This window comes from Methanoregula sp. (genome assembly GCA_041645435.1).
Lineage (GTDB): Archaea > Halobacteriota > Methanomicrobia > Methanomicrobiales > Methanospirillaceae > Methanoregula.
In genome coordinates this window covers 1-57094 of record JBAZQB010000005.1, presented here as the reverse complement: position 1 = coordinate 57094, position 57094 = coordinate 1, and the positions used below count along the sequence as shown (strand labels likewise).

Genomic DNA, 57094 nt, shown 5'->3' with positions numbered 1-57094 from the left:
GGATCTGCTCGTCATGGCAATTGGCGACATAACGGCAGCGGCCATGCGCACGGGCGCCGTGCCTGCAGTCGTGGGGGACGGGTCCCTTGAAGGAACTCTTGCAGCACTGAATACCTATCTCGACAATAACGGGAGCAAATAAAATGGAATCACCGAACGCAGAGAATGAGCAAACTGCACAGAAGAAAAAAGCACCCTTATGGAAAGGTGCGGGCATTATCGTAGTGGACAAGACTCAGGGGCCGTCAAGCCATGAGATCGCCGCGTGGGTAGGACAGATGCTCGGGTGCGAGGTGGGGCACTCCGGCACGCTCGATCCGCAGGTGTCCGGGTTACTCCTCATCATGCTCGGCAATGCGGTGCGTCTCGCGCCGCTGCTCCTTGCGCATGACAAGGAATATGTCTGCCTGATGCGGCTGCACGGCGATGTCGACACGGCCTGTATTGAGAAGATGGGAGAGGAGTTTACAGGCAGACTCTACCAGCGCCCGCCCCGGAAGAGCGCGGTGAAACGCAACCTCCGAATCCGCACCATCCATAAACTCGAGATCCTCAGCATTGAAGGACGACTTGTCCTTTTCCGGGTGAACTGCGAGGCAGGCACCTACATCCGCTCGCTCTGCCACCACATGGGATTCGCACTGGGTGTCGGGGGGCATATGCAGGAACTGCGCCGCACCCGCTCCGGAACGTTTGATGAATTGACCATGCATACGCTTCATGAACTGAAGGACGCATGCGTGGCGACTGAAGCCGGTGACAGGGCTGCTCTTGAGTCAATGGTGATGTCGGTCGATGCCGCGGTGCCGGATCTTCCGGTTGTTACTGTGCGCGATACTGCAATCGATGCGATCTGCCGGGGCGCGGTCCTTGCGGGAGTAGGAGTGATCAGCTGCGATGAGTTTGGAAAGAACCAGACTGTTGCCGTTCTCTCCCAGAAACGCGAATTTGTCTGCCTGGGCAAAGCGCTTGTCCCCTCATCCTCGTTCAAACCCGGTGAGACCGGGCTGGTAATTGCACCAACAGCGGTATTCCTGCAGCCGGGCACCTATCCCCGGGGCTGGACAAAATCCGATAAGCCGGTGCAGCACAATAAGAAACCGGCTAAAAAACCGGTCTCAAAACCTGCCAGAAGAACACCAGCCCAGTTCCAGAGAAAGAGATACCATTAAAAAAATACCCCGCATACAGATAGGATACACTTTTTGCTGAGGTAGTCTAGCGGTAGGGCGCAGGCCTGGAAAGCCTGTGGTGCGAAAGTGCCTCGGGGGTTCAATTCCCCCCCTCAGCGCTTCTTCTGGTTTTTTGGATTTTTTGTTCTTTTTGAAACCTAAGCGAATCAAGAGTCGCTCTTTGGGGTCTTCACATATCAAGCTTCCACTCTGCGGATCCCTGCTGAAGGGGTAGGGGATCCCCTCTTAGCCTAAGAGGGGAGGGTCAGGTCAAAATTTTTTAACGTGAAGGGGTGGTAGGCACCCACCCCTCTTTTTTTAGAGGGGAAGGTCCCCTCCGGGCACATAAGGGGACCCTCCCTCCACATGATGATCAACCTGAAAAATGCTCTCCGTCGTGATTCCACACAAAACCGCGCTCACGTTTATGCAAAAAGGGGGGGGTAGGGTCCCCTCTTAGCCTAAGAGGGGAGGGTCAGGTCAAAATTTTTTAACGTGAAGGGGTGGTAGGCACCCACTCCTCTTTTTTTGGAGCGGGAGGGTCCCCTCCGGGCACATGCGGGGATCCTACCCCCCATGTGAGTTTAAAAAGGAACCGGAAAAGGATCTGTCAACACTTCCCGCCAAAAGCCCGTCCCGACTCAAACGCCTTTAGATTAATCTCCACGGTCTTTTTCGGGACAAGGCGCCGGACTGCCTCAAGCAACGACTCAGGTTTGAGGGGGATGGATTCGGATGCGGCGCCCAGCATCACCACATTCTGGGAGAGCGGGCTTCCCGCATCGGCCGCCATCTTGTCTGCATCCAGCAGGCATAACGGGTGGTTTTTCAGCGCGGCAATGATCTCATCTTCCGTTGGCACGATGAGATTCTGCGTGTATACCGATGTGGGAAGCACAAGGTGGTTATTCGCGATAATCCTGCCCCATTTTTTCAGGTAATGGGAGTAGCGGAGGGCTTCCAGAAGATCAAATGAGATCATGAGATCCACCTGCCCGGGGGGGATCAGGGGGCCGAACAACCCGTCAATTCGTATATGGCTCTCCACCGAACCGCCGCGTTGTGCCATGCCGTGCGTCTCGGCTCCTTTCACCGGCCTCCCTTCGATCAGACAGGCTTCGCCAAGGATATTGGAAGCAAGGATCGTTCCCTGTCCCCCGATTCCCACCATCAGGATATCGAAACTTCCGCTCATCTCTTTCCCTCCCGGCCAATTGCCCCCACAGGACAAATCTGGACGCAGACGGCACACCCGCTGCACAGGTCATTTATCCGCGCCTTGTCATCGGAAAACTCAATTGCGGGGCACCCGAATCGCACGCAGCTGCCGCAACCAGTGCAGGTTTCGGGGTCAACCTGATACCTCCCGCGCTTGATACCAGCACGACGCGCTGTAATCACGCACATCTGTTTGGCAATAATTACCTTGACACCAGTCCGTTTCTTTGCAGCCTCAAGGACATTGATCATACCGGTGAGATCGTACGGATCGATGGTCTCGACAAAACTGGCGCCGCAGGAGCGGCAGATTGCATCGAGCGAGATCGGCGGGCTCTCCACACCGCAGGCAGTTGCACCGGTATTCGGGTTCGGCTGGTGCCCGGTCATTGCCGTGATCCGGTTGTCGAGGATCACGACCGTCATATTCGCACCATTGTAGACCGCATTCATCAGGCCCTGGATACCCGTATGGAGGAATGTGGAATCCCCAATCGTACAGATCACATCGCGCGGTTCACCGGAATGGGCAATACCGCTGCCTACGGTGATGGACGCACCCATGCAGATCGTCGTGTCCACAACACCAAGCTGGAGCCCCAGCGTGTAGCACCCGATATCGCTGGGATAGATCGCGTCCTTGAAGACTTTTTTAATCGCATAGAACGCCACGCGGTGATGACACCCTGCACAGAGGATCGGCGGGCGGGGGGGCAGGTTCTGTACAGGTTCTACGGTTGGGAACGGGTTGGTTGGCAGGACACCGGCCTTTGCCATGATCGCTGCAACCGCAGGGGGGGATAGTTCTCCTTCGTAGGATGCATACCCATTCTTCTTCCCGAATACCGGCACACAACCGGCAACCTGCCGCACTTGCTCCTCCACTTCAGGGGCAAGTTCTTCGATCACCAGAACTTTTTCATGTTTGTTGACAAAGGCACCCAGCCAGTCCTCGTCGATCGGGTATGCACCGATCTTCATGAACGAAACGCCGGATGGCAGCAGTTCCTGAACATAAGATGCGGCAATACCGCTGGCAATAACGGCCGTCTTTCCCCGGATTTCAGACCGGTTAAATCCCAGTTCCACCAGCCTTTTTTTGATCGCAGGCTGTTTTTCGTTGAGTTTCTTATGGAGGATGCGGGTATGGGCCGGGATCACCACGTACTGGCGCGGATCCTTATGGAACTCCCCTTTCCGTGTGCTAGGGGTGACATCTCCCAACATCACGTCTCCTTTCGAGTGACAGATACGGGTTGTCGGGCGGAATATCACCGGTAATCCAAACTCTTCGGAAAAGGCGAATGCCGCGGGGATCATATCATGCGCTTCCTGCACGCTGGCAGGATCAAAGCAGGGCACCCGTGCAAAATGGGCATAGCACCGGGTATCCTGCTCGTTTTGGGAACTGTGCGCGAACGGATCATCCGCACTCAGGATCACAAGACCCCCGGAAACACCGGTATAGGCACTTGTCATCAGCGGGTCTGCAGCAACATTGAGCCCCACATGCTTCATGGTGCAGAGTGCGCGGATGCCGCACCAGGCAGCGGCAAGGGCATTCTCCAGCGCCACTTTCTCGTTCACCGACCATTCAAGGTAATATGACCGGTCCGGTTGTATCCGTAGTACATCGATGACTTCTGATGAAGGTGTACCGGGGTAACCGCTCACAAAATCCACACCGGATTCAACACAGGCATGGGCGATCGCTTCATTCCCAAGGAGGTATTTTCGTTCCATGATCCCTTATCCGTACTATTACCGTGATTTTTCTGCACATATCCCTATCTGAATATTCTTCCCATGTGCCCGGGTGATTCACAACCTATAATAACTCTGATGGAGTAGTTATTAGGGTAAAATAAGGCAATCTTTTGGGCCCGTAGCATAGCCCGGTGGTGCGCCCGGCTGATAACCGGGAGGTCATGTGTTCGAATCACATCGGGCCCATCTAACGCATTTTGATTTTATGTTCTTTTATATCCCTCACAGAGAGGATTCGGTCTCTCGGTTCGGGACTACGATCCAGGTTATGGAGTTTATAATTCCGGAGTTCGTGCGGAAAAACCTTCAAAAAATCCATGAAAAATCATTATGCCGCACCCGTGTTTGAATAATTTATTGCCCCCCACAAAACCAATCACAGAGGGGGAAAAGAAAAACGGTTTGTATCCACCGTTATGGATACGCAAAGGATACGGAACAAAACAAAAAAGCAAAAAGAAAAATGAGTATTTCACTCTGTTCTGGCAAAAACATACCCGATAACGGTATCGAGCGCTTCAATCAGTGCCTTTTCACCATCGAGGTAATCGTGAAGCGCACGGTAGAGCATAAACAGGACATCATAGCCATAATGCTCGATTGCGGTCTTTGCATCAATCGGGTTCAGGTATGAATCGGTAAGAAAACCGTCAAAGCTGTACATTAATTCGAATATTTTGCCTTCATCGGATAACACGCAGAACTGATCGGTGATCTGTTTCTGGGGGTTGTCGGGGCGGAATGCGGCAGGATCGGATTTTCCGAGAATAATCATCTTCCGGGGATAATACATGGGATCGTAAATTTCCCCTTTGGTGTCCTGCTTGCCCATTTTGAGCATATCGAGACCAACTGTTTTTACGACAGGTATGGCAGATTTTGCCATACGGGCGAGAAGTTTTGCATCGTTCTCTTTGATCTTAGCGGAAAGTTCAACCGTCTTACCCCGGTTCGCTTCGATCTTCTCTATCAGTTTTTCAAACCCGGTTTCAATTTCATCCATTGCATTCACCAGAACCAAGGCGCACAAGTGCGAAGGTTAAGATCTGTTTATATTGCGGCTATAAAACCACTTGTTTCTTGTACCGGCTACCGGCCCCTGGCAATCCCTAGCTCACCAGTTTTCCGATAAAAAAATACCTGCGATCTTCTGTGATGACCGCTTTTCCTTCGTGTCCTAAATGAAGGTCTTCGTTCAGGACAATACCGGTATAATTCGACGTCCGGGCCATCACGGATCCCTTTCGGAGAGTTTCTGTAACAATAAACGGCATTACGGTAGCGATATGAGGTCGGTTAAGATCGGCATATATCTGTTCAGCACGGGCATTCAGAAAACGTGAACGGTCTTTTTTTACCGAATCGGGAAAGTCCTTTTCTGAAGAAATGGGTGTAAAGGGGCGGGAGGAATAGCGGGTGATATTCACCTTGTTCGGGCGCACTCTTCCAATCATGTCACACGACCGGGAAAAGTCTTCTGCAGTTTCTTTCGGAAAACCAACAATCATGTCGGTGGCAATGGTGATATCCGGGAATCGTTTTCGGAATGCTGAAACAATTCCTTCACATTCGGCCACGGTACATCCCCTGCCCATTCGCGTGAGTACAGCATCTGAACCAGACTGAAACGGAATATGAACGAATTTAAAGATATGATCGCCGGCAAATACACCGGTAAGCTCATCAAGACAATAATTCACGGTCGAGGGGTTCATCATCCCTACCCTTACCATAAACCGACCCGGGATATCATTGATGGCAGTCAGCAGTTCGGGAAGTGTGCGCCCGCAATCACGACCCCATGCGCTCACGTCCTGCGCGGTCAACTGGATCTCCGGCACCCCTGAACGGACAAACGCCTGGATCTGCGAAACGATCTCTTCCTGAGAAAAACTCTGCAGAGGACCGCGTGCAAGGCGCGTGAGACAATAGGTGCACTGGCCAAGGCAGCCCTGGGCAATTTGAACGATACCGGGGCCACCGCCAGTGACGGTCATGATCTTCCGGTATTCTTCACGAATGTTTTCAGGACTGATGAACTTCGGCGTGCATACCGAAAAAATTGCTTCCCGCTGGACTTCCGGCATGCACCCGGTCACATACAGATCACGATCCCGGTACTGGCTTATCTGCCGGAGCATACGCCGTTCCGTGGGACCTACAACCGTACATGTGTTGATAACCACGGCATCGGCAATATCAGCAGATCCAACAATCGTACTTCCCTTCTGGTTCAGAACCTCGACAAGTTTTGCAGTGTCACCAAAATTATAGCGGCACCCGTAGGTCTCGATAAAGATGTGCCTTTTACTCAGCGCTTTCAGCCAATCGGAATCTGAAAGCCTGCCGCAATCGCTTCCGGATCGTTTAACCGGCATAGAACTATCAGATCCATTTGATGCATTCAGATATAAGGCCAGTTTTTTCTATTTTCTTCTATCCATCACGGTTCTTTTCTTAACAGTGACTTTATTGTGCAAGCACAACGCTTAACCAATGGCACCCATAATCTGTTTACCATGATAAGAATCGGGCTGCTCGGCTGTGGTAATATCGGGCATATCATCGCACAGCATGCGGGCAGTTTCGAGATAACCGCTGTATTCGACCAAGTTCTGGAAAGAGCGGAAGAGATCGCTGCCCTTTCTGGATCCCGGGCATATGAGAATTTTGAGGCATTCGTCTCTGCTGACATAGATATTGTTGTCGAAGCCGCATCGGTAAACGCTGTAAAATTCTATGCAGGCAAAGTCCTGTCCCAGAACAAAGATATGGTGATCATGAGTGTCGGCGCACTTGCGGATCCAGCGTTCTACGAAGAGATCCGGAGAATCGCGCTTGAGTCAGGACAAAAAGTCTACATCCCCAGCGGGGCGATATTCGGGCTCGATAACCTGAAGATCGGCAGGATCTCAAAGTTCAAAAAACTCCTGCTCAGGACAACGAAAAGTCCGAAATCTCTGGGAATTGCTGCTGATTCACGCAGGATGATATTCTCTGGAAAAGCTAACGAATGCATTAAGGCTTTTCCAAAAAATGTCAATGTCTCGGTTGCCATGAGCCTTGCCGCAGGACAGGATACGGATGTGGAACTCTGGATAGATCCTGCAGTTGACCGGAACGTGCACGAGTTATTTGTTGAAGGTGATTTTGGCGAAACCTATGTCAAAGTGACCAATTTCCCGAGCCCGGACAACCCGGCAACAAGCTACCTTGCAGCCCTTTCAATCCTCTCACTTCTGGAAGACCTCAACAGCCCGATTGTGGTAGGAACATGATCCAGACCTCTTGGTGAAAACATCTATGGTATCACTCGATTACCTGCTACGCTTTATCGATGAGGATGCGCCATTTGGGGATGTGACATCAGAAACCATCATTTCCGATATACGTTGTCATGCAGAAATTTCTTCAGAGCGGACGGGCATCATTGCTGGACTCTGCGAAGCAGACATGCTCTTTTCTCATTATGGTGCGACGGTAAAGCAGGTCGCGCAGGATGGCCAAAGGGTAAAATCGGGGGATACTCTCCTTGTAATCCAAGGAGATGCAAAAAAGATCCTGCTGGTCGAACGGACTGCACTCAACATTATCGGAAGAATGAGCGGTATTGCAACCCAGACGCGGGAGATGGTCGATATCGTATCGGCAGTAAACGGACAATGCCGGATCGCCGCCACGCGGAAGACCTGTCCCGGGTTCAGGGCACTTGACAAAAAGGCAGTGCAGATCGGGGGAGGGGATCCCCACCGTGAAACTCTGAGCGATGGTATCCTCATCAAGGACAATCATCTGGCACTGGTCCCGCTGACCAATGCCATTGCTGCTGCTAAAAAGGCCACACTCTATAAAAAGATCGAAGTGGAAGTCGAGACACCGGCGGATGCCATGCTGGCTGCTGCCGCAGGTGCCGATATTATCCTGCTCGATAACATGAATCCCGGGCAGGTTAAAACCACGCTCGATGCACTCATGGACAAAGGATTACGGGATCGCGTGACTATCGAACTGTCCGGGGGCATCGATCGAACTTCGCTCCGTGATTTTGCAGCATTGAATGTTGATGTCATCAGCATGGGTGCACTTACTCATACGGTCCAAAATTTTTCCGTAAAACTGGAGATTAAACCGGAAATTTGACCGGAATAATATTCCCTACATTCGTTTCCTGACAGATGCAGGACTCATTGTTATTATCCTGAAGAATTGAGAGAGATTCCTGTTTTCAGTCTGATGTTTTGCCCTGAAGACAAAAGGAAAACCTTAATAGTGCGATACCACGTATCGGTGGCTATTGAGGTTGGGCAATGGGCGATGCTGAATTGCCGGTTCCAGAAAATGAAATTCCTATAGAGGACCCTGTTGTTATCGAAGAACGGCGTAAGGGGCGGGTTAAAGAATATATCAATCTCTTAAAAAGTGATAAACTCCATTACCGCTGGAAAGCTGCAGAAGCATTGGGTGAGGAGGGGGATCCATCAGCGGTAGAACCACTCTTAATAGCCCTTAACGATCCCTATGTCGACGTCCAATGGCTTGCTGCAAAATCATTAGGAAAGATCGGGGATCTTCGTGCTCTTGAGCCCCTGATTGCAGCGCTGAAAGCCGAAGATAAATGGCTCCGCCAGGGTGCAGCATGGGGGTTGGGCAGGCTTCGTGATCCACGGGCAGTTGAGCCCCTTCTCGCACTTCTTGGCGATAAGAAAAAAGGGGTCCGAAAAAATACCGCATGGGCTCTTGGCAATATCGGCGACGAACGAGCCATTGAAGGACTCACCGGATTACTGAAAGACCCGGACGAAGATGTTCGTGAAGCAGCACAGAAAGCACTGGCTGCCATCAGCAGAGGGAAACTCAAAAACGCAGGCTGACTTTTCGGCCACAGAACTAACACGCAACAAGTTAAAGAAACGATATTTGCAATTATTTTCTATTTAAAAAACGAATATCGTCTGCCGAACTCACCATAATCTCTTTTTTCCCGCGATAGGTCTCAACAATCCCATACACTGAAATATTCTCTCCTTTCTTCACGGTGAGATCGCGGGCTGCCTGAGCCGGGATAAAAATGGTGAGATTGTTGATCTGCAGGGTCATATGTCCCCCGGTCTTTGTCAGGGTGACCTGATCGATGATTCCTTCAACGTGCACCAGCTCACCATCCGCTGAATTATCTGTAAATGGTTTGGAAAACGGCTGCTTTCCCATTGAGCCCAGAATCAGGTGCGCTGCTATCACGGCAACTGCAACACCGATCAACAGCAGGACCGCCACCCGTTCCTGACGCTCGAACATAGGGGAATATTGAAAATGAGAACTTAAATTACCGATAGATTAATTTGTTAACAGCGTTAACATATTGAACATGTATTCCACAACACTACCCCCGTCATCAAAGACGGTGCTGGAGATACTGGATCATGGGGGTGCAATGACCCACAAAGACATTGTATCACAAACAAAACTTGCGCCGCGAACCGTTCGTTATGCTTTAAAGAAACTCAAAGAACGCCACCTCATCATCGAGAAGTTCAACTTCCGTGATGCACGCCAGATCATCTACCAGAACCGCACTGAACAGGCAACTAAGCCCCAACCCGTATGTGTATGACAAAGCATACCTGTACCCTGATGCACTGTGACTCAATGGTCAGGAATCTCCTTCCCCCAATGAGAGCGGAAATGGTGTCCCGGCTCGTCCAGAAACAAGGGCTCAGCCAGAGCGATGCTGCAAAACGGCTTGGTTTAACACGGGCAGCAGTCTCCCAGTATTTGAGCAGAAAACGGGGTGCGGGTGAAGTAGTATTATCGACAGAACTTGATTCGATTATTGATCGCTGGGCGCTTGCGGTAGTCACCGGAGAGAGCGACATTAACCTGTGTGATGTGTGCCAGTGCGCACTCAAGAAATTCTGAATGCATGTGTTCGGTGTGAACACCCGTTTTTCGGTGCAGCGTTTTTTGCAGATATCAGGGGTACCTGTCAGTCCGTTTTTACTCAGCGGGGATTCAAACCCTACCGGATGTGCCTGCGATAGTAAATGATGAGCAGTAACAGAATGACAACTGCCACTATGACTATTTTGAGATAATCTGTCTTGGATTCCGGGGATGTCACGGTACCATTCCAGTCATCTTCGAACACCGTAAGAAAATACCGGGCAACCCCCGGATGATCTATTATGACTCCCGTCTCCCGGTTGAAATTTGGGGAGTTGCTGTTCCAGTTGATGCTGCTTACCAGCACGCGCTGCCCATCAACGATTACCCCCTTGTTGTGAATCTTCTCGAGGTTACCTGCCGCGAGATCCGCACACCGCCCTTCGAGCGGAATCTGTTCGGTTGTCCCGATACGGGAGATTAATGAGGCCATCTCATCGTTGTCCTTCTCGTCTTCGATATTATACCAGTAAGAGTCCAGTAATACCCTTACGTGAACACCACGCCGGGATGCATTTATCGCGGTTGCAAGATACGGGTTTAAGGTCAGGGGTGTCTCGTTCGTGATATATGCCTGCTCGATCTCGATACTGGTTTGGGCGGACTGGATCAGATCGATGATCTGACCGCTGGTATCGGGTGCGATAACAGGTCTGACCGTTGCACCGGAAAAATGTCCCGGTGAGAACTCGGCGGTATGTTTTCCTGAAGGAGCCGTTTCGGGATTTCCCGCTGACCCGTTGATAGGGATTACAGAAGGTCCGATGGAATCTGTATAGTATACAGTTGAGAAATACCCGGCAAGAGCAGGATCTTCAAGGAACACTCCCCACCCACGGTTACTGTTGAAACCTGAAGGGGGAAATCCGCTGTACTTGAAATTCTCGCTGGTGAGCAGGACAGCCCGGCGATCGATCACCAGATATTTTGCATGGTCGTAACGATAGGGAGGATGAACACCATTGTCTCCGGTCATCTGACGAACAGGTATCCCACCCGCGTTGAGTCGCCAGATTGCGGATTTCTCTTCCGGGCTTATACCCCCAACGGGCCCTCCCTCGACAAGAACCGAAACATCCACCCCCCGGCCCCGTGCAGCAATCAGGGAATCAGTCATCGCAGGACTGGAAAATTCATAGACATTGAGAAGGATCTCATCTGATGCATGATCCACAGCATAGGTAAACATTTCACTCGAACAGTCCGGTGAAACAAACGTAGTGACAGTCACATTATGGAATGTTGCCGGTTCGAACCGTGACTGTCCAATCATGAGGGGACGGGGATCCCATACCCCATTTTCAAAATAATGGATCTGCCCCTCGCGCGGTTTCACATCCTGCGGCCACGCGATACGCTGGATGAGGTCAGAGCCCTCATACAGAAGCAGTTCATCCCGGATATTCGCAAGACGGAGCTGATCGCCAGTGATGACATTGGGTACAACAGGAGAGTAATCCCGCCATTCGAAATCCGGAAGTATTCCATGGCTCTGGGCGAAAGCCGGACCACTGCGGGCAACAGTGAGGGTTCCACTGATATGGGTTCCGGGGGGAAAGCGGAATCCACCCCGTCCATCTGATACGGTGATACCATCAAGCGATCCATTGCCGGAAAGCACCAGGAACTCATCCATATCATCGTGAAGATACGGGTCGGGACAAAATTCAGTGATCCTGACCGTAGTGCCCGCCTGAACCATACCTGCAATGAGCAGGAGGGCAATGATAATCAGGCAGAACCGTCGCATTAAGACAGTAGTTTCACCATGCGCCTTTTATAATCTGGCGATATAAATTTCCGGAGATATGGTGGAGTCAGATCATACAATGAAGAACCGTTCCGCCCCTCTCGTAGTTAAACTGGGGGGGAGTCTGCATGACCGGGTTCGGGAAATTGTTCCGGTATTGTGCAGATCTGAGCGTCCGTTACTGGTTGTTCCCGGCGGGGGTTCTTTTGCCGATAATGTGCGGCAGGTTCGGGTAGATGAAGGTGCCGCACACTGGATGGCTATCGCAGCGATGGACCAGTATGGCTGGTTTATCGCATCCCACGGTATGAGGACAACAGATCTCCTATCTGTGCCAGAAAAAACCGTGATGTTTCTGCCCTATACCAGCATGAGGAAGTACGATCCACTCCCGCATTCATGGGATATTACTTCGGACACCATCTCTGCATGGATAGCAGCTCAACTGGGACTTGAACTTCTGCTTCTCAAATCAGTTGATGGGATTACTCGTGATGGGAAACATCAGGAACAGGTAACAACACCCCTACAAAGTGATGTTATAGATCCTTTTTTTATCCCATTCGTCCTGAAAAATAAGATACAAACTACCATTATCAACGGAAAATCAGGGGATTTGGTGGAAAAATTCCTGAACGGAGATCCAGTAGCTGGGACCCGGATCGGTACAACCTTTTAAAGGTTCTAAAAGAGATACTATAGGAATCCTTGGAGGAGCTATAATGTCAGATAAAAAGTGTACATCCTGCAGTGCTCCGCTTGCAGTTGAGGGCGCAACGGAATTCGGGTGCCCCGCATGCGGTTTTGAGATCAACCGGTGTTACCGGTGCAGAGAACAGAGCATCCCCTATACATGCCCGAAATGTGGATTTGGGGGACCGTGAGGCATGGGTAGTGTTGCCGTCATTATGCGGGTGATGCCGGAGTCACCCGAAGTCGATCTTGAACAACTCAAGAAGGCGCTCAAAGCAAAACTCCCCGGCATTCAGGACATGCAGATAGAACCAATCGGTTTTGGTTTAAAAGCGATCAAGCTTGCCGCAGTTGTTAATGACTGTGGAGGCGAGACGGATGCAATCGAAAAGTCCCTCAATGAGATCGCGGGTGTTGAGCGGGCAGAGATCATTGAAGTGACACTGAACTAAACCGTCAGTTCATCTCTTTTTTCACTTATTCTTCAAGAGACGCCATTACATCCCTTGTAATTGCCCGTATTTTTTCAACGGATTCACGGAATGCCATTACTTCTGATTCATCGATCCTGATCGAAATGGGGAAAACACCGTGACTATTCACGCGGGCCGGTACACCGATGCATACGTCACCCTCGCTGACACCATGCACTTCCTCTTTGATATAAGCAGACACGGTCAGGATGCGGTTTTCATCACTGAGCACAGTCCTTACCAGCGAGGCGATCGCTTCTCCGGGCCCATATACCGTTGAGCCCTTGTTTTTTATGATCTCTTCACCGCTGCACTTCACGGATCGGATTATATCCTGCACAGGCAGGTGAGAAAAGGTCGGCAGGTTCGAGATCTTGATACCCCCGATAGTTGTCGCGGACCAGAGCGGGACAAGGCTGTCACCATGCTCACCGATAATGCGCGTATGGACTTCACTGACATGCACCTTGAAGTATGCAGCGATTAAGGATTTTAACCGCATTGAATCCAGGTGCGTTCCCAATCCGAATACCTGACTCTGTGGCAGCCCCGAGCATTTCAGGGCAACACAGGTCATCACATCGACCGGGTTTGTTACTATCAGAATCTTTGTGTCCGGAGCAATGACACCAATTGATCGGGCAAGCGGTGCGATAACTTTTGCATTTCCCACGGCAAGATCCATACGATTTTGGCCGGGTAAGCGCGGAGCACCTGCGGTAATAACAACAACTGCAGAACCGGCGGCGTCTTTTAAATCGGTTGTCCAATTTATCTTTACATCGGTTCCCCTTGCGGCAAATGAATCGACAAGGTCCTGAGTTATTCCCCTTAAAAGAGACTCGCGCCCTTCCCGCCCATAGAGCAGGATTTCGCTTACATGAGGGATTGACGAAATCGCATGTGCAGCAAACATCCCCACATTGCCTGTTGCCCCGATGATGGTCACTTTTGCCATGATAGCCGGAAATGGGGACACGTTATCGGTCGACTGTACGTTACTGCGTTTACCAAAGCATTCATCCTCCGCCCCGTTACCCCATGGGCGCCGGATGTCTACGGTAAGTCTGCTCCCTTCCGGGCCTGAACCGGTCCCCGCAGCAACAGGTCGCCATTCCCTCCGGAATATTGATACCTGGCCATCGACCTCATGGGACGAGGTTTCACAGTCAGAACGCACAGGCTCCCGCAGGCCGTTGCAGCCTTCGTCAAACTTCGCCCCCCGCGTAACGACGGTTTCAGGTTACAGGTGACGCCGAACCACCCGGGCTAGTCCCCATATACCTTTGTACCTAACTCAATAAAGGCTTTTTACCGATCATCGAATCGCTTCTGCGATCATGCAACGGTCTGGGGGAGTTATGGAACGAATATGTCTCCGCCCACATTTTCGTTCCATTCTTTTTTTATTTTTTGAATTCCCAGCGTATCCTTTTTATCAAAAATATCAATAGCGGTGACCGGTGAACTCCGGGGAGGGATCACCAGATGGAGTTGCCTGAAATCACCCTGGTAAACTTCGATTATTTGTTCTCCCTCAGTTTCAGCAATTTTAATGGGATTTTTTGTAACCGGGTGTTTTACCATATCTTCCATCTGCTCGAATATTCGGACCCGGTTGACTTTAAAATACTCACGGTTCACCTCGAGATTGAAGGCGGACCAGAATGCCGAGGCATACCATGCATCGTTCATAATGACGTGCGGCACACCGAGACATGCAGCGGCCAGTCCGAGTGTCCCGACACCGGAACAGGCATCAATAAAAAGCTTTTTCGGAGGATTTCCCACATGCTGTTCCAATGTCTGGATCTTAGGCGCGAATCCCCGTGAAAATTCGATATGGACCAGTGACTGCTGCTTATACATGACAAGCGGCCCGCTTCGGAGCGGGAATACATCAGCCCGGACATCGCATCCAGCCAGAAGGTCATATACCCGGGGCACTGATTTTAAATCGGCACTCGCAATTCCCGGTATAAAATTACCGGTTTTTACCACCCCCCGTAGTTCAGGCACTTCACCCATAAGCCGTTCTGCAGTTTTTTTTGTTGCTTTTTGGGTTAACAGCACAAGCGATTTATCAGAAAGAAATGGAGGGCGTTCCATGGGAAATCCCGGGTGCACAAGTGGTGAACCCACCGCGATCAACGGTTCAGTGGGTTTCATATCCCCTTCCTCTACCATGATCACGTAAATATGGGCAAACACCTCATCGATAAACCGTTTCCCGCAGGAGCAGGGCAGGTTGAATTCAAGGGTTGGAAGCGGAGCCCGTTTGTCCAGTACGCGGGCACTGCAGTCTGCGCAGGGGCGAAACAGTGACGGGAGTGTGACGAGAATCTCCTTGGCAGATCTGACACAGTCCATCTGGCAGACAGGGCACTTCATTATGCTCCCTTTGTGCTTTTGGCAATAGAAACTTTTTCAATCGGTTCGCGGGAAAATAGTCATTCCTGAACAACAGGTCAAAAGCATCAAAAACAGTGGGCCCGAAGGGATTCGAACCCATGACCGCCCGGTTATGAGCCGGGCGCTCTAACCGGACTGAGCTACGGGCCCAAAAACGCCCCCCACAGGGCTCGAACCTGTGACATTCGGATTAACAGTCCGACACTCTACCAACTGAGTTAGGGAGGCACGCTAATGCGCCTTATTAGATTCTTTTCGGGGACTTTTAAAGGTAACTATGAGGTCGATCGATATTGAAAGTGGAGAAATCGGAGATCCTGCCGGATCACGGGCGTTTCATCGCCGCAAGTAATTGGATAAGGTCATCCAGATCCCCATTGAGGTGCTGGAATAATTCAGCCGTTCTTGGCGTGGCAACCGCTCCTTCCGAGGATGCGCGGATATACCCGAGTTGTTCCAGCACATGCAGGGAGTACCGTATCCGGTGCGAGGGAAGTTCGAGCAGTTCGGATAGCTTCATGATACCAATCGGCTCGTGATCGGCCACAGCTTTTGCCACCTCAATATGGCGGCTCAGTAGTTCGATCTCATCCTTCATCTTTTTGAGCATAATTCTCAGAATAACTCCATAACGCCAGACTATTCAGTCTTATCATTCTGTTTATTATCACTCTGTTTGGGGTCTTTTCCGTCTTTAGTCTTCTCCGGCTGCGCGTAGAGCCAGGATTTCGTTTCCCTGTATCTCTTTGCAAAATCCAGGGATAGAACCAGTGCGATGACAAGCATGACGAGGATCGCAGGCAGGGTGTAAGGCGAATGGATAATGAAAAAGACAATAATCGACAGGGCTACGAGCATAACAATGATATTGAGCTCAACGGTAAGCCCATAAAATTTCCATCTGAACTGGGCTTTGGCATCCTCTTCCATCACTGGAATGTCAACTCCGGAATAAAAGTACTTGACGTTTCACTGCATATATCAACCTAGATGGACCCCCTTTCCCGCGCAGTCAGAAAAAGTGGTGCTGATGCATTCGTAATGTACGCATCCTCACGCGACGCAGATATGCGTTACCTGACACAATTTGTTACCAGTGACCCGTTTGTCTATTTTAAAAAAGCAAACGAGAATGGCATGATTATTATTTCCCAGATGGAAACCGGACGCGCATCCCGCGAATCCACTGCATCCGTCATGACCCGCACACAGGCAGGACTTCCGGATATCCTGAAAACCGAAAAAGACCCCTGGAAAGCGACAGCAAAGATGATCGCCGGGCAGGTAGGAAAAAAAGTGCTGGTTTCCCCCAATTTTCCGGTCGCACTGGCTAATGCTCTCGGTGAATTCTGCACGGTATCAGTTGACAGCGGTACGGTTCCTGCACTACGGGAGAAGAAGAGCAGAAATGAAATACAGGCGATGAAGCATGTCCAGAAGATAACAGAGACAGCAATGGGTGGGGCAGTCTCGCTGATCCGGCGCGCCACGGTAAAAAAAGATATTCTGTATTATGATGGAAAACCGCTGACATCAGAGATGATAAAATTCTCCATGCATTCCCTTCTTCTCGAACACGGGTGCACTGCTGTAGACACCATTGTTTCATGTGGGGAAGAGACCGCGGTGCCGCATATGACCGGTACGGGTCCTTTACACGCTGACGAGCCGATTGTAATTGACCTGTTTCCCTGCGAAGAGAAAACGGGATATTACGCGGATATGACACGAACGGTGGTAAAAGGTGAACCATCACCGGAAATAAGGGATATGTACAATGCATTGTGTGATGCAAAACAACTGGGGATCTCGCAGGTTAAGGCCGGGGTATTGGGATCCGACATTTACCAGTCCGTTGTTGACTTTTTTAAAGAGCGTGGATATGAAAGCGACACCCGGGGATTTGTCCATAACCTCGGTCACGGGGTAGGCCTTCAGGTTCACGAGCTGCCCACAGTCGGACCTGCAGGAAAAGAACTCAAGGCTGGCAGCGTGATAACGATTGAGCCGGGACTCTACTATCCGGGTATCGGGGGCGTGCGTCTCGAGGATATCGGAGAGGTCACGACAAAAGGATTTGACAATTTCACGAAATTTCCGGAGGATCTCATTGTATGAATGACGAGATCTTTGAAAAGTACCTTCAGGCCGGTTCCATCGCTTCAAGGATTCTTCGTGAGGGGGCACAGGGCATCAGGATAGGGGAATCATATTTTGATCTCGTAGAGAGCATCGAATCGCGGGTCAGAGAGGAAGGAGCTATGCTCGCGTTTCCCCTTAACCTCTCCTTAAACGAGGATGCTGCACATGACACTGCTTCTCCCTCTGATACACGGATATTCCAGAGAGGGGACGTTGCAAAACTCGATCTCGGGGTTCACATTGACGGGTATATTGCAGATACAGCAACCACCATTGATCTGGGCAGCAACACCCTGCTCCTGGAAGCATCAGAACAGGCACTCGAAGCGGCAATAAAAATGGTCAGGCCGGGTTCGACCGCGGGTGAGCTGGGCGCGGCAGTCCAGCTCGAGATCGAGAGCCGGGGATACCGCCCGATCGCTAACCTGACCGGACATGGCCTGGACCGGTATGTTCTTCACCGCGCACCCACCATCCCCAATGTTGGTATCAACGGGGGGATCGTGCTCGAAGAAGGCATGGTCTTTGCAATAGAGCCTTTTGCAACTACCGGTAGCGGCCATGTGGGGGAAAAATCCCGGATGGAAATCTATTCCCAGATCTCCCAGAAACCCGTGAGGATCCCGGCTGCGCGTGCCATTCTTGAGACGGTTAAGGATCGTCACGGGCTCCCATTTTCCCGCCGCTGGCTCAAGGAACGGAAACAGGACATCGCACTCCCTTCACTGGTCAGATCCCACGCGCTCCATGTATATCCCGTCCTTTCCGATATCCCGGGTTCACTCGTATCCCAGCATGAACATACGGTCATCGTGACTGCTGATGGCTGCGTCGTCACAACACGATGAGATAGACTTATTCACTCCGAAAAAGAATAATTAAGGTTACAGCCATGTCTGGAGATTCTGAAGCCCTGCGCATAATGGATGTCGTTCTGACCGCTGAAATTTTCAACCAGAACCCCCAGCTCGATATCAATGATCTGACGCCAGTCTGCCGCGATATTTTTAGCATTGCGAGCGCGTCTGATGTGAAACGACCCGTTTACGTGAGTGACGGGGTAATCAAACGAACACTTTCCATAGCAGATGCTCACCTGAAGATGTCTGCAAACCCCTTTGTGGCGTACGAGGATTTCGGCCAGCGCCTCCGCATTACTGCGCTTGAATCTGCCGCGCAATGGTTCCTCAAACAGGGTGGAAAGTCGCTTGTTGAGAAAAATCCAACTCTCGCGTATTATTTCGAAAAAATGGATTCCGGGGGTGTAGTCTATAAAAAAGTCCGGGCTGCAAACCCGCCCTATGAAGACACCAAGGCACATCTCGATACACGCTTATCGAAACTGATAGGAGAAGATGAGAAGCTCCGCGGTGCTTTGGACCTGGTAATGATCAGCGCTCCGGAGGAAGTGGAGCAGAGGATGGATGACCTTGTCTGTACCCCCTCGCAGCTTGCTGTCATCTCGAAGATCCAGCAAGCCCTTGTTCACCGCGAGTATCTGCAACGTCACCGTATACATGAAGTGGGTAAACTCCTCTTTGTCGGCCCGCCGGGTACCGGAAAAACCTCGATTGCCCTTGCCATGTCCAACACCATGCATATGCCGGTGCTCGAAGTCCGCCTCTCGATGATCACCTCACAATATCTCGGTGAGACCTCGAAAAATATCGACCGTATATTCGATCTGGCAAAAAAACTCTCTCCATCCATCCTTTTCATCGATGAATTCGATTTTGTGGCAAAGAGCAGGGTTGCCGATGACCACGGGGCTATGAAACGCGCAGTTAATTCCCTGTTAAAAAATATTGACCGGATTAATCTGGTTAAAAACGGCGTTATCCTGATCGGTGCCACCAACCACCCACAGCTTCTCGATGAGGCAGCATGGCGGCGATTCGACGAAGTGGTAGAATTCTCATTACCGGATGAAGACATGCGGAAAAATATCCTGCAAAAGGTGACTGCATCCCTTGGATGTACTATAGACTACCAGCTACTTGCATCCAAAACAGAGGGTTTTTCCGGCTCCGACCTCCGCATGATGATCAAAGAAGCAGTCCTATCTGCCCTCATGGACAACCGCCAGTCCCTTTCCCGGGAAGATATCCGGAAGGGCATCCATATGGTAAAGAACCGGGATGCTATAAGGCACCTGAACTGGTTGTAATATGAAGATCACGCTGCTGGGAACCGGCGATGCGATCGGTACACCAAAGGTTGGGTGTGCCTGTCCCCAGTGCACCCATGCCAAAGCAACCGGCAGGATGCGCCTGCGCACCTCACTGCTCGTTGAAAATGAGGACCATCACCTCCTTATCGATTCCTCTCCAGATCTCCGTCAGCAGCTTCTCTTAAACGGCTCACCGCATATCGATGCGGTAATCTGGACACATGGCCATTACGATCACTTCATCGGGTTTGGCGAGTTCTATCGCGTCCAGAACATCCCTCCGGTCTTTGCCGCACCACCAGTCTTGAACTATTGCGCAGAAGTCTTCCGGTTTCTTACGTTCGACAAAGTCGCAATCCAGCCGTACGAACCGTTCGAGATCTTTGGGATTACTGCCACACTGTTCCTGGTCAAACATCCCACTGCATATACCTGCGGCATACTCTTTGAAACCGATCAGTCACGCGTGGCATTCACATCAGACACTAACATCGACATTCCAAAGCAGAGTCTTGATCTCTTACAGGATCTCGATCTCCTGCTTTTAGATACCCTTGTGCCTTCGAACATCTCGATCGGTAAGCACATGAATTATCTCGAAGCCTGCACACTTGCCGAGCGCCTTGCTCCACGCGATTTCCGCTGTGTTCACATGAGCCACATGATCCCGTGGGAGCTTCCCCACACCGGAAGAGACGGGGAGATTTTCGATTTTCCCTGATTTTTTTTATCAGTTCCCCACAATAATGCTGCGCGAGTGCAACCAACCCCCTGCAGTAATGCGGGCGTGTTGATCACCCATACCTTAATGATTTTCAGGTGCCCAGTCATAGGTGCATGATTGTAAAAATGCTCGAGCTCGAGAAGGACAAGGTGCGGCTCGTCATCCAGGGGCAGGGTCACACGTTCATGAACGCCCTTGTCGAGGAATTATTGACCGATTCCGATATTGATGTCGCCCGCTACGTGATCGAATTCCAGTTCTCTGACCCGGAACTCTTCGTCACTACCAAAGGCAAGAAAAATCCCCTCCCTATCATCAAGAAAGCGTGCAAACGGATCTCCGGCAACTGCAACGAGCTCATCAAGGGCTTAAAGAAGTAGTAATTAAAAAAATATTTTTTTGCATGAACCTGCGCAAAGCGCACTTCGTATGACAATCCCCCAGGGGATGTTCATACAACATCCTGAATGCATCAGCTTCCATTGTTTTCATGAAGCTCGTCCGAATATCACCTGACGTTCTGGACGTATGGTAAAAAAGGATTATTGGATTAAGAGCGAAAAATTATTCTTCGGCTCGCTCAGTAAATACGATCGAACCTGAGATACGGGAGATCTTTATCTTTATTTTCATGCCTGGCTTGGAATTTGCCACATACATAATGTAACGGCCCATCTTTACAACCCCGTCTCCCCGCTTGGAGATCGACTGGATTTCAACATCCATGATCTGGCCTTCTTCGAGATTCTCTGATACAGGTTCAGTGCGGGCTTTTCTCTTTCTTACCGGACGGTGACTCCCACAGGCATCGCAGCGAAGTAACATGACCCGGTCATCCTTGACAAGACGGGTATCTGGTTTTCCGCACTCGGAGCAGATCACATAATCTTCAACATAACTCTTGATAATCATCTTGATGAGCGAGATCTCGAATTTACCGTTAAAGATAGCGCGGTTGCCATCGATCTTCCCCGACGTCCCCAGTTCTCCAAGGAGAAATTTCATCAGGTGATCCTGATCGCGGCGGACTTTGCTGACAATATCGGTAAAATTTTCAAGAACCGTTGTCTTGCCCTCAACGTACGCTTTGGCCTCAGGAACTACAAAACGTTCCGAAGATTCGGATTTTTCGGTGATATTGGAATAGGCCTGTTTGAGGAGATTTTCATATGAGTCCGTCATAGTTGTATAATATAAAGGCGCCCTGCATCCAAAAGACTTTCTCAGGAAAATATGTTCTCGACAACTACCTTGTTTTTGTCCAGAAATTGAAATGGACAGATTCTTCGTAACATTCAGGAAAAAATCCTGTAAAAAGGCAAACTACATACTATCCAAGAAATCTGCAAACGTGTGTGATTCAGCGCTGGAAGAACAACATCCGAATCTGCGGTATCAGATGAACACTGCATTCGTGTCGATAGCAATGTGGATGTACTAAAAACAGGAAATTGTCTGTGTAATTTTTTTTAATTATACTTTCATTGCCGAAGATACCAGCGCAACAAGATCTTTGTTCTTTTTTACATTTTCAATGTCTTTCTGGTTGATGTTGGTTACTGCAGCTAACACCATCCCCCGTGCTTCGATCCATTTTTTAAATGTCTCATCTGTTTGGCCGGGTTTGCCCCCATGCGTGGAATATGCAACCGCTGGCTTTCCCATGCATCCTTTCAGATTGACGATTGCTGTATGGATTGCGGGGGTTGGCTTAAACGCCCAGACGGGGGAACCGAATACGATCAGATCAAAATCCGATACATCAACGGATTCGGGATCAGTCTTTGTCAGCTCTTCACCGCGTGCCATCTTACACCAGACAAGGAATCGCGTGAGTCGCGAATGGGGTGCGACATCATTAATTTCCACGAGTTTTGAATCAAATGCTGAGGATAAGTGCTGGGCAACATGACGGGTGTTGCCAGTCTCGCTGTGATAAATGATGCAGATCTTCATCCACACTTAGGTAAGCAGCCGGATGCAAAAAAGATATCAGAAAAAAGGGGATTATTTCTTGCGGGCTGGTGCTTTCACCACTTTTTTCACGGCAGGTTTTACGGGTTTCTTTACCTCGTCTTTCCTGAACTGGGGCATCATCGCGCGGACTTCCCTGCCTACTTCCTCGATAAGATGGTCCTCATCAGATGCAGTGAGCGCGTTGAAGACCGGACGGTTTACCATATTCTCAAGCATCCATTCGCGGGCAAACTTGCCACTCTGGATCTCTTCAAGAATCTCCTCCATCGCGATATAACTTTCCTCTCCGATAACACGAGGTCCCCTTGTGAGATCGCCATACTGCGCAGTGTTGCTGATGTACTTGCGCATGTTTGTCAGCCCGCCTTCATAGATCAGGTCAACAATGAGTTTTGTCTCGTGAAGTACTTCGAGATATGCCATTTCAGGGGAATAACCGGCATTAACAAGCGTCTCAAATCCCGCTTTGATTAACGATGTCATACCGCCACAAAGAACTGCCTGTTCACCGAACAGATCAGTCTCGGTCTCCTCACGGAACGAGGTCTCGAGAACGACCGCCCGGGTTGCTCCGATACCTTTTGCGTACGCAAGCGCGATCTTGTGCGCATTGCCCGTGTAATCCTGGTGTATCGCTATGAGCGCGGGGACTCCTTTGCCTTCCTCATACTGGCGGCGCACCATAAAACCAGGGCCCTTTGGCGCGACCATGATCACATCTACGGTTGACGGGGGTGTAATCTGGCCGAAGTGGATATTGAATCCATGCGAGAACATCAGGCATTTTTTCGGGGTAAGGTGCGGGAGGATTTCTGCACGGAAAACTGCACCCTGATGCTCATCGGGTAAGAGGATCTGGATGATATCTGCTTTCTTGACGGCCTCTGCGACCGTCATCACTTTCATGCCATCCTTGCTTGCAGCATCCCAGCTCTTGCCTTTGCGCAGGCCGATAACCACATCAAGCCCGCTGTCTTTTAAGTTCAACGATTGTCCGCGTCCCTGCGAACCATAGCCGATAACAGCGATGCGCTTGCCTTTCAGCACACCGATATCCGCGTCCGCCTCATAGTATTTTTCCATCATAATAGTTCCCTTTGATATCAGCAACAAAGCACATAAATATTATATGAAAAAACTAAAGTAGCACACTTGGAAGAGCGATCGGCAGCCATGACTAATACTAAACCCACAGACCAGAATACGGACAGAACTTTCAACAGGGAACTCCCCGATGTGCAGGCGTCTTTTCCTGATGTCCGCATTAACCTCACACGGGTCGGCGTTAAAAACGTAAAAAAGCTGGTTGAAGTGCACCGGCACGATAAACGTCCGGTCATTTTTATTTCCAATTTTGATGTCTATGTCGATCTGCCCGGAAACTTAAAAGGAGCGAACCTTTCACGGAATTTTGAAGTAATCGATGAGGTGCTCCAGCAGGCAATTGACGGGGACGTAAACGAGATTGAGAAACTCTGCAGCGTGGTTGCCAGAAAATTACTCGACCGGCACGAATATGCTGACAGGACAGAAGTATTCATGCGCAGCGAGTTCATGGTCAAGCGTGAGACACCGGTAAGCCATACGGTCTGTCATGAAGTAGTAAAAGTTCATGCACGGGCGATAGCACGCCGTACATTCCGGGAGCCAATCGTCAGAAAGAGCATTGGAGCAGAAGTAACCGGAATGACCGCCTGCCCCTGTGCCCAGAACATTATGAAAGAACGGGCAATGCGGGTATTGCAGGGTCTCAATGTTGACAAGCACAGCATCGATGCATTCTTTTCTGAAGTTCCCATGGCAACCCACAACCAGCGCGGAAAGGGATTTCTCTGTATAGAGACCGATGATGATCAGCATGTTGATCTTGCAAAGATCATCAGTATCCTCAAAGATTCAATGAGCTCCGGTATATACGAACTATTGAAACGAGGGGATGAGGGTCATGTCGTGCTTGCCGCGCATAAAAATCCCCGGTTTGTTGAAGACTGCGTCCGGCAGATGGCCAAGAAAGTGCTTACGGAGTTTGAGTATCTTGCCGGCGACTCTGTCATTATTATCAAGCAGACCAATGAGGAAAGCATTCACCAGCACGATGCCTATGCCGAACGAAGGGCCACCATTGCCGAATTAGTCGATGAAATGAACGGCGAAAGCAGAAATACTGATGGATAAATGACAGTTAAACAACAACAGTTATTTTTATGAATTGTTAATCAAAATTCCAAAAGGATTTGATTATTGCTTTTTTTACAAAATAAAATTGATTCTGATTTTATTTTTATTATTTTATCGACACACGAGAGTATAATAAAGGTTATTAGAGCGCTCGTGTAAAATAGAGTTGAACGTACTTTGTACGGTCACTTATCTCGAGATGAGAGATGTATACAGCAATTTTGTACTGCTATACGAACAACTCAACATAAAATGAGGCGATAATATTGTCGAAAGTTGTAGAGATTTCCCCAACCACAAGACATGAGGGACACTCAAAGTTGGTCTTGAAGGTTAACGACCAAGGCATCATCGAAACGGGTAACTGGTGTTCCATAACCCCGGTGAGGGGAGTTGAAAAACTCGCCATCGGAAAGACCCCCGAGCAGGTGCCCAAGATCGCATCCCGTGTCTGTGGTATTTGTCCGATTGCCCACAACCTGGCAGCTACCGAAGCAATGGAAGCATCCATCAAGTGTGAGATCCCCAAGGACGCACTGATGCTCCGTCACATCCTTCAGCTGGCTAACCGGTGTCACAGCATTGCACTGCATGATATCCTGATCCTTCCTGACCTGTATTTACCAGGCACCGAGACCAAGATCAACCCGTTCACCGCAGAAGAGCCGGTACGCACCGTTGCAAAGCGTATCCAGCGTCTCCGTGAGATCGGTCAGACCATTGGTCAGATTGCCGGTGGCGAAGCAATCCACCCGAGTAACACCCGTGTCGGTGGTATGTACCGGAACTGCTCAGAACTGGCAAAGATCAAGATGTACGACCTTGCCAAGGAAGGACTTGCTCTTGCAAAGCCCCAGATGGATCTCATGATCGCCATCCTCCGCAACTACCAGGCGCGGGAGCATGTGGATGTCGGCGGCATGAAGGTTGCTCTGCCCAAGACCCTCGGTTACCACAACCAGGGCTACCTTGCAACCCACGCATTCTACGGCAGTTCAAGCCTTGACGAATGCCCCAGCTGGGACATCAACCGTTTCAAGGAAGTCCGGCCATGGGACTGGTATATGGGTGAGATGGAAGTCTCACTCGAAGAGCCAAAGTACCCCATTGGTGGAACCACCAAGCTCGGTACCAAGGTCAACCCCCAGATGGAAGCCTGCACCGGCATCCCGATGTACGACGGCCAGCCCGTTGAAGTCGGTCCCCGTGCACGTCTCGCAGTCTACAAAGGCTACGATGAGAAAGGCACCGTCGGGCAGAACATTGCCCGTGAGATGGAGTACACCGATTGTTTCTATGAGATGATCGACTGCATTGACGCACTTAACCCGAACGGAAAAGTCGTTGCAGACTACATCCCTGACGGCGATGGTTCACTCGGCTGGGCATCCAACGAAGCCCCCCGTGGAACTGATGTCCACATTACCCGTGTCAAGGACTGGAAGGTCCAGTACTTCTCCATGCTGGTTCCGACCACCTGGAACTTTGCAACCTGCAGCGCGGCACTCACCGGTGCACCCTGGCAGCTTGCCGAAGTGATCATGCGCGGGTATGACCCCTGTGTATCATGTGCAACCCACATGATCGTGATTGATGAGGAAAACCGGATAGTAGCCCAGAAACTCATCGAGTGAGCGTACATAGATGCTGTATCCAGAGATCGTGATCGCAGGGTGTGGAAACCCCCTGTTTGCCGATGACGGGTTCGGACCCGCTGTCGTAGAAGAGTTGCAAAAACTCTCACTTCCCGACAATATAGGTGTAGTTGATGCGGGCCTTGGCGGCCCTCATTTTATTTTTACCCTGTTGAATCCGGAAGAGACGAAACGACTCATCATTATCGATATCGCGGATTTTGGCGCGGAACCTGGCTCAATCGCAAAGTTCCGTATCGAAGATCTGCCCCCGGGCAGTTACCGCGATGCACATTCCTGGGATCTCACTGAACCGCTGGAGCGGATCAAAGACCAGATCGATATCACGGTTATCGGATGCCAGCCTAAACGCGTTACTGATCCCGATATGGAAATCGGGATTTCCGATGAAGTTTCTCAGGCCATTCCAAAGACGGTACGAATTGTACTGGATATGATTGGTGTTGATTATGGGACTACTAGACAGTGTCTTCAAGAAGAACGTCAGCGCGGAACCCCAGAAACCTGTGGCTCCACAGAAAACCGCTGAAGTAGTAAAACCAGTAGAGACAAAAAAGGAGGTTAAGCCTGTGGCAGACAAAATTACAGTGGGCTATACACACCTGAGTGGGTGTACCGGTTGTACAGTTGCCTTAGCAGACAACTATGCCGGATTGTTAACGCTCCTCGACAAATACGTCGACCTTAAGTACATGCCAACACTTGCAGATGCAAGGCACATTCAGAAGGTTGATGTTTCATTCGTTGAGGGTTCAGTCTGTATTAACGACAAACTCGCAGTAGCAGAGATCAAGGAAACCCGTGAAAAGTCAGCAGTGGTAGTGGCACTCGGTGGCTGCGCCTGTTACGGCAACATCACCCGGTTCTGCCGCGGTGGTCAGCAGAACCAGCCGGCACAAGAGGCATTCCTGCCGATCGGTGACCTGATCAAGGTCGATGTGTACATCCCCGGATGCGCACCGTCACCCCAGCTGATCAGGAACGTAGCCGTTGCAGCATACCTGCTCTTAAAGGGATCCCCCGAACAGAAGGCTCTTGCAACTGCATACTTAAAGCCCCTCATGATGGCAGCAGACAGGGGAACCAGTGCCTGCTTCTGCGACCTGATGACCAACGTCATCAACCAGGGCCTGTGCATGGGATGCGGCAGCTGTGCGGCAGCCTGCCCGGTTCGTGCTATTACTCACGAGTACGGCAAGCCCCAGGGTGAGCGCGACCTGTGCATCAAGTGCGGTGCGTGCTACAACCAGTGCCCACGGAGCTGGTTCAGCTTCGATGTGGTATCTGCGTATGAGTCGATCAACGAGACTATCATGGCGGCACTCCAGTAGGTGATTGAAATGGGAGCAGAACTCGGAAATTACAAATCATGCGTCTCAGCACGAAGCACCGACAAGGAGATTCTCAAGCACGCACAGGATGGCGGTATCGTCACCCAGCTGTTTGGATTCGCACTTGATGAGGGCATCATTGACGGCGCGATTGTTGCAGCCACCAAGGAATTCGCGGCAAAGTACCCGTCGAAAGTCATGGCTGACAACTCGAACTTCGATATGATCGAGCCATGGAGACCAATTCCGGCAATTGTCAACACAAGGGCAGAAATGATTGCCGCAGCCGGAACCAAGTACAACATCAGCCCGAACGTTTCGATGATCAAGGAAGCAACCCGCAGCTTCGGTCTCGACAAGGTCGGTATCGTTGGAACCCCCTGCCAGATGCAGGCAATCAGGAAACTCCAGCTGTACCCCGTTGGGGCCCGTGATGTCGGCGCCAGCATCGCTCTTGCAGTCGGTATCTTCTGCATGGAGAACTTCCCGTACCAGTCCATCCTCCAGCTCGTGGAAGACCACGCAGCCATGAAGATGGAATCCGTCAAGAAGATGGAGATCGGTAAGGGCAAGTTCTGGGTATACGGCAAGCGCGGACAGGTAGTCCAGCTGCCACTCAAAGTGACCCACAAATACGAGCAGCCCGGATGCAAAGTATGTCTTGACTATGTTGCAAACCTCGGTGACATCTCCACCGGATCTGTCGGCAGCCCCGATGGATGGTCAACCGTCATGGTCAGGTCCAAGATCGGAGACTCGGTCTGGGCAAAGGCAATGGCAGCAGGTTGCTTCGAGACCCAGCCGATCGAAAAGGTCAAGCCAGGTCTTGAACTCGTAACCAAGCTTGCAAACGAGAAGATCTCAAAGAACAAGAAGAATCTCGAAGAGCGGGCAGTGTTCGGTACCGGCAAGGGACTCCGGAACCCCTACATCTAATTTTTTTTTAATCGCGTTATATTCGCACTTTTTTACGACGATGTGACATTGCAGGGAATGCATGTTCACCCAAGGTGAAAAACCTTGATACTACTGTACATTTACCCAAGTCCATCCTCATCACGCGCTCTTGTATATTCTCATCCAAATAGCGGGAGGGATTGTACATAATCTGGTCACTACTCTAACCCAATCATGCAAGCTTCTCCGTTTTTACAGTGCAGGCGTTATTGAGAGCAAAGCCTATGTCTGCGCTTATGAACTGAGCGACCTGACTGATCAATTGACAAGAAAAAATATCGCAGAAAAATTTTTGACTTCCGGGTATCAAAAATTTATGAAAGGTTGTGAGAACCTATGGGAAAAAGCGGTCGATGCTATAGGGATCTTGATAGACGAACCCGCAACGATTACCGGTCTGATTCAAAGAACCAGAACAATGATGCTTACGATTCGGTGTTGGATATTTACGAAGACCAGTTGGAATCCAGTGATGAACGATATGACTGGGATGACGACAATGAAGACGATGATTGAAAAAATTCGTTGAGAACTTTATTAGGCCCGTTTTGAGTTTTTATTTAGTTCACAGTATGGCAAAATAAACGGGATCCCAGACATTATCATATAAAATTTCTCCAGTTTTTCATCCCCCACCAAACACAGAAAACGTTTATCAACAAACGTGTAAAGTTCATAATCCAGAACTGCTGGGGATAGATACATGAATGCCAATACCATGCGTGCCACAATTATCATCGTACTCTTTGTATTCATGGTTACACCCGTTGCTGCATCTGTCTATTATTCATCGAGCGCTCCCCAGATTATCACCAAAGGTGACACGTTTTCCATCAGTGGTACCGGTGCAAAAAACGGCATGGTTACCATCTGGATCATCGGGAGAAATTACTTTGATACTCTCGCTGTCACCCCGGACAGGTACGGGAATTTTTCGGTTTTTTTAAAACCCACGACCACAGAAAAGTTCTCCATCGGTCAGTATGCTGTAGTACTCCAGGACCCGGGTGCGAATGGTGTTGTGGAGATTGAACCCGGAACGGACAGTAGCGGGAACCTCACCATCATGAACCGTGGAAAAATAATTGAGAAGATCGGTGCCCGTCAGGATCTCAAAGCAAACGTCCAGCCGATAATTACTGTTCTCCGGGATGCTACAAACCTTCAGGGAGTTGACGATACATTCCAGCCGGAATATTTCTTTATAGAAGAGCCGTCAGTGCAGTTCGACAACCTTGTAGCAGGATCCGCCACACAGCTCCCTGACCAGATAATCGGTGAGCGGATTGCTATTGCCGGTACTACGAATATGGGCCCGGAAAATTACCTCCGTGCCCATGTCTACAACCGGGTTACAAACGCACTCATCACATCCAACACCCTTCCCATCTTGGCAGGAAACCCGGTTAACCACTGGGCTTATGAAATCAATGCTCCCGGTCTGCCCCAGGGAGAATACTACCTGACCGTAGGATGGTTAAAATCAAATCAAACGGGAAATGGAGTGGCAAAATTTACCGTGGAAAATCCGATCACCTCAACACAACTACCCCCGCCTTACGGGAGAAGTGAAACTGCCGTGCCGAGGGATGACGTATCCACGTTCTTATTCCTCACCATCAGCGGTGTGCTCATTGTCATCCTGATTATATTTGCCGTAGGGAAAAAATAAAGGTTGAATCGGACTGAACCACTCACTCATTTTCTTGTTACCGTAACAGGATCGATTGTTGCATCGATCAACAGATCAAAGGAAACGGTATCCAGCCAGCCGGCTTTCTCAAACATGCTCATGAAACAGACCCCGACAACATTGACCGGGCCATGCCGCTGAATGAGCGCCTGCACATCCTCTTTAGCCAGTGGCATGTTCGGCATAGCAAGCCCGCCCATAATCACTATTACCCGGGGATGCAGCTGGGCAGGACCCCCGCTCACCTGCATGCCGACATCGGGAATTTCGACAATTTTCTTTGCCTTGGACTCTTCAAGAAGCGGGACAAATACCTGTTCAAGGCGCAATCCCCGCATAGCCATCGCCAGCAGTTCGACAAACGGCGAACAGGTACCTACACATCCGTAATATACGATCTGGTCGCCTTCTGCAAGTTTCAGTGATAGCAGGTATTCCTTAAAAGGGCGGAGGATACCGGGTACACTCCTGAAACTCTCCTTTGTAACCATAGTAGTGATCTCTTCTGAACAGATAATAAAGTGCGGGGAAACCAAGGAACTGACTACATGAGCAGTACCTGATACGAATCCCGCCTGATAGGTAACATCAGGGGTTTAGGAAAATCCGGCAGAATACCGATTATTTCATCGCCAGCATCGCGGCGGTATTCAGCTGGATCTCATGGTTTTTGAGTGCTTCGTCAACGGTGCTCCGGAACTGGCTGTTGAGCCGGGCAATGCCGCTGTTTAAGGAAAGGATGGCACCATCATGATGTTTTACTACTACTGCTTCCAGCTCGGTGCGCTTGGCATCGATCTGGTCGGAAAGAACACGGGCTCCGGAAATATCCACACCTTTCCGGGTGAGCGTAAGCAGGAGAGACGCGCGTTTCTCGGCGCTTGTGTTGAAGGCTGCCAGTCGTGCGCTGCCTTTTATCAGCCACACTGAATCAGGCATACTGACAAAGGTTGTTTCTGCATCAGCCTCAGTCTCATTGGTACTCGCCCTCAGTTCTGCTTCTTTTCCGTTAAAAGCGGCCATCTGGATATTAGTCTCATCCAAAAAACGTATCGACTGTGCCCGCATCTCTTCCCGGGCAATAGTGATCTCGTCAGAAGTATACAACAGGGGAATTGTGGATACAGCGGTGAGATAATCGTCCTGTATCCACCGCAGGTTGGTACTACCGGCACCATCGCTGATCCGATCGATATAGCCGATCACCCCGTTCATACGGGCCTGCTGCATCATCCCCACGTATGCGGTATGCGTTTTGAGCACCGAGAGCAATTCCGGGTTGTCCTTGTCGAGCGGACCGGTACTGCGCGGGATATCGGCATACTTATCGATAACCGCACTGGCAACCGGTGAAAGGATTGCCAGAGAAAACACCAGCCACACCATCATCCATGCACACCGCTGACCTTTCATGAACACCACAATCCTCACCCACCATGATCCGTACGGGAAGTAGTTGTTCACAAGGTGCAATTCCTGGCAGATAATATTGCTAGGATTGTAAAAGTTATTCTTCTAACCTGCAGGTTAGCTCAATACTGCCGGTATCCCGATATGCATACCTGACCGAAACAATCCTCCCTTTGAACGCGTGCGGGCGAAATGCTATACCACAGGGTAGCGAAGATCTACAGTACAAGAGGAGATCACGGCGTGAAGAGCGGTTTTTTTTATAAGAACGGGCAGGCAGCCATCATCAACGAAGATCTTTTCACCACCCGGGCAATCGCGCCGGCAAGTATCGACCTTGTCATAACGTCGCCACCCTACAATGTGGATATCAAATACAACAGCCATGATGACCAGATCACGTATGATGATTATCTCGCGTTCTCAAAGCGCTGGATGAAGCGCTGTTATGGCTGGATGAAAGACGATGGCCGGTTCTGCCTCAATATCCCGCTCGACAAAAACAAGGGCGGCCAGCAGAGCGTGGGGGCTGACCTGACAACAATCGCAAAGAAATGCGGGTTTGCATATCATTCAACCATTGTCTGGAACGAGGGAAACATCTCACGCCGGACGGCGTGGGGTTCATGGTTGAGTGCATCGGCACCCTACGTGATCGCACCCGTTGAACTGATCGTGGTCCTCTACAAAAAATCGTGGAAGAAGACAAGCGGGTCGCGTGAATCTGACATCAGCCGCGAGGAGTTCATGGAGTGGACCAACGGGCTCTGGACATTCAATGGCGAGCGCAAGACAAAGATCGGCCACCCTGCCCCGTTTCCCGTAGAACTGCCACTCCGGTGCATGAAACTGTTCTCATTTGTCAACGACACCGTGCTCGATCCGTTCATGGGCAGCGGATCAACTCTTGTTGCTGCATCCCGGTGCAACCGGCAGGGTGTAGGAATCGAGATCGATTCCCGCTATTGTGAGATTGCAGCAGAGCGGATAGAGAAAGAATGCAAGCTTGATTAGAACAAAACGCGGCTGTACAGATCTCCCCGGCACAAAAGATACAACACCTGTTTGACAGAAACCGTAGCCCATGGACCGGCATTGAAGAAAACAAAAGAAAACCATTACACATAATTACCGGCCAGTTTCACGATAATCAATCATACTCTCCTATGACCACACCGCTGACCGCATACATCGACATGGAATTTGCCGGCATCTACGGCACGCACCAGCGGATGCAGATCCCCATTGAGATTGGTGTAGTGCTGCACGATCCTGCCACTGATGCCCTCTCGTTTGCCGGAAAACCCTTCCAGGCTGATATCGAAGTGGAACTCTGGAAGAATATCTTGAACGATGTCGGAAAACGAGTGGATGCCCGCAGGAGGGTCTTTAACCTTGCAAAACCCGCCCTCACCCAGCCGTTTGATCACCGGTTCCACCAGAGTCCTGCCGGCGCCCGCAAAGCCCGGACAGCCATCGCAGCCGTAAATACCGATCTCCGCCTCTTCATGCAGGCGCTGAACAGCAGGAACATCGGGACACTGGTCTTTTTTGCCCGGCAGCGGGAGATGGTGGCGTTCCGGCAGGCACGGGTGCGGACAGATGGGTTTCTCACCCGCGATATCCAGCATGAGATCGCTCATGCGATGCAGCTCAAAGAACAGATCTCGCTCGACCGCATGTCATTGATCATCGGGTTTGGTATTTCCAGCACCAGGATACGGTCTGCGCATCTATCCTACACGATCCCTTCTCAATTTCAGTATGTCATCAAACCGCACAAAGCCATCGGTGATGCAGCCCGCATGTTTCTCGTAGACATGGAGTTCGGACAGTACCAGAAGGAGACACGGCAGGGGATCGAAGACCATATCCTGCAGTACGAGAAGGCAAGGGAGGATGCCCGAATCATGAGAGAGGAAGAGCAGGGCACAGTGTCGGGCGAACACGATCCGGGCACGCCGTGATGGACAGGTGCATCCTCAAAACTGATTACCGAATAGTATATTCCTGATACTGCCCGTGAAACCGTTGCATAATTGTGCTGATGTTGGCAGGATGCGAACATAACTACCAGGGTCACCGTTACAGGCAGTGTTGATCAGGTATTTGTTCCTCCATCGCGAATCTCATGCTATGACCCGTGCAGAAGAGCACCTGCTAACAAGAGAACTTGCGGATGCAGCGAAGAACTGGCTGGCAATCGACGGGCTCTGGTTCCAGGCAGTAGAGCAGGAATACGGGATGGAGACTGCGCTTGAGATGGACCGCCGTGTCTGGGAGCAGTTTTCAGTTATTGAAGCGCGGAGGATTCTTACACGGCTGGATCTTCCCCGGGGGGGCGGACTGGATGCTCTTGAAACTGCATTGAAGAACCGGCTGTTTCATCTCATCAACGAACAGCAGATCGTGCGTCCCGATAACAATACTCTCATCCTCACGATGAGGACCTGCCGGGTGCATGCAGCCCGCGAGCGTAAGAAGATGCCACGCTTCCCGTGCAAATCCATAGGGCTTGTGGATTTTCCCCTCTTTGCCCGGGAGATCGATATGCGGATCGCAACCGAGTGCATTTCGTGTCCTCCGGAATCGCTGCCCGGTATCCCGTACTGCTCGTGGAAATTTACTCTTTTAAGCAGTAGCACCACATGAATGAACGGGGCACGGGATCATGCTGAACCGCTTTTTTTGGCAATCCCAGGGAGATAATGCTGAATCCGACCAAAAACTATGTGAAGAAATATCTCTTTTTAGTATGATCATGCACTACACCATCATCCTCGATGCTCAGGCAGATGGCGGATATACCGCCCGGTGCGTTGAGTTATCGAAGGCTCTTGGACGGGGCAGCACACAGGGTGAAGCACTCGCCAGTATTCGTGCATCCATCGAACGGGTGCATGATGCCCGCTGTGAAGTCCTGCACAAGACCATGGGTGCAGTCAACTCAGAGATCATCAGGATCGAAGTAGCTGACACTGCGTAAGTTCTTCCGGAAGTCCGGGGACTTAAACAAATTCTCTCTTTTTTTCTGGGTGCACATTCAGAAGTTACTGAAGGAATTGTTCCTCAAATAAGATCAGAGAACCGTCTCCAGGATCTCTCCGGCATCCCGTACGAACCCTGCACATTTCGTATGAAACAGTTTTTTCTCCCGTGCAAGGGCAAGAGCGTTGGGATCAGAAAGGTTGTGCCCGATCAAATCCGTGCAGTTCAGTGAGTGATTCCTCCGCAGGAATTCCTTCATAAAAGCGTTAGCCACGGTGTAGGTTTTCTCTTTTGCTGCCAGATCGTCAAGCCGGGTACGCCCGTACTTCATACCGATCACCATGAGGGCACCTGTTACCGCCCCGCAGGTATTGCCCGAATGTGCCATTCCGCCGCCGAGAGCACAGGAGAGTTTGAGGGCAGTTTCGCGATCGATACCGAAATCTTCTGCAAATGCAAGGCAGACTGCCTGCGAACAGGAAAAACCATTCGTGAACATGGCTGCTGCATCATCCGCACGGGTCTGGGTCATAGGGTACCGTTTGGGTGAGGCAGAAAAAAGAAGTTTGTGAGTAATCCGGACAGGAGCGAGTACTTAGCGCTTGATCGGATACACGGGTTTTTTCGTGGTGAATCACCAATCAGGTACCTGATCAACCAGCGGGAACAATTCATGTCATTTCACTTCGCAGACAGGATCAAACGGGCACCGGTGTCATTTCTTTCCGAACTCTTCTCCGTTTCGAACAACCCATCCATCATCTCGTTCGCGGGCGGACTTCCCTCCTCTGCACTGATCGATACCGAAGGGATTGCACAGGCAACACGACAGGTGATGGAAGAGGATGCCCATATCGCGCTCCAGTACACAACCACTGACGGATACCTGCCGCTGCGGGAGTACATCGCTGAACGCTATCGCACCCGGCTGGGACTGCCGGCAACCGCAGCAGAGATCCAGATCGTCAACGGCTCACAGCAGTGCCTGGATCTCTTTGCCAAAATTTTTCTCAATACCGGCGATCATGTCGGCATGGAACGGCCCGGGTATCTCGGTGCCATCGAGGCCTTTTCACTCTATGAACCGGTCATCGATACCGTTCCGCTGGAAGACGATGGCCCGGATCTCGCATCATTCGAACGATTCGTTAAAACGACCAACGCGAAGTTCTTCTACGGCATTCCCAACTCCCAGAACCCGTCGGGCAGGACATACTCACAGGAGAAACGCCGGGCGATCGCCGATATACTCCAGACGAGTGACACCGTCTTTTATGAAGACGATGCATTCGGCGAACTCTTCTTTGACACAAAACCCCGGATGCCGGTAACAAAGTACCTGCCTGACCAGAGCGTCATCTCTGGCTCATTCTCCAAGATCATCGCACCAGGCATGCGGATAGGCTGGATCTATGCGCCCCGGACAATTCTCACTCCGTTCAATGTCGTCAAGCAGGCGGCAGACCTGCATTCCAATTTCCTCTGCCAGAAGATCCTGCACCGGTACCTGACCACGCACAATCTCGATGACCATATCCGTCACATTACCCGCGTGTACGGCAGGAAGTGCAGGTTGATGTGCGATCTGCTCGATGACCAGTTGCCCCAGCTCTCCCACACAACTCCTGAAGGGGGAATGTTCCTTATGGCAACCCTCCCATCCGGCATCTCTTCCCGCAGGGTCTTTGACGAGGGGGTTTTACAAAAAGTTGCCGTGCTTCCGGGCATGCCGTTTTATGTGGACGGGGGTGGTGGGGATACCATACGGCTGAACTTCTCGAACCCTGACGAAGAGATGATAAAAATCGGGATCTCGCGATTATCCAATGTGATAAAGGAACTTAGCTCCCTGTAAATTTTAATAAAAAATCTGATTTGCCGTCAATCTCTAAAAAAACGTATGCTATAAATAGCGCGCTCTCCTGAAATTAGAGTACAGGAAGAGATACAGTGAAAAGACGATTTTTCATGATAACCATAATTCTGATGCTGTGTGCAGTCTGTACCATTCCAGTATCAGCGAGTATTGGTGTCGGTGATGTCACCCCCCCGGTAACCGAGACGACAACGATACCAACAACCGAACCGACACCCGTCCCGACGACAGAACCAACCCCCGTTCCCACAACAATCCCTACGACTGTTCCGACAACAGCGCCAACCAAGGAACCCACAACAGCACCAACTACAATGCCAACTGTTGTCACAGAGCGCACGACCGAACCAACCATCACGATTCCGACGGTTGTCACCCCCCCCACCACTGAACCCACACGCATACCGACCACAGAAATTACCATCACGATTGAACCCACGGAAGTTGGCGGAGGTAAAGGATGGATTGACACCTATGGCAATGTTGACGGCGCCACGGTCTATTTCGATGGTGCCCCCCAGGGCAATATTGCCGGGGGAATACTCTCGGTAGCGGTATCACCAACCGGTACTCCGGTCAGGACGGTTTCCGTATCAAAATCCGGCTACACCACATGGTCAGGTCCGCTCTCTGGTATGCCATCGAGTGGTCAGCATGTCCAGGTTTACGCCACGATAAATCCAATCGTCACCCCGACGACCGTGCCCCCGGTCCAGAACGGGGCGATCTATGCCCAGTCAAATCCTGCAGGTGCTGCGATCTATATGAACGGGAATTATTACGGGTATTCTCCGATCACGATCCCAAACCTGCCACCGGGATCTTACTCCATGAAGGCGACCCTGAACGGGTACACCCCGAATACCCAGACGATCAACGTATATGCAGGGCAGACCGCAGCGTATTATCCCACGCTCCAGCAGTCTCCACAACCACCCCGTAACACAGGAACGGTATATGTTAAATCAAGCCCCAGCGGGGCACAGGTGTATGTTGACGGCACCTACAATGGTGTAACCCCGATAACACTCACACTCTATCCCGGCAACCACAACATCGTACTCAAACAACCCGGTTACAATGACTGGAGTACGAGCGTATATGTCACTGCAGGCAGCTCACAGACGATTGGTCCCAGCCTGACCCCGGCAATCTTCGGATCAATATCCATTGGGTCCGCACCGGCCGGTGCCAGTGTGTTTTTGGACAGTGCCTATCAGGGTATCACCAACCCGTCAGGGGGTCTCACACTCAACAACATACCCTCGGGAAGCCATATCGTCAAACTCACTGCATCAGGATACAATGACTGGATCGAGACGGTGTATGTCAAACCCAATGCCAACACATACGTGCCCGTGGTCATGACCCGTATCGGACCGAGTCCCACGCCCGTGCCGGCAGCCGGTGCAATCAACATAGTCTCAACACCATCAGGCGCAGAGATCCTGATTGATAACATATTCAGGGGATATACCCCGGCAACCATCACCGAGATCGATCCGGGCCAGCACCAGATTCTGCTGAAGTATACCGGGTATACCGATTACTCAGGTACGGTAACGGTCGTCTCGGGACAGACAACCCCGCTCGCAATCGGGATGACACCCGCACCAACCCCCACACCGCAGAGCGCATCCTCACCAGTTATCCTGATTGGAGGAATGGTAACCATCCTGGGAATTGTGATAGGGTTAAGGAGGCGAAGCTGAAATGACCGGTACCTGTTCAAAATCAACACTACTTTGGATAAGCACTATCGTCGTGATTATCATCATCGGGAGCCTGACGGCTCTTGCATACACAAGTTCGACTGCCGCAATCAAGGACTCGGTCCGCAACGGACTTGAATCAACGGCAGGAGTAATGGCAACCCAGATCAATGGAAGTGATGTTGTCCTGCTCAAAGCCGGCGATGAAGGATCGCCGAAATACCTGGCAGTGGTAAAGGAACTGCGCACGCTCCGCAGTATGGACGATCACATTCTCAACGCGTATATCTTAAAAGTGAACCCGGATCGATCCATTACCTTCCTTGTAGATGACCTGTATCCCGATGACCCGCAGGGTTCTGCAAAGATCGGCGAACTGTCAACGTCTCCTGATACGATGGAGATCTTTGAAGCACTATCCCGCCCGACTTCATCCAAAGAACCGTATACTACCAAATATGGATCGTTCATGTCGGCGTATGCACCGATCGATGATTCCCTGAGTAACTCGAACGGTAACACACACGCAGTGCTCGCCATTGATATGTCAGCTACCGACTACACGAATTACATGGGGGGGAAAGGATACCTGATCCTTGTCACCGGTATCATCTCGATGATCCTGGCGGTTGGTGCAATCTTCTGGTTCGGCCGCAGGGACGAGAAGAAAGGTGAGTGAAAAACACCCATAAAGCGGGGCTGATGTCCCGCAACTTCTTTTTTCTTATCGTTCCAACCATTCTCTACTATGTCATTACCAGTGCGCACCGTACTGCTGGCATGTGTACTCGTTGTGGCACTTCTTCTCGCTGCAGGGTGTACCCAGCAATCGGTATCATCGGCCAGAACCAAAACGGAAACAGGGACCATCCAGGTAACTCCCGGGGTAACAACGGCTGCGACCGGGATCTCCACGGAGGCGTGGAAACGGGCCCGTCTTTCAACTAACATGGGAGACATTGTCATCGCGCTCGATCCCAGTATGCCCATCACCACGGGTAATTTCGAGACACTCGTGAACGAGGGATATTACAACAACGTGATCTTCCACCGTGTCATACCCGGGTTCATGATCCAGGGTGGCGACCCGACCGGCACCGGCCGCGGTGGCCCGGGTTACACAATCAAGGATGAGTTCGGACCCACCAACAGGAACAACCGCGGCACCATCTCGATGGCAAATGCCGGCCCCAACACCGGCGGGTCTCAGTTCTTCATCAACCTGGTCAACAACAATTACCTGGATACCAGGCACCCGGTCTTTGGAAAAGTGGTAGAAGGCATGGACGTGGTCGATAAGATCGCAAAAGTACCGACTTCCGGTGGACAGGAAAACCGCCCGCTCCAGAACGTGACAATCCTTAAAGCGGTCATGATCTAATCTCCTTTTTTCCCTTGCTTTAAGATGGCAGGCATTCACAACACAGAAGAATCAACAGACCCAATACTCCTACAGCATATCATGACAGAACCAGCAGGAAATATCGTGCGGCTCGAGACAAACATGGGTAACATCACCATCGCGCTCGATCCCGCTATGCCCGTCACTGCGGGCAACTTTGAAACGCTCGTGAAAAAAGGCTTCTATGATGGCATCATCTTCCACCGGGTTATCGACGGGTTCATGCTGCAGGCCGGCTGCCCGCAGGGGACCGGCATGGGCGGACCCGGGTACGCGATCAAGGACGAGTTCGGACCAGCCAACCGGAACAACCGTGGCACCATCTCGATGGCGAATGCCGGCCCCAACACTGGCGGATCACAGTTCTTCATCAACCTTGTCAACAACAACTTCCTTGACGACAAACACCCGGTCTTTGGGAAAGTTGTGGAAGGTATGGATGTTGTCGACAAGATCGGCAAGACAAAGACCCTGCGCGGGGATCGCCCGGCCAAGGATGTAACGATTATCCGTGCCGTAATGGTCTGAAAATCTTTTTTTACCATTACAGGGCGAAGGTTTTGCTTCGCAACAATGTGTGCGGGTTTTCGGATTTTGAGATTATCTTATTCTGGTTCTGCTGGCGTTTGGCCGGGGGCATGTTCGGCCGGCGGTGCAATCGCTGACAAAACGGATCTATTCCATTGGGATTGTGGTGCATAATCGCTCCGGACAGCACCAGCGAGCTCCGGGATCTGGTGCACCGGTATTTTCCTGCGGAGCCGGCTTTTTCGGATTTTTCTGGCCGGCAGATCTCTTTTTCAATCAGGGTTTGATTAAAAAATAAAAATCAAAGTCTGGTTTTATTTTTTTAATCAAGGTTCGATTTTATTTTTTTAAGCAGAGGCTGGTTGAAAAAATAAAATCAAAGTCTGGTTACAATTTTTCAAGTAAGGTTCGATTGAAAATTTTTAGGCAGAGTCCGGTTGAAAAAATAAATTCAAAGTCTGGTTAACATTTTTCAATCAAGGTCTGGTTGATCCGGAAATGATTTTCAATCGCGATCGCGTACCCGATTGAACATTTTTGAGCAGAGTCTGATTGATCCTGCTGAGTGGCCGGAGGTACGGTTTGGGTGAGATACCGGTGCGGGTTCACGTCGGAGGTGTTGACCGGATTTTCTCCCTTTCGGTTTAAAGAATCAGGAACGGATCGCGTTTTTACATTTTCAAGCAGAGTCTGGTTGATCGGTGAACGGATTTTAAGCAGGGGCTGATAGGTTGATTGAAAATTTTTGAGCATGGTCTGATTTATTTTTTTTAGGCAAGGTGTGGTTGAAAATTACAATTCAAAGTGTGATTGAAAATTTTTGAGCAAAGTCTGATTATTTTTTTTCAATCAAAGTCTGGTTAAAAAAATAAAATCAAAGTCTGGTTGAAATTTTTTGGGCAAGGTCTGGTTGAAAAATAAAATTCAAAGTGTGATTGAAAATTGTTCCGTAGATCTTATTGCGGGTGTTGCAGATGTTGATATTTATATAGAAAGATATTAGCGGATTGTCAAAGATAGAGAGAATCACTGAATGGACACATCGGACAAGAAGAAGTTAAGCGAGCGGGACATCTGCACCAAATTCATCACACCCGCATTAACCCTCTCGGGCTGGGACCAGCATCACCACATACGGGAAGAGGTCAATGTCACGGATGGCCGGGTTCTTGTAAACGGTAACTCCGTGAGCCGGGCCAAGCCGCGACGGGCTGACTATATCCTTTATTACAAACCCAATCTTCCGATTGCTGTGATCGAGGCAAAGGACAATAATCACATCGTAGGCGCCGGGATGCAGCAGGCCCTTGCCTATGCAGAGATGATGGATATCCCGTTTGTGTTCAGTTCCAATGGTGACGGGTTTTTGCTGCACGACCGTTCCGGCAATTATGAACCCATGGAGCATGAGCTCACTCTTACGGAGTTTCCCCGACCTACGGACCTCTGGACCCGGTACCGGAAATGGAAAGGTCTGGATGAGAGAAAAGAGCAGATCATTACGCAGGGCTACTATATCGACGATGTACGGAAGATGCCCCGCTATTACCAGGTGAACGCGATCAACCGGACGATCGAGGCAATCGCGAACGGTCAGAACCGGGTCCTGCTGGTCATGGCGACCGGCACCGGCAAGACCTATACGGCATTCCAGATCATCTGGCGGCTCTGGAAGTCCGGGACCAAGAAGCGTATCCTGTTTTTAGCGGACCGGAATATCCTTGTCGACCAGACAAAGACGAACGATTTCAAGCCATTTGGGTCCGCGATGACGAAGATCACGAACCGGCAGGTGGACAAGAGTTACGAGATCTATCTCTCGCTTTACCAGGCAGTGTCCGGCAATGAGGAGGAGCGCAATATCTACAAGCAGTTCTCTCCCGACTTTTTCGATCTGATCATCGTTGACGAATGCCACCGGGGGAGTGCGGCGGACGATGCGATGTGGCGGGAGATCCTTGATTACTTCAAGACCGCGACTCATATCGGTCTTACAGCGACTCCGAAGGAGACGAAGTACGTCTCCAGTGTCCATTACTTCGGAAAGCCGGTGTACGAGTATTCGCTGAAGCAGGGGATCGAGGACGGGTTCCTTGCCCCGTACCGGGTGTACCGGATCGATCTGGACAAGGATTTACAGGGCTGGCGACCAACCCGGGGACAGAAGGACAAATACGGTGTTGAGATAGAGGACCGGATCTTCAACCAGAAGGACTTCGACCGGAGCCTTGTCTTAGAGCACCGGACGGAACTCGTGGCCCGGAAGATCTCGGATTTCTTAAAGAACACCGGCAGGTACGACAAGACGATCGTCTTCTGCGAGAATATCGATCATGCCGAGCGGATGCGGAGTTGTCTCGTGAACGAGAACGCCGATCTGGTGAAGGAGAATGGCCGGTACATTGTCCGTATCACGGGTGACAGCCCCGACGGGAAGGCAGAACTGGACAATTTCATCATGCCGGACTCGAAGTACCCGGTGATTGCGACGACTTCGAAACTGATGGGAACCGGCGTCGATGCCCAGACCTGCAAGCTGATCGTGATCGATAAAAGGATCGAGTCGATGTCCGAGTTCAAGCAGATCATCGGCCGCGGGACCCGGATCAACGAGGACTACAACAAGTTCTTCTTTACGATCATGGACTTCCGGAAGGTGAGCGAGCTCTTCGCCGACCCGGACTTTGACGGCGAACCGCTGGACGGGAGCCTGTACGACCCGACCGATCCGATTGCTCCTCCTTTGCCCAAACCTCCGGGAGACGGGACGAGGCGGTACGTGGTGAACGATGTGCCGGTTTCCGTTGTTGCCGAGCGGGTCCAGTATATGGCTGCGGACGGGAAGCTGATCACCGAGTCGCTGGAAGACTACACGAAGAAGAACGTGACCCGGCAGTATGCTACGCTCAGTGCGTTCATGAACTCGTGGACGAAGGCGGAGCAGAAGACGGTGATCCTGGAGGAACTGGAGGAGCAGGGCGTACTCTTCGAGGCGCTCCAGGAGCAGGTGGGGAAGGATTATGATCCCTTTGACCTGATCTGCCATGTGGTCTTTGGCCAGCCTCCGATGTCCCGGAGGGAGCGGGCGGCAAAGGTCCGGAAGGCGAATTACTTCACGAAGTATGGCGAGCAGGCCCGGAAGGTACTCGATGCCCTCCTGTCGAAATATTCCGATGGCGGGATCACCGATATCGAGAGCATGGAAGTGCTGCGGGTGGACCCGTTCACCACGTTCGGCACACCACTGGAAATTGTGAACACTATTTTTGGCGGGAGCGCCAACTATATGTCAGCAATACGTCGGCTTGAGCAGTGTCTCTACACCGCTGAGTGCTGAACGGCACGAATAAGGAGAATCCGGTTTTTTTATGGCAGTCGGTACTACGATCAAGACGATCCAGGATATCATGCGGAAGGATGCGGGTGTAGATGGCGATGCCCAGCGGATCAGCCAACTCGGCTGGATGCTCTTCCTGAAGATCTTCGATGACAAGGAGAAGGAGTACGAACTGTTCAAGAAGGGGTACCGGTCACCGATGCCGGAACGGCTCCGGTGGCGGAACTGGGCAGCAGACCCCGAGGGGATCACGGGGGACGTGCTCCTGAAGTTCATCGATGCCGACCTGTTCCCGAAACTGAAGGAACTGCCTGCGGAGGCCGGACTAAACGGCTCCGGGATCCTCGTCCGCAAGGTCTTCGAGGATTCGTACAACTACATGAAGAACGGGACGCTGGTCCGGCAGGTAGCGAACAAGATCAATGATATTGATTTCAACAAGACCGAGGACCGGCACCTGTTCGGGGAGATCTACGAGAAGATCTTAAAAGACCTCCAGAGTGCGGGCAATGCCGGGGAGTATTACACGCCCCGGGCCGTGACGCAGTTCATGGTGGATATGGTGGACCCGAAACTCGGCGAGTCGATCCTGGACCCGGCCTGCGGTACCGGCGGGTTCCTTGCCTGTGCGATCGAGAATATGCGCATGTCCGTGAAGACAATCGAAGACGAGGCACTGCTCCAGAGCTCGATCCACGGGGTCGAGAAGAAGCCGATGCCCCACCTGCTCTGCGTGACGAACATGATGCTGCACGGCATCGATGTCCCGATCCAGATCCGTCACGACAACACGCTCGCCCGCCCGCTGAAGGATTACTCGGCCCGGGACCGGGTGGATGTGATCGTCACGAACCCCCCGTTCGGCGGCATGGAGGAGGACGGGATCGAGACGAACTTCCCCTCCATGTACCAGACCCGGGAGACCGCCGATCTCTTCCTCGTCCTGATCATGCACCTCCTCAAGAATGGCGGCAGGGCAGCGATCGTGCTGCCGGACGGCACGCTCTTTGGCGAGGGCGTGAAGAGCCGGATCAAGGAGAGACTCCTGACGGAATGCAACCTTCATACGATTGTCCGGCTCCCGAACGGCGTTTTTGCCCCGTACACCGGCATCAAGACGAACCTTCTCTTCTTTGAGAAAGGCAAACCGACCAAAGAGATCTGGTACTACGAGCACACCTATCCCGAGGGCTACAAATCGTATAACAAGACAAAGCCCATCCGGATCGAGGAGTTCGTACCCGAGGTGGAGTGGTGGACGAACCGCACCGAGACCGATCATGCGTGGCGGGTGCCGGTCGAGCAGGTGATCGCAAACGGGTTCAACCTTGATATCAAGAACCCGAACGTGGTGCCGGACGAACTGGGCGATCCGGTGGAACTGCTCCGCGAGTACGAGCGGATCCGGGCAGAGGCGGCGGAGACGCGAGAGGCGCTGAAGCGTGAACTGATGGCATCACTTGGGGGAAAGAAATAATCCGGTGAGGACTTGGAATGTCTGAAGATTTGCTTGCGGTTTTACATAACCTGATAACGCTCCGTACTGAAACGGAATGGATTGAGTTCAAGGAGGAAGGTGTAGATTTCGAACTTATCGGGCGCTATGTATCCGCTCTCAGCAATGAAGCAAATCTGAATGAAAAACCCGAAGGGTGGCTCATATTTGGCGTGACGGACAAGTATCCCAGAAAAATCATTGGCTCAAAATTTCATGAGACTCCCCCCGGCCTTGACAAACTGAAACAGAAAATCTCTCAGCAAACAAATCACGGATTGACGTTTTCCTCAATTCACGAACTCAGGACTCCTGAGGGAAGGGTTGTGATGTTCAGGATTCCTCCGGCTACAAGGGGTGTTCCCACTGAATGGAAGGGCCGCGTCTATGGCCGGGTCCACGATTCCCTTGAACCGCTCACTCTTAATGAGATCCAACGAATCCGGGATCAGGGTGCAACACTCGATTGGTCTGCACGCGTTTGTGAAAAAGCTACGATTGCCGATCTCGATCCGGCAGCTATCGCATTCGCCCGACAGGAATACAAGAAAAAGAATTCCCACCTTGCCATAGATGTGGATGTCTGGACGGATAGTGAATTTCTGAATCGGGCCGGCTTGTGCACTGATGGAAAGATCACCAACACTGCGATCCTGCTGCTGGGAAATAGTACCTCCCTGCACCATCTGTCGCCAGCAATCGGTCAGATAACATGGGTGTTAAAGGATGCATCGGGCGTGGAAAGAGACTACGCTCATTTCGGACTCCCCCTTATTCTTGCCATTGGCAAGGTTTTTGAAAAGATCCGGAACCTTACCGTGCGTCATATGACGGATGAGACACTCTTCCCGCTAGAACTTTCCCAGTATGACTCATGGGTGATGCGTGAAATTCTCCATAACTGCATTGCCCATCAGGATTACCTTCAGGGAGCCCGGATTTCAATTGTTGAAAACGATGATTCCCTCCTGTTTACCAACCGGGGGGAGTTCATCCCCGGTTCCGTAGATTCCCTTATCATCAGTGATTCGCCTCCGGATCATTACCGCAACCCGTTCCTCGCACAAGCCATGGTCAACCTTAACCTGATTGATACGATAGGAAGCGGGATCCGGCGCATGTTCCGGGTCCAGAGGGAGCGAAACTTCCCGCTGCCAGATTATGATTTATCACAGGCAGGGAAAGTATCCGTGAGAATAACCGGGAAAATTATCGACCCAAAATATACCCGCATGCTTGTCCGGCATAAGGATCTGGATATCCTAGATGTGATAGCACTCGATAAAGTCCAGAAAGGATATTCTCTTTCTGATACTGAATTCAAATCTCTCAAATCAAAGAAGTTGATAGAGGGAAGGCGCCCGAACCTCTACCTCTCTGAAAAGGTTGCTGCGGAGACAGATACCCGGGCGGATTATATCAGGAAACGGCCATTTGACCGGGGTCATTTCAAAGATATGATCGTCGCTTATCTTAAAACATATCGTGAAGCAAACCGGAACACGTTTGAAGATCTGCTGATCGATAAGGTTTCTGATGCACTGAATGAGACCCAGAAACGCCAGTACATCAAGGATCTGCTTCAGGAAATGCGTAAAGATGGAACACTGAAAACCGTCGGGAAAACACGGGGTGCACGGTGGGTCCTCACATCAGAGCACCAATCATGATTCCAAAGGGGTCCCCTCCGGTATCCATTTTTCAAGAGCGTTATTGGAGATCTATTGGAGAGTTATTGGAGAAATTTAATCCCATTAAATGCCCTGAAATCGGAAACAGGGCATTCATACATTGCATACTTTGCATACAATGCATACAAGGATTGGAGAATGTTGGAGAATTTTTTGGACGTTAGACAATGAACAATCCAACACCCGCGAACCCGGCAATGACCGACACCCTCCTCTTCGAGCACTTCGCCACGCTCGCCACTGCACCGGATGGCATCGCCCGGTTGCGGGAACTGATCTTGCAGTTCGCGGTGCGGGGGAAACTCGGGACGCAGGATGCGGGAGATGAGCCGGCAGGTAAACTTTCATGTAAAATTCTTGAAGAAAAAAAACGGCTGATAAAGAAAGGAGAAATTTCAAAATCCCGTGCACTCCCTAAAATTGAATCTGAAGAGATCCCATTTCAAGTTCCTAAAAACTGGATTTGGTTACGACTTGAGGACATCGGGTATAATTGTGGGCAAAAAGTACCGGATAAAATTTTTACTTATATCGATGTAACCGCAATAAACAAAGAAAAAGGGCTGATTGGTGATGATGTAAATGTACTTCAACCAAACGAGGCTCCATCGCGAGCACGGAAACTTGTCAAAAATGGAACCGTGATCTATTCCACGGTTCGCCCGTATCTTTTAAATATTGCAATCGTCGATAAAGACTTCAATCCGGAACCAATTGTCAGTACAGCATTTGCTGTAGTACATCCTTTTGAGGGAATCTCGAACAGATATCTCTTCTATTACCTTCGGAGTAAACCGTTCGTTGAATATGTGGAATCACAGATGACCGGAATGGCATATCCTGCTATCAATGATCAAAAATTCCATGTGGGGTTAATCCCAGTACCTCCGACTGCCGAACAGCACCGCATTGTCGCGAAAGTCGACCGGCTCATGGCGCTCTGCGATGAACTCGAAGCCCGACAGCAGCAGGAACGGGCGGGCTGCCTCAAACTTGGCACCGCGAGCCTTGCGAGTTTGCAGAACGCGGAGAGCCCGGTGGCGTTCGAGCGGCAGTGGGCGCAAGTGTTTACCGCTTTTACTTTAATCTGTGATTGTCCAGAGAATATCGAGATTCTCCGACAAACAATCCTGAATTTGGCAGTACAGGGGCGGTTGACTGAAGGATGGCATGAGACCGGAATTCTGAAAAGATGGAAATCAGTGACTCTTAATCAAGTTACAAGATGTCGTCTCGGAAAGATGCTTGATAAGGCAAAAAATCAAGGAATGTTAACACCCTATCTTAGAAATACAAATGTCCGTTGGTTTGGATTTGATTTATCCGATATTAAAAACATCAAAGCCACTGATAATGAAAGAGAAGAGTTGTCTCTTCAACACGGCGATGTTTTAATTTGTGAGGGGGGCGAGCCCGGACGATGTGCAATTTGGAAGGGGCCGGAAAAAAAATACATTTTTCAAAAGGCTCTCCATCGAGTACGTGTTGGAGATCAGCTCCTTCCTGAATGGTTGTGTTTCTGTTTGAAAGACGCAATGAATTCTGGTCGCTTATCGGAACAATTCACTGGATCTACAATAAAGCATCTTACGGGAGTCTCTCTAAAGCAATTTTTATTCCCACTCCCCCCGCTCGCGGAACAGCACCGCATTGTAGCGAAGGTTGATGCGCTGATGGCGTTGTGCGATGCCCTTGAATTGCGCTTGAAAGAGAGGGCGACGATCCAAAGTAAATTTGCGGATGCAGTTGTAAAGAGCATAGGGTTGGGAGTAATATGAGAGAATATCGTGATGGGGAACTAATCAACAAATTGATTGAAACCTTAAAACAGCAGGGGGTCTCCGAAGATTCGATAGCGCTTGAATGGCCAATTGATAACAAACATCGTGTCGACTTGGCAATTATTGATGATATTCTTAACAAACCAATTGCACTTTTTGAAGTTAAAGGAAGAAAAGACAAAAGATCAGTTGATTCAGCCGAACAACAAGTACGAAATTATGCCTCTATCCTTAATGAACAAAATATTCCATTATTTATCGTATTTCCAGACCCATCGAATGATAGTCATTTGGAGATATCTCAGGTAAAACAAGAACCTGCAAACAATGTCAAATTAACTGAAAAAATCGGGATAAAAAATTCTGTTGAGTTAAAAGGTGAATGTAGGACCAGCACCTCTGTAACTGCAAAGTTAGAAAGCGAAAAAACGTTTTCGGATCAAATTCCTAACATTTCCGTTTTGGCGAATAGTGCCCGTCAAAAAACCCTTTTCGATTTATTAAAGAAAAAAGAAAATGCCATTGAAAATTTTCAATTTGTATGTTGGGGGATGGGAGGTTTCGGTATCCTCGTTTTACTCCTTAATTTTGCAAATATTCTCGTATTAACTCCGGAAAGGATTGCCCTATTTGGTGTGGTTTTCGGATTGTTTTTATTACCATTTGCAAGTAAAATTAAGATATTCGGTTTTGAATTTGAGAGAATAAAAAATGCGGAGAAGTAGCCCTCATTTCAACACCGCATTGTTGCGAAGGTTGATGCGCTGATGGCGTTGTGCGATGCCCTTGAATTGCGCCTGAAAGAGAGGGCGGGCGTTCAGGGGCGGCTGGCGGGGGCGGTGGTCAACCAGGTGGCGGGAGGAAAAATATGAGGGGATAATTACACTCGTGTCCCTTTTTCTATAATTTTAATAAAATCGACAAATGCAAACATCTGGTAGCGCTCTTTTCCGGTGATTTCAAGCAGGATTCCTAAGCCTACCATTTTGTTGACCAGTTTATTTGCAGCAACCGGGCTGATCTCCAGTTTATCCGCAACTTCCCGTATTGATACGGTTGGATTGTCGAATAAGAGATCGAGTAATCGGATCGCATTCGTTCCTCCCACCTTGTTTTCGATCAGTTTTTTAATCGAACTATCCTTCAACGCGATAATCTCCCGTGCCGATTGGATCGCATTCTCGGATACCTCGATAACACCCTTTAAGAAAAATTTCAGCCAGGCTTCCCAGTCATCATGGAACCGGATCCTGTTGAGGTGTTCAGCATATTCCGGTTTGTATTTCTTCAGATAGAAACTCAGATAAAGCAGGGGCCTTGACAGCGATTTCGTCCAGTAGAGATAGTACGTGATGAGAAGCCGGCCCATTCTCCCGTTACCGTCAAGATAGGGGTGGATCGTTTCAAACTGTGCGTGAATCAGTGCAATTTTGATGAGTACCGGCAGTTTGTCTTTTTCCTGGATGAATTTTTCAAGCTCCAGCATAAGCGGTTCAATTTTTGCCGGTGGCGGGGGGATAAATGATGCCTGAAAGATCGTCCCTCCCGGGGTTCCCAGGAAATTCTGTTTGTCTTTATATCTGCCGGGATTTTTATCCGAACCTCTTGTGCCGGTAATGAGCGTCTTATGGGACTCGTTGATTAACGCAAGGTCCAGGTCACCCTTCTGGAGTTGCTCAACGCCATAATTCATGGCCCGTATGTAATTGATGACTTCCCTGATATCGCGGATATCCTCCTTTGGCTTGAGGTTTGCTTCGAACTCCAGCACACCCTGAAGGGAGACCTGCGTTCCTTCAATCTGGGCGGAGAGCAGTGCTTCCTTCTTCACGTACATTGCAACAAAGATATCGGGATTCGGGAGAACCTCGGTTACCCCGTCAAGGCGGGCCAAGGCTGCGTCTGCCTTCGAGAGGAGAAAATGCAGCTCATCATCGTATTCAATCTCCGGCGGTAACGGATTGGGGATGAATGCATCAAACCCTCGATCCTGTCGGACAAGTTCCCCGGCTTTTCTTCCCATAATTCACCACAACTCCTGCAACTATATTCTGGGTTCATCTACAATAAATCCACGGCTCTAAGTAAACGGGAGTTTACGCATTAGGCACAAAACCGTGTATGTATACATTGTATATACTTAGAACGGGTTTGGTTGTGTAAGTAAACGGGGAAACAATCCGGGGTCTTAATCGTTGATTCCCATTAAACCGAATCGTAATGCCGGACAGGTCTCTCATTTTCCTTCAGCGATCCTGATCACCCCTTCTCCCGAATCCTACTCGGCCCTGGCATGCCACTTAGTATAGTGCAAAAACGCCCGCTTCTGGCCCCTATACTATACAGTACATAGAGAGAGGATCCAGCCAATCTGCAAACAAGATCATGCCCGGTTAATTTGCCGCCCCTCCCACTCCCCTACCGAATCCGGCCCCGCAAAACCCTCCGTTACAAATCCCGCAGCCGCGCTTCCACCTCCCGATTAAGCTAACCCAGAGGTTATGCCAATCCAAACCCAATCCAAGCCCTGATTCCCGCATACGCACCATATTAACTGCGAAAAAACCCGAACCAAAGCGAGAGTTTATAACCCGACCGGTTAACATTCGGATCAATACAATGATCAGCAGATACGTCGGACGAACAATGAAGTGGCTCAAAGCAAAATTCGCGGGAATAGCCCGCGTGTTCGAGCCTGAAATCTTATCAGCAGTTCGCCGTGCAAAACCGGTCCTTGTAGCAGCCGATGGAAATGTTCTGGACATGGGGAAGCGGTACAGGTTAACGAGCGGCCACGCCCCACTCTTCTCGCTCTTCACCTTCTTTAAAAATCGTCAGTAGACGTCGGTCCGGTGTTCCGGGTTCTTAATCGTGGTCGTAATCCTGTAGGTTACCTGCCGATTCGAAAAAAGCAGCAAATTTCAGGATAATAGCCCCGGCTCTCCCCGGACCGGCGTCTTTGGATAGAGATCGTTTGAGCACCAGCGCCCGAAGGAATCGTTGTCGAACAAAAACCCAGCAGAAGTGAAAAAATGAACGGATTACCCGCAGTATACGGAACAGAAAAGAACCAGGAACAGCAGGAGAACACTATGAACAATGGCAGGCAGATCGCAACCGGCAGGAGCGTATCCGGCATTGGTGCAATGACAGGAGAGTGGGAGGAATGACCGGCCAGCACCACGCAAACCGGGTAGTGGATGAAGCAGTCCTCATCGCGCTTGCACACCAGAAACGCGTATTCAAGATCACCGGGACCGGCAGCCCGGTTGATATCATCGCCGGCGATAACGTGGGACCGACCACCATCATCGCGATCCGGTCGAAGGTTCCCATCAATAATGCCCACGCGGTCATGGAAGCATACGCTGACCGGATTGCCGCGCTCACGGAGACCGGCATCGGGACGCCCTGCAACCGCGAGCTCTGGATCACCTCCCGGCCGCACGGCTGGGTCTGGTACGAGGTTGTCCGGGGCAACCTCGCCCGCATGGATGCCCCCTTCAGCCCGCAGATCCGGTACAGCTGGAACGGCTCAATCCTCCCGCGAAGAGCCGATCATCCGATCCGCATGACAGCAGCCCCGGAACCGGAGGCCGGGGCTGCAAACGCGCCGGTTCGTACCCCCTGAAATGGGAGTATACTCTCGAAAAACCCATATTGGTATGTCAAACGGGCGCCCCGCAAGACACCAGAGTACAGAAGTCCGAACAAACACCGGGAACGCGATGAGAACCATCGTGGGTCCCGCCAAATCCAGGAGAGACCAGTATGGCACGGACCGCTCAGAGCCCTCGTCTGCTCGCACCACGGATCCAGAGGATCCAGGTCGCGAAACGCGGAGGTCGGCTCGCCACAACGGCCCGGCCAGGGAGGAACCAGGACAAGGAAAAAACTAGAAAGGAGTGATAGATTATGGCAGACTTTAGCATCAGCAGCACAACCAAGAGCGCGGTTCGGAAGATCGTCGAACCGATAGCCGATGTGACGGCCTTTGACAACATTGTCCAGGGCGTCATCACGAACAACCCCTTCCAGTGCGTTTCCTACAACGCATCGGGAGTGAGCCACGCACCCGTAGAGAAGAGCAAGCAGGGTTACACCGCACGGATCGTATACCAGGACGCAGAGGCCAACACCATCGCGGTCATTACCATCCGGGCCTCCACCATCGCGGCCTTCACGAGCGCCGCAAACCAGATCAAGGACGATGTCCAGTTGAAGACAACCTTCGGGGGAACAAACTTCCGGGACTCCGACAACGAGAAGTACGCAACAACCCTGCGGTGCCACGATGCAAACGGCGAGATCTACTCCGTCAACTTCAGCCGCGACCAGGTGACCCTTACGTCATTCACGGACGAAGCCATCCGGAGCAGGGTCGAGACCTGGGCAGACACCGTACCGGCACTGGAGTGATGATGATGGACAACGAACTCATCATCATGGGGGCGTTCCTCGGGACGGGTCTGCTCGCCTACGTGATCATCCCCGGTATGCTGGTAGTGTGGGACCGGGTACTGGACCACATGGAATCGGGCGGAAACAACCCAAAGTAATACGCTAAAAACAAACGGGACCGGAGAATTTCCCCGGTCCTAACTTTTTTTTTGGTTGACCTGAGTTATCCGACTCTTGAGAACTCCTTTCTCTATTCGTCGGGTTATTTTCTTCAGCAGCAGCGAGTGTGACCCCCTCTCTCCCCCAGAGGGGGAAGCACCCCAAGGGGAGCACCCCTTGACCCCCCTTCATGGTATCGGGTTTGCATCAACCGCGTGGAGCGTTATCGCTACATGGGGGATGCCCACGCGGCGGGGGTGGAGGCGCGAAGCGCCGGAACCCCCAAAAGCGTCAAATCTCCTTAAAATCCCAGAGTCAAAAAATTGTAATCGGGAACCCTTCAAAGATTTTCGATCAAAGTCCGGTTAACATTTTTTAATCGGGGTTCGATCGAAAATTTTTAAGCAGAGTCCGGAAATTTTTTTTCAAGCAAAGTCCGGCTCAAAATTAAAAATCAGACATTGATTGAAATTTTTCAAGCAAGGTCTGGTTCAAAAATAAAAATCAAAGTTCGATGAAAAATTTTCACTCAAGGTTTGCTCAAACTATTCCGGGCAGGGTCTGGTTGATATTTTTTAAGCGGGATCTGCTGCGAAAAATTCTCATAAATACAGCATACAGTATGGTGCATGTGAGGGTTGAAGTGGTGCAGTGTATGAAAAAAAGAAAAAATAAGGGACTGGGTAATTGGGTAAAAGATTATACAGAGAGGTAATCGCTCGGCGTAGGCATCTGCTCTTTTAAGCCCTTGCGCTTGCGGATTGCCACAACGACTTCCTTGACCATGTTGTTGGGCACGAGTTCAAATCCGATAAACTCCGTGTTCCACATGGCACGACCTTCGGTTGCAGACCGGATATCACCGGCAAACCCGAAGAGCTCAGCGACCGGAGCCTTACCGGCAACGGTTATCGTGTCGCCTTCGCTGGTCATATCGAAGACCTGGCCGCGACGTCCCTGGATCTGGGAGGTTGCCGCACCCATCTGGTCCATCGGAACCGTGATCTGGATCTTCTGGACGGGTTCAAGAAGCGAGTCGCCGGCAAGCAGCAGGCCGCCCTTGATTGCGCCACGGACTGCAGGGATGACCTGTGCCGGACCACGGTGAATTGCATCCTCGTGGAGCTTGACATCGGTAAGAACCATCTTCAGGTTCTGGACAGGCTCGTCAGCAAGAGGACCACCGGCAAGTGCCTCGTGGATACCTTCGATGACCAGTTCCATGGTCTCGTTGAGGTACTGGATACCTTTGGTGCTGTCGATGAGCATGTTCGTACCCTTGATCATCTTGACACTCTTTGCCTCGTCCTTTTCCATGCCGGCCTTGATGAGCACGTCACGGCGCTCCAGCATCTGCTGGTTCATGGAGACTTCGCCGGTCTTGATCAGGTTGACGATCTCATCGGGGAGGGGAGAGAGGGTAAAGTAGAAGCGGTTGTGCCTGTTGGGGGACTTGCCTTCAACATTTTCAACTGTGCCGGTAACGGTTTCACGATAAACCACGATCGGCGGGGAAGTAATAATTTCCACACCCTTGTCGCGCTTGATACGGCCCGTGATGATCTCAAGGTGGAGTTCTCCCATGCCGGCAATCAGGTGCTCGCCGGTCTCTTCGTTGATGGAGATGGCAAGAGTGGGGTCTTCCTTCGCTACCTGCCGGAGCACTTCGACAAGCTTGGGCAGATCCTTCATGTTCTTTGCCTCGACGGCAACAGTCATGACGGGTTCGCTGTAGTGCTTGAGGGATTCAAATGGCGTAACTTCCATGAGGGAGCTGACCGTAGATCCGACAATTGCATCCTTGAGACCAGTGACTGCGGCGATGTTCCCGGCAACGATCTCCTCGACTTCGACACGCTTGGGACCCATGAAGATACCGACCTGCTGGAGACGGTTTTCCTTCAATGCCGAACCCATCACATAGAGTGAATCGCCGCGCTTGAGGCTGCCGGAAAAGAGGCGACCGGTGGCGACTTCGCCGGCGTGGGGATCAAAGGAGATATCAGTGACCATCATCGCGACGGCACCTTTGGGATCGCAGCTGATCATCGACTTTCCTTCCTTGGACTCCTTGTCGCCGTGCCAGATGATCGGGATACGGCGCTTCTGTGCTTCAAGGGGGTTTGGCAGCTGATGAACCACGATATCCAGAAGAACATCTGAGAGCGGACTGTTCTTTGCCAGGTATTTCATGTCGCCTGCACGGCACTTATCGAAAACAATTTTAAAAGAGATTCCGCTCTTCTTCATGAAGGGTACCGAAACTGCCCAGTTATAGAGCGCAGACCCAAAGGCTACCGTACCTGCACCAGCGTCAAGTTTCCAGCCGCTGTTGTAGGCTTCCTCGTTCATACCCTTGATGAGCTTGTTGACCTTATCGATAACCTTGCCGAGACGGATCTGCATCTCCATCTCATCGACTTTCAGCTCGTTGACGAGCCGGTCGACCTTGTTGATGAAGAGAACGGGACGGACTCCCTCCTTGAGGGCCTGCCGGAGCACGGTCTCGGTCTGGGGCATGGTGCCCTCGACTGCGTCCACGAGGACAACCGCACCGTCGACCGCACGCATCGCACGGGTGACGTCGCCACCGAAGTCAACGTGACCGGGCGTATCGATCATGTTGATCAGGTAATCCTGACCTTCGTACTCATGCACCATTGAGACGTTGGATGCGTCAATAGTGATACCACGGGCCTGCTCTTCCGGATCTGAGTCCATGAAGAGCTGCTTTCCTGCAAGCTCCTCAGAGATGATGCCTGCACCTGAAAGCAGGTTGTCAGAAAGAGTCGTCTTGCCGTGGTCAATGTGTGCCACAATACCGATGTTCCGAATGTGCTTCGGTTCCTTCATGAGCTCAGTTACGCGCTCGACTGATTTTTTGCCGCGGACCATGAAAATTACCTCAAAAAAAGATGTTTAACGGGCGGATTTTGCAATGCGCTCGCGTTCTTCCTTTTTCCCTACCGAGAAACACTTCATGTCGCCCTTTGAGGCGGCGATGAGTTCATCGGCAAGGACTGCACTTGCACTCTTCTTGCTCGTGCTGGATCCCTTCAGGGTTGCTTCTGCAAGGAAACCAATGGCAGTATCGACACGGCGCATGGGGGCAGTGTCAACCGACTTCGGAACATTGATACCACCGTATTTCAGGCGGACGGTCTCTTCCCGGGGACCGGCGTTGGCGATTGCCTCAACCAGAACTTCGATGGGGTTGCGCTTGGTCTTCTTGTTGATGATCTCAAATGCATCCCGCACGATCCGGATTGCCAGCTGCTTCTTTCCGGTATTATTCTCGGTCTGCATGAGGCGGTTGATAAGCCGCTCGACAATCATCATGTTGCTCTTGCCAAATTCCTGGCGTGAGAACTTGCCGCAGGAGTGGGGGATGATCTGGGCGGTGAGAGTCACATAGCGTATAAGACTGGGATCGATAACCTTGACTTCGCCAATGTCCCATTTGTTGAACAGCAGTTTCTGTCCTGCGCTCTTTGCTTCGGTTTCTGTCATCTCAATCACCTGCGCGGTTTCTCTTTCCTGCCAATGACCATTTCATGGAGGCAGACATTATTCACTTTGGTAACCACGTACCGGACGCCGGGGATATCTCCCATGGAACGACCGAGACGACCGCCAATGCCTTCGATCTCGACTTCGTCGTGTTCATCGATGAAGTTGATCGCTCCGTCGCCCACCGCAAACGCGGTGACCTGGCGTCCGTTCTTGATCAGCTGCACGCGCACGCACTTCCGGATAGCTGAGTTGGGCTGCTTTGCCTCAACACCGACTTTCTCCAGCACGATACCTCTCGCCTGTGGAGCACCCTCACACGGGTCTGACTTCACATCGAGATTGAGCTCACGGCGGGCGTAGTTCTTGTCTGCCCACCGGAACTTATTTGAGTCCCGAACCATCTTTCTGGCTGCAAATTTACCCTGTCCCATTAAATAACCTCATTTTAGTTGTTTTTGTGGTTATCGATAACCCACACTGAGATATATACAATCGCGGGGGTCCGATTTATAAATTGTGGCACTCCACCTGCCTGTCTTATACTATTAT

Annotated in this window: 62 protein-coding genes, 4 tRNA genes and 1 other RNA gene (1 of these 67 cut by a window edge); 44 read left to right on the top strand and 23 right to left on the bottom strand. The window is 50.8% G+C overall.

Annotation, left to right across the window (positions count from 1 at the left end; all coding sequences use genetic code 11):
• The 3 genes from WC593_11170 to WC593_11160 form a co-directional block, all read left to right on the top strand.
• Window positions 1–142 carry the 3' end of a uroporphyrinogen-III synthase gene (locus tag WC593_11170; GenBank protein ID MFA4825700.1) on the top strand. 545 nt of this gene lie to the left of the window's left edge, so the window shows 142 of its 687 coding nt (coding positions 546–687); its start codon lies beyond the left edge, outside the window; its stop codon occupies window positions 140–142.
• A 1-nt stretch (window position 143) separates the two neighbouring features.
• Window positions 144–1172, top strand: coding sequence for an RNA-guided pseudouridylation complex pseudouridine synthase subunit Cbf5 (locus tag WC593_11165; protein MFA4825699.1), 1029 nt, complete (start codon window positions 144–146; stop codon window positions 1170–1172).
• A gap of 35 nt (window positions 1173–1207) precedes the next feature.
• A tRNA-Ser gene (locus tag WC593_11160) sits at window positions 1208–1291 on the top strand.
• A gap of 491 nt (window positions 1292–1782) precedes the next feature.
• Here the strand turns inward: WC593_11160 and WC593_11155 are convergent.
• Together WC593_11155 and iorA are read right to left on the bottom strand one after the other, a co-directional pair.
• Window positions 1783–2367, bottom strand: a complete 585-nt coding sequence (locus tag WC593_11155; GenBank protein ID MFA4825698.1) for an indolepyruvate oxidoreductase subunit beta — start codon at window positions 2365–2367, stop codon at window positions 1783–1785.
• Window positions 2364–4133, bottom strand: coding sequence for an indolepyruvate ferredoxin oxidoreductase subunit alpha (iorA, locus tag WC593_11150; GenBank protein MFA4825697.1), 1770 nt, complete (start codon window positions 4131–4133; stop codon window positions 2364–2366). The genes WC593_11155 and iorA overlap by 4 nt, the downstream gene beginning before the upstream one ends.
• Before the next feature lie 136 nt (window positions 4134–4269).
• On the opposite strand from iorA, the gene WC593_11145 reads away from it, so the two are divergent.
• Window positions 4270–4343: transfer RNA gene (locus WC593_11145), tRNA-Ile, on the top strand.
• A gap of 286 nt (window positions 4344–4629) precedes the next feature.
• On the opposite strand, the gene WC593_11140 is transcribed toward WC593_11145, so the two are convergent.
• A complete protein-coding gene (locus WC593_11140; GenBank protein MFA4825696.1) occupies window positions 4630–5160 on the bottom strand; it encodes a hypothetical protein in 531 nt (176 codons plus the stop codon).
• Between the two features lie 106 nt (window positions 5161–5266).
• A complete protein-coding gene (locus tag WC593_11135) occupies window positions 5267–6535 on the bottom strand; it encodes a radical SAM protein (GenBank protein MFA4825695.1) in 1269 nt (422 codons plus the stop codon).
• 141 nt (window positions 6536–6676) lie between these two features.
• Between WC593_11135 and nadX the strand changes: the two genes are divergently transcribed.
• From nadX to WC593_11120, 3 genes are all read left to right on the top strand, one after another.
• Complete coding sequence (gene nadX, locus WC593_11130; protein ID MFA4825694.1) at window positions 6677–7435, top strand: aspartate dehydrogenase; 759 nt, start codon at window positions 6677–6679, stop codon at window positions 7433–7435.
• A 25-nt stretch (window positions 7436–7460) separates the two neighbouring features.
• A complete protein-coding gene (nadC, locus tag WC593_11125) occupies window positions 7461–8297 on the top strand; it encodes a carboxylating nicotinate-nucleotide diphosphorylase (GenBank protein MFA4825693.1) in 837 nt (278 codons plus the stop codon).
• 167 nt (window positions 8298–8464) lie between these two features.
• Window positions 8465–9028, top strand: a complete 564-nt coding sequence (locus WC593_11120) for a HEAT repeat domain-containing protein (protein MFA4825692.1) — start codon at window positions 8465–8467, stop codon at window positions 9026–9028.
• A gap of 52 nt (window positions 9029–9080) precedes the next feature.
• On the opposite strand, the gene WC593_11115 is transcribed toward WC593_11120, so the two are convergent.
• Window positions 9081–9452: a hypothetical protein gene (locus tag WC593_11115; GenBank protein MFA4825691.1), complete on the bottom strand. Its 372-nt coding sequence runs from the start codon at window positions 9450–9452 to the stop codon at window positions 9081–9083.
• Window positions 9453–9522: 70 nt separating this feature from the next.
• On the opposite strand from WC593_11115, the gene WC593_11110 reads away from it, so the two are divergent.
• Window positions 9523–9768: a winged helix-turn-helix transcriptional regulator gene (locus WC593_11110; protein ID MFA4825690.1), complete on the top strand. Its 246-nt coding sequence runs from the start codon at window positions 9523–9525 to the stop codon at window positions 9766–9768.
• Window positions 9765–10073, top strand: a complete 309-nt coding sequence (locus tag WC593_11105; GenBank protein MFA4825689.1) for a helix-turn-helix domain-containing protein — start codon at window positions 9765–9767, stop codon at window positions 10071–10073. The genes WC593_11110 and WC593_11105 overlap by 4 nt, the downstream gene beginning before the upstream one ends.
• 100 nt (window positions 10074–10173) lie before the next feature.
• Here the strand turns inward: WC593_11105 and WC593_11100 are convergent, their stop codons facing one another.
• The gene (locus WC593_11100) at window positions 10174–11847 is read right to left on the bottom strand and encodes a phospholipase D-like domain-containing protein (protein ID MFA4825688.1); all 1674 of its coding nucleotides are present in this window, start codon (window positions 11845–11847) and stop codon (window positions 10174–10176) included.
• A 79-nt stretch (window positions 11848–11926) separates the two neighbouring features.
• Between WC593_11100 and WC593_11095 the strand changes: the two genes are divergently transcribed.
• Genes WC593_11095 through WC593_11085 form a run of 3 tightly spaced genes read left to right on the top strand, consistent with a single transcriptional unit; the run spans window position 11927 to window position 12992 of the window.
• Window positions 11927–12526 (top strand): uridylate kinase, encoded by a 600-nt coding sequence (locus WC593_11095; protein ID MFA4825687.1) that lies wholly within the window; start codon window positions 11927–11929, stop codon window positions 12524–12526.
• Between the two features lie 43 nt (window positions 12527–12569).
• On the top strand, window positions 12570–12731 hold the full coding sequence (locus WC593_11090) for a zinc finger domain-containing protein (GenBank protein ID MFA4825686.1): 162 nt from the start codon (window positions 12570–12572) through the stop codon (window positions 12729–12731).
• A gap of 3 nt (window positions 12732–12734) precedes the next feature.
• Window positions 12735–12992 carry an elongation factor 1-beta gene (locus WC593_11085; GenBank protein MFA4825685.1) on the top strand — a complete coding sequence of 86 codons (258 nt, stop codon included), beginning with the start codon at window positions 12735–12737 and terminating at the stop codon, window positions 12990–12992.
• Window positions 12993–13017: 25 nt separating this feature from the next.
• On the opposite strand, the gene WC593_11080 is transcribed toward WC593_11085, so the two are convergent.
• From WC593_11080 to WC593_11050, 7 genes are all read right to left on the bottom strand, one after another.
• Window positions 13018–13971 (bottom strand): malate dehydrogenase, encoded by a 954-nt coding sequence (locus WC593_11080; protein ID MFA4825684.1) that lies wholly within the window; start codon window positions 13969–13971, stop codon window positions 13018–13020.
• Window positions 13972–13982: 11 nt separating this feature from the next.
• Window positions 13983–14293: signal recognition particle sRNA (ffs, locus tag WC593_11075), an RNA gene on the bottom strand.
• A 79-nt stretch (window positions 14294–14372) separates the two neighbouring features.
• Window positions 14373–15404 carry a hypothetical protein gene (locus WC593_11070; GenBank protein MFA4825683.1) on the bottom strand — a complete coding sequence of 344 codons (1032 nt, stop codon included), beginning with the start codon at window positions 15402–15404 and terminating at the stop codon, window positions 14373–14375.
• 96 nt (window positions 15405–15500) lie between these two features.
• Window positions 15501–15575 (bottom strand) — tRNA-Ile (locus WC593_11065).
• Between the two features lie 5 nt (window positions 15576–15580).
• A tRNA-Asn gene (locus tag WC593_11060) sits at window positions 15581–15653 on the bottom strand.
• A 97-nt stretch (window positions 15654–15750) separates the two neighbouring features.
• The gene (locus tag WC593_11055) at window positions 15751–16035 is read right to left on the bottom strand and encodes a hypothetical protein (protein MFA4825682.1); all 285 of its coding nucleotides are present in this window, start codon (window positions 16033–16035) and stop codon (window positions 15751–15753) included.
• Window positions 16036–16064: 29 nt separating this feature from the next.
• On the bottom strand, window positions 16065–16355 hold the full coding sequence (locus tag WC593_11050) for a hypothetical protein (GenBank protein ID MFA4825681.1): 291 nt from the start codon (window positions 16353–16355) through the stop codon (window positions 16065–16067).
• Window positions 16356–16415: 60 nt separating this feature from the next.
• On the opposite strand from WC593_11050, the gene WC593_11045 reads away from it, so the two are divergent.
• The 5 genes from WC593_11045 to WC593_11025 all read left to right on the top strand — a co-directional run bounded on the left by WC593_11045 (window position 16416) and on the right by WC593_11025 (window position 20841).
• Complete coding sequence (locus tag WC593_11045; protein ID MFA4825680.1) at window positions 16416–17543, top strand: Xaa-Pro peptidase family protein; 1128 nt, start codon at window positions 16416–16418, stop codon at window positions 17541–17543.
• Window positions 17540–18415 (top strand): type II methionyl aminopeptidase, encoded by an 876-nt coding sequence (gene map / locus WC593_11040; protein MFA4825679.1) that lies wholly within the window; start codon window positions 17540–17542, stop codon window positions 18413–18415. The genes WC593_11045 and map overlap by 4 nt, the downstream gene beginning before the upstream one ends.
• A 44-nt stretch (window positions 18416–18459) precedes the next feature.
• Entirely contained in the window at window positions 18460–19734 is a 1275-nt protein-coding gene (locus WC593_11035) for an ATP-binding protein (protein ID MFA4825678.1), read from the top strand.
• A 1-nt stretch (window position 19735) separates the two neighbouring features.
• Window positions 19736–20458, top strand: a complete 723-nt coding sequence (locus tag WC593_11030; protein ID MFA4825677.1) for an MBL fold metallo-hydrolase — start codon at window positions 19736–19738, stop codon at window positions 20456–20458.
• 116 nt (window positions 20459–20574) lie between these two features.
• Window positions 20575–20841 carry a DNA-directed RNA polymerase subunit L gene (locus tag WC593_11025; protein MFA4825676.1) on the top strand — a complete coding sequence of 89 codons (267 nt, stop codon included), beginning with the start codon at window positions 20575–20577 and terminating at the stop codon, window positions 20839–20841.
• A gap of 184 nt (window positions 20842–21025) precedes the next feature.
• Here WC593_11025 and WC593_11020 read toward each other — a convergent pair whose 3' ends face one another.
• From WC593_11020 to ilvC, 3 genes are all read right to left on the bottom strand, one after another.
• Window positions 21026–21643 (bottom strand): translation initiation factor IF-2 subunit beta, encoded by a 618-nt coding sequence (locus tag WC593_11020; protein ID MFA4825675.1) that lies wholly within the window; start codon window positions 21641–21643, stop codon window positions 21026–21028.
• A 291-nt stretch (window positions 21644–21934) separates the two neighbouring features.
• Window positions 21935–22417: an NAD(P)H-dependent oxidoreductase gene (locus WC593_11015; protein MFA4825674.1), complete on the bottom strand. Its 483-nt coding sequence runs from the start codon at window positions 22415–22417 to the stop codon at window positions 21935–21937.
• Window positions 22418–22468: 51 nt separating this feature from the next.
• The gene (gene ilvC, locus WC593_11010) at window positions 22469–23524 is read right to left on the bottom strand and encodes a ketol-acid reductoisomerase (GenBank protein ID MFA4825673.1); all 1056 of its coding nucleotides are present in this window, start codon (window positions 23522–23524) and stop codon (window positions 22469–22471) included.
• 87 nt (window positions 23525–23611) lie between these two features.
• Between ilvC and mptA the strand changes: the two genes are divergently transcribed.
• The 7 genes from mptA (at window position 23612) to WC593_10975 (ending at window position 30231) form a co-directional block, all read left to right on the top strand.
• Entirely contained in the window at window positions 23612–24613 is a 1002-nt protein-coding gene (gene mptA / locus WC593_11005) for a GTP cyclohydrolase MptA (protein ID MFA4825672.1), read from the top strand.
• 269 nt (window positions 24614–24882) lie between these two features.
• Complete coding sequence (gene frhA, locus WC593_11000) at window positions 24883–26250, top strand: coenzyme F420 hydrogenase subunit alpha (protein MFA4825671.1); 1368 nt, start codon at window positions 24883–24885, stop codon at window positions 26248–26250.
• 10 nt (window positions 26251–26260) lie between these two features.
• Window positions 26261–26800, top strand: coding sequence for a coenzyme F420-reducing hydrogenase, FrhD protein (gene frhD / locus WC593_10995; protein MFA4825670.1), 540 nt, complete (start codon window positions 26261–26263; stop codon window positions 26798–26800).
• Window positions 26801–26840: 40 nt separating this feature from the next.
• Window positions 26841–27602: a coenzyme F420 hydrogenase subunit gamma gene (frhG, locus tag WC593_10990; GenBank protein ID MFA4825669.1), complete on the top strand. Its 762-nt coding sequence runs from the start codon at window positions 26841–26843 to the stop codon at window positions 27600–27602.
• 9 nt (window positions 27603–27611) lie between these two features.
• Entirely contained in the window at window positions 27612–28538 is a 927-nt protein-coding gene (gene frhB / locus WC593_10985) for a coenzyme F420 hydrogenase subunit beta (GenBank protein MFA4825668.1), read from the top strand.
• A 130-nt stretch (window positions 28539–28668) separates the two neighbouring features.
• Window positions 28669–29088: a hypothetical protein gene (locus WC593_10980; protein MFA4825667.1), complete on the top strand. Its 420-nt coding sequence runs from the start codon at window positions 28669–28671 to the stop codon at window positions 29086–29088.
• Window positions 29089–29262: 174 nt separating this feature from the next.
• Window positions 29263–30231, top strand: a complete 969-nt coding sequence (locus WC593_10975; GenBank protein MFA4825666.1) for a hypothetical protein — start codon at window positions 29263–29265, stop codon at window positions 30229–30231.
• A 26-nt stretch (window positions 30232–30257) separates the two neighbouring features.
• Here the strand turns inward: WC593_10975 and WC593_10970 are convergent, their stop codons facing one another.
• The gene (locus WC593_10970; GenBank protein MFA4825665.1) at window positions 30258–30743 is read right to left on the bottom strand and encodes a DUF2124 domain-containing protein; all 486 of its coding nucleotides are present in this window, start codon (window positions 30741–30743) and stop codon (window positions 30258–30260) included.
• Between the two features lie 130 nt (window positions 30744–30873).
• On the bottom strand, window positions 30874–31716 hold the full coding sequence (locus WC593_10965; protein MFA4825664.1) for a hypothetical protein: 843 nt from the start codon (window positions 31714–31716) through the stop codon (window positions 30874–30876).
• Between the two features lie 189 nt (window positions 31717–31905).
• Between WC593_10965 and WC593_10960 the strand changes: the two genes are divergently transcribed.
• The 4 genes from WC593_10960 (at window position 31906) to WC593_10945 (ending at window position 34648) form a co-directional block, all read left to right on the top strand.
• A complete protein-coding gene (locus tag WC593_10960; protein ID MFA4825663.1) occupies window positions 31906–32676 on the top strand; it encodes a site-specific DNA-methyltransferase in 771 nt (256 codons plus the stop codon).
• Between the two features lie 152 nt (window positions 32677–32828).
• Window positions 32829–33629 carry a hypothetical protein gene (locus WC593_10955; protein ID MFA4825662.1) on the top strand — a complete coding sequence of 267 codons (801 nt, stop codon included), beginning with the start codon at window positions 32829–32831 and terminating at the stop codon, window positions 33627–33629.
• Between the two features lie 169 nt (window positions 33630–33798).
• Window positions 33799–34314 carry a DUF6125 family protein gene (locus WC593_10950; GenBank protein MFA4825661.1) on the top strand — a complete coding sequence of 172 codons (516 nt, stop codon included), beginning with the start codon at window positions 33799–33801 and terminating at the stop codon, window positions 34312–34314.
• Window positions 34315–34423: 109 nt separating this feature from the next.
• Window positions 34424–34648: a type II toxin-antitoxin system HicB family antitoxin gene (locus WC593_10945; protein ID MFA4825660.1), complete on the top strand. Its 225-nt coding sequence runs from the start codon at window positions 34424–34426 to the stop codon at window positions 34646–34648.
• Window positions 34649–34741: 93 nt separating this feature from the next.
• Here the strand turns inward: WC593_10945 and WC593_10940 are convergent, their stop codons facing one another.
• The gene (locus WC593_10940; GenBank protein MFA4825659.1) at window positions 34742–35182 is read right to left on the bottom strand and encodes a C-GCAxxG-C-C family protein; all 441 of its coding nucleotides are present in this window, start codon (window positions 35180–35182) and stop codon (window positions 34742–34744) included.
• A gap of 141 nt (window positions 35183–35323) precedes the next feature.
• On the opposite strand from WC593_10940, the gene WC593_10935 reads away from it, so the two are divergent.
• The 10 genes from WC593_10935 to WC593_10890 all read left to right on the top strand — a co-directional run bounded on the left by WC593_10935 (window position 35324) and on the right by WC593_10890 (window position 49197).
• Window positions 35324–36505 carry a PLP-dependent aminotransferase family protein gene (locus WC593_10935; GenBank protein MFA4825658.1) on the top strand — a complete coding sequence of 394 codons (1182 nt, stop codon included), beginning with the start codon at window positions 35324–35326 and terminating at the stop codon, window positions 36503–36505.
• Window positions 36506–36618: 113 nt separating this feature from the next.
• Window positions 36619–38238, top strand: coding sequence for a PEGA domain-containing protein (locus tag WC593_10930; protein MFA4825657.1), 1620 nt, complete (start codon window positions 36619–36621; stop codon window positions 38236–38238).
• Between the two features lies 1 nt (window position 38239).
• Window positions 38240–38917: a hypothetical protein gene (locus tag WC593_10925; GenBank protein ID MFA4825656.1), complete on the top strand. Its 678-nt coding sequence runs from the start codon at window positions 38240–38242 to the stop codon at window positions 38915–38917.
• 69 nt (window positions 38918–38986) lie between these two features.
• On the top strand, window positions 38987–39619 hold the full coding sequence (locus WC593_10920) for a peptidylprolyl isomerase (protein MFA4825655.1): 633 nt from the start codon (window positions 38987–38989) through the stop codon (window positions 39617–39619).
• Between the two features lie 81 nt (window positions 39620–39700).
• Window positions 39701–40168: a peptidylprolyl isomerase gene (locus tag WC593_10915; protein ID MFA4825654.1), complete on the top strand. Its 468-nt coding sequence runs from the start codon at window positions 39701–39703 to the stop codon at window positions 40166–40168.
• A gap of 1033 nt (window positions 40169–41201) precedes the next feature.
• A complete protein-coding gene (locus WC593_10910) occupies window positions 41202–43505 on the top strand; it encodes a DEAD/DEAH box helicase family protein (protein MFA4825653.1) in 2304 nt (767 codons plus the stop codon).
• 31 nt (window positions 43506–43536) lie between these two features.
• Window positions 43537–44982, top strand: a complete 1446-nt coding sequence (locus WC593_10905) for a class I SAM-dependent DNA methyltransferase (protein ID MFA4825652.1) — start codon at window positions 43537–43539, stop codon at window positions 44980–44982.
• Window positions 44983–44999: 17 nt separating this feature from the next.
• On the top strand, window positions 45000–46670 hold the full coding sequence (locus tag WC593_10900) for an RNA-binding domain-containing protein (GenBank protein MFA4825651.1): 1671 nt from the start codon (window positions 45000–45002) through the stop codon (window positions 46668–46670).
• Window positions 46671–46888: 218 nt separating this feature from the next.
• Window positions 46889–48469 (top strand): restriction endonuclease subunit S, encoded by a 1581-nt coding sequence (locus tag WC593_10895; protein ID MFA4825650.1) that lies wholly within the window; start codon window positions 46889–46891, stop codon window positions 48467–48469.
• On the top strand, window positions 48466–49197 hold the full coding sequence (locus WC593_10890; protein ID MFA4825649.1) for a hypothetical protein: 732 nt from the start codon (window positions 48466–48468) through the stop codon (window positions 49195–49197). Before WC593_10895 ends, WC593_10890 begins: the two co-directional genes overlap by 4 nt.
• A gap of 155 nt (window positions 49198–49352) precedes the next feature.
• Here WC593_10890 and WC593_10885 read toward each other — a convergent pair whose 3' ends face one another.
• A complete protein-coding gene (locus WC593_10885) occupies window positions 49353–50495 on the bottom strand; it encodes a Fic family protein (GenBank protein MFA4825648.1) in 1143 nt (380 codons plus the stop codon).
• A 596-nt stretch (window positions 50496–51091) separates the two neighbouring features.
• Here WC593_10885 and WC593_10880 point away from each other — a divergent pair.
• The 6 genes from WC593_10880 to WC593_10855 all read left to right on the top strand — a co-directional run bounded on the left by WC593_10880 (window position 51092) and on the right by WC593_10855 (window position 53031).
• The gene (locus tag WC593_10880; protein ID MFA4825647.1) at window positions 51092–51313 is read left to right on the top strand and encodes a hypothetical protein; all 222 of its coding nucleotides are present in this window, start codon (window positions 51092–51094) and stop codon (window positions 51311–51313) included.
• Window positions 51314–51504: 191 nt separating this feature from the next.
• Window positions 51505–51642 carry a hypothetical protein gene (locus WC593_10875; protein ID MFA4825646.1) on the top strand — a complete coding sequence of 46 codons (138 nt, stop codon included), beginning with the start codon at window positions 51505–51507 and terminating at the stop codon, window positions 51640–51642.
• On the top strand, window positions 51639–52103 hold the full coding sequence (locus WC593_10870) for a hypothetical protein (GenBank protein ID MFA4825645.1): 465 nt from the start codon (window positions 51639–51641) through the stop codon (window positions 52101–52103). The genes WC593_10875 and WC593_10870 overlap by 4 nt, the downstream gene beginning before the upstream one ends.
• Before the next feature lie 140 nt (window positions 52104–52243).
• On the top strand, window positions 52244–52381 hold the full coding sequence (locus tag WC593_10865) for a hypothetical protein (protein ID MFA4825644.1): 138 nt from the start codon (window positions 52244–52246) through the stop codon (window positions 52379–52381).
• Window positions 52382–52387: 6 nt separating this feature from the next.
• Window positions 52388–52891 carry a hypothetical protein gene (locus WC593_10860; GenBank protein MFA4825643.1) on the top strand — a complete coding sequence of 168 codons (504 nt, stop codon included), beginning with the start codon at window positions 52388–52390 and terminating at the stop codon, window positions 52889–52891.
• A 5-nt stretch (window positions 52892–52896) separates the two neighbouring features.
• Complete coding sequence (locus tag WC593_10855; protein ID MFA4825642.1) at window positions 52897–53031, top strand: hypothetical protein; 135 nt, start codon at window positions 52897–52899, stop codon at window positions 53029–53031.
• 700 nt (window positions 53032–53731) lie between these two features.
• Here WC593_10855 and WC593_10850 read toward each other — a convergent pair.
• The 3 genes from WC593_10850 to WC593_10840 are packed head-to-tail and all read right to left on the bottom strand — an operon-like array spanning window position 53732 to window position 56976.
• Window positions 53732–55927 carry an elongation factor EF-2 gene (locus WC593_10850; GenBank protein ID MFA4825641.1) on the bottom strand — a complete coding sequence of 732 codons (2196 nt, stop codon included), beginning with the start codon at window positions 55925–55927 and terminating at the stop codon, window positions 53732–53734.
• Between the two features lie 24 nt (window positions 55928–55951).
• Complete coding sequence (locus WC593_10845; GenBank protein MFA4825640.1) at window positions 55952–56542, bottom strand: 30S ribosomal protein S7; 591 nt, start codon at window positions 56540–56542, stop codon at window positions 55952–55954.
• A 5-nt stretch (window positions 56543–56547) separates the two neighbouring features.
• On the bottom strand, window positions 56548–56976 hold the full coding sequence (locus WC593_10840) for a 30S ribosomal protein S12 (protein MFA4825639.1): 429 nt from the start codon (window positions 56974–56976) through the stop codon (window positions 56548–56550).
• Window positions 56977–57094: the final 118 nt, after the last annotated feature.

Bases quoted from the DNA above. Each gene is read 5' to 3' on its own strand.
- WC593_11165 (MFA4825699.1), top strand. From the start codon at position 144: ATGGAATCACCGAACGCAGAGAATGAGCAAACTGCACAGAAGAAAAAA.
- WC593_11155 (MFA4825698.1), bottom strand. From the start codon at position 2,367: ATGAGCGGAAGTTTCGATATCCTGATGGTGGGAATCGGGGGACAGGGA.
- iorA (MFA4825697.1), bottom strand. From the start codon at position 4,133: ATGGAACGAAAATACCTCCTTGGGAATGAAGCGATCGCCCATGCCTGT.
- WC593_11140 (MFA4825696.1), bottom strand. From the start codon at position 5,160: ATGGATGAAATTGAAACCGGGTTTGAAAAACTGATAGAGAAGATCGAA.
- WC593_11135 (MFA4825695.1), bottom strand. From the start codon at position 6,535: ATGCCGGTTAAACGATCCGGAAGCGATTGCGGCAGGCTTTCAGATTCC.
- nadX (MFA4825694.1), top strand. From the start codon at position 6,677: ATGATAAGAATCGGGCTGCTCGGCTGTGGTAATATCGGGCATATCATC.
- nadC (MFA4825693.1), top strand. From the start codon at position 7,461: ATGGTATCACTCGATTACCTGCTACGCTTTATCGATGAGGATGCGCCA.
- WC593_11120 (MFA4825692.1), top strand. From the start codon at position 8,465: ATGGGCGATGCTGAATTGCCGGTTCCAGAAAATGAAATTCCTATAGAG.
- WC593_11115 (MFA4825691.1), bottom strand. From the start codon at position 9,452: ATGTTCGAGCGTCAGGAACGGGTGGCGGTCCTGCTGTTGATCGGTGTT.
- WC593_11110 (MFA4825690.1), top strand. From the start codon at position 9,523: ATGTATTCCACAACACTACCCCCGTCATCAAAGACGGTGCTGGAGATA.
- WC593_11105 (MFA4825689.1), top strand. From the start codon at position 9,765: ATGACAAAGCATACCTGTACCCTGATGCACTGTGACTCAATGGTCAGG.
- WC593_11100 (MFA4825688.1), bottom strand. From the start codon at position 11,847: ATGCGACGGTTCTGCCTGATTATCATTGCCCTCCTGCTCATTGCAGGT.
- WC593_11095 (MFA4825687.1), top strand. From the start codon at position 11,927: ATGAAGAACCGTTCCGCCCCTCTCGTAGTTAAACTGGGGGGGAGTCTG.
- WC593_11090 (MFA4825686.1), top strand. From the start codon at position 12,570: ATGTCAGATAAAAAGTGTACATCCTGCAGTGCTCCGCTTGCAGTTGAG.
- WC593_11085 (MFA4825685.1), top strand. From the start codon at position 12,735: ATGGGTAGTGTTGCCGTCATTATGCGGGTGATGCCGGAGTCACCCGAA.
- WC593_11080 (MFA4825684.1), bottom strand. From the start codon at position 13,971: ATGGCAAAAGTGACCATCATCGGGGCAACAGGCAATGTGGGGATGTTT.
- WC593_11070 (MFA4825683.1), bottom strand. From the start codon at position 15,404: ATGAAGTGCCCTGTCTGCCAGATGGACTGTGTCAGATCTGCCAAGGAG.
- WC593_11055 (MFA4825682.1), bottom strand. From the start codon at position 16,035: ATGCTCAAAAAGATGAAGGATGAGATCGAACTACTGAGCCGCCATATT.
- WC593_11050 (MFA4825681.1), bottom strand. From the start codon at position 16,355: ATGGAAGAGGATGCCAAAGCCCAGTTCAGATGGAAATTTTATGGGCTT.
- WC593_11045 (MFA4825680.1), top strand. From the start codon at position 16,416: ATGGACCCCCTTTCCCGCGCAGTCAGAAAAAGTGGTGCTGATGCATTC.
- map (MFA4825679.1), top strand. From the start codon at position 17,540: ATGAATGACGAGATCTTTGAAAAGTACCTTCAGGCCGGTTCCATCGCT.
- WC593_11035 (MFA4825678.1), top strand. From the start codon at position 18,460: ATGTCTGGAGATTCTGAAGCCCTGCGCATAATGGATGTCGTTCTGACC.
- WC593_11030 (MFA4825677.1), top strand. From the start codon at position 19,736: ATGAAGATCACGCTGCTGGGAACCGGCGATGCGATCGGTACACCAAAG.
- WC593_11025 (MFA4825676.1), top strand. From the start codon at position 20,575: ATGATTGTAAAAATGCTCGAGCTCGAGAAGGACAAGGTGCGGCTCGTC.
- WC593_11020 (MFA4825675.1), bottom strand. From the start codon at position 21,643: ATGACGGACTCATATGAAAATCTCCTCAAACAGGCCTATTCCAATATC.
- WC593_11015 (MFA4825674.1), bottom strand. From the start codon at position 22,417: ATGAAGATCTGCATCATTTATCACAGCGAGACTGGCAACACCCGTCAT.
- ilvC (MFA4825673.1), bottom strand. From the start codon at position 23,524: ATGATGGAAAAATACTATGAGGCGGACGCGGATATCGGTGTGCTGAAA.
- mptA (MFA4825672.1), top strand. From the start codon at position 23,612: ATGACTAATACTAAACCCACAGACCAGAATACGGACAGAACTTTCAAC.
- frhD (MFA4825670.1), top strand. From the start codon at position 26,261: ATGCTGTATCCAGAGATCGTGATCGCAGGGTGTGGAAACCCCCTGTTT.
- frhB (MFA4825668.1), top strand. From the start codon at position 27,612: ATGGGAGCAGAACTCGGAAATTACAAATCATGCGTCTCAGCACGAAGC.
- WC593_10975 (MFA4825666.1), top strand. From the start codon at position 29,263: ATGAATGCCAATACCATGCGTGCCACAATTATCATCGTACTCTTTGTA.
- WC593_10970 (MFA4825665.1), bottom strand. From the start codon at position 30,743: ATGGTTACAAAGGAGAGTTTCAGGAGTGTACCCGGTATCCTCCGCCCT.
- WC593_10955 (MFA4825662.1), top strand. From the start codon at position 32,829: ATGACCACACCGCTGACCGCATACATCGACATGGAATTTGCCGGCATC.
- WC593_10950 (MFA4825661.1), top strand. From the start codon at position 33,799: ATGACCCGTGCAGAAGAGCACCTGCTAACAAGAGAACTTGCGGATGCA.
- WC593_10945 (MFA4825660.1), top strand. From the start codon at position 34,424: ATGCACTACACCATCATCCTCGATGCTCAGGCAGATGGCGGATATACC.
- WC593_10940 (MFA4825659.1), bottom strand. From the start codon at position 35,182: ATGACCCAGACCCGTGCGGATGATGCAGCAGCCATGTTCACGAATGGT.
- WC593_10935 (MFA4825658.1), top strand. From the start codon at position 35,324: ATGTCATTTCACTTCGCAGACAGGATCAAACGGGCACCGGTGTCATTT.
- WC593_10930 (MFA4825657.1), top strand. From the start codon at position 36,619: ATGATAACCATAATTCTGATGCTGTGTGCAGTCTGTACCATTCCAGTA.
- WC593_10925 (MFA4825656.1), top strand. From the start codon at position 38,240: ATGACCGGTACCTGTTCAAAATCAACACTACTTTGGATAAGCACTATC.
- WC593_10920 (MFA4825655.1), top strand. From the start codon at position 38,987: ATGTCATTACCAGTGCGCACCGTACTGCTGGCATGTGTACTCGTTGTG.
- WC593_10915 (MFA4825654.1), top strand. From the start codon at position 39,701: ATGACAGAACCAGCAGGAAATATCGTGCGGCTCGAGACAAACATGGGT.
- WC593_10910 (MFA4825653.1), top strand. From the start codon at position 41,202: ATGGACACATCGGACAAGAAGAAGTTAAGCGAGCGGGACATCTGCACC.
- WC593_10905 (MFA4825652.1), top strand. From the start codon at position 43,537: ATGGCAGTCGGTACTACGATCAAGACGATCCAGGATATCATGCGGAAG.
- WC593_10900 (MFA4825651.1), top strand. From the start codon at position 45,000: ATGTCTGAAGATTTGCTTGCGGTTTTACATAACCTGATAACGCTCCGT.
- WC593_10895 (MFA4825650.1), top strand. From the start codon at position 46,889: ATGACCGACACCCTCCTCTTCGAGCACTTCGCCACGCTCGCCACTGCA.
- WC593_10890 (MFA4825649.1), top strand. From the start codon at position 48,466: ATGAGAGAATATCGTGATGGGGAACTAATCAACAAATTGATTGAAACC.
- WC593_10885 (MFA4825648.1), bottom strand. From the start codon at position 50,495: ATGGGAAGAAAAGCCGGGGAACTTGTCCGACAGGATCGAGGGTTTGAT.
- WC593_10880 (MFA4825647.1), top strand. From the start codon at position 51,092: ATGATCAGCAGATACGTCGGACGAACAATGAAGTGGCTCAAAGCAAAA.
- WC593_10875 (MFA4825646.1), top strand. From the start codon at position 51,505: ATGAACGGATTACCCGCAGTATACGGAACAGAAAAGAACCAGGAACAG.
- WC593_10870 (MFA4825645.1), top strand. From the start codon at position 51,639: ATGACCGGCCAGCACCACGCAAACCGGGTAGTGGATGAAGCAGTCCTC.
- WC593_10865 (MFA4825644.1), top strand. From the start codon at position 52,244: ATGGCACGGACCGCTCAGAGCCCTCGTCTGCTCGCACCACGGATCCAG.
- WC593_10860 (MFA4825643.1), top strand. From the start codon at position 52,388: ATGGCAGACTTTAGCATCAGCAGCACAACCAAGAGCGCGGTTCGGAAG.
- WC593_10855 (MFA4825642.1), top strand. From the start codon at position 52,897: ATGGACAACGAACTCATCATCATGGGGGCGTTCCTCGGGACGGGTCTG.
- WC593_10850 (MFA4825641.1), bottom strand. From the start codon at position 55,927: ATGGTCCGCGGCAAAAAATCAGTCGAGCGCGTAACTGAGCTCATGAAG.
- WC593_10845 (MFA4825640.1), bottom strand. From the start codon at position 56,542: ATGACAGAAACCGAAGCAAAGAGCGCAGGACAGAAACTGCTGTTCAAC.
- WC593_10840 (MFA4825639.1), bottom strand. From the start codon at position 56,976: ATGGGACAGGGTAAATTTGCAGCCAGAAAGATGGTTCGGGACTCAAAT.